General features: G+C 41.0%; 49 protein-coding genes, 2 pseudogenes and 1 riboswitch (1 of these 52 cut by a window edge). Of the genes and pseudogenes, 30 read left to right on the forward strand and 21 right to left on the reverse strand.

What is annotated here, in order from left to right; translation table 11 throughout:
• The 5 genes in view from C5469_RS04030 to C5469_RS04050 are tightly spaced (at most 32 nt apart) and all read left to right on the forward strand, a layout consistent with a single transcriptional unit that may run on beyond the window.
• A protein-coding gene (locus tag C5469_RS04030) for an AMP-binding protein (protein WP_242689391.1) crosses the window boundary here: on the forward strand, window positions 1-1,897 show its 3' portion. It extends 2,510 nt beyond the left edge of the window; only the last 1,897 of its 4,407 coding nucleotides appear in the window; the start codon falls outside the window, past its left edge; it ends in the stop codon at window positions 1,895-1,897.
• 32 nt (window positions 1,898-1,929) lie between these two features.
• Window positions 1,930-3,084 carry an efflux RND transporter periplasmic adaptor subunit gene (locus C5469_RS04035; protein WP_166302647.1) on the forward strand — a complete coding sequence of 385 codons (1,155 nt, stop codon included), beginning with the start codon at window positions 1,930-1,932 and terminating at the stop codon, window positions 3,082-3,084.
• The gene (locus C5469_RS04040; RefSeq protein WP_166302650.1) at window positions 3,068-3,730 is read left to right on the forward strand and encodes an ABC transporter ATP-binding protein; all 663 of its coding nucleotides are present in this window, start codon (window positions 3,068-3,070) and stop codon (window positions 3,728-3,730) included. Before C5469_RS04035 ends, C5469_RS04040 begins: the two co-directional genes overlap by 17 nt.
• Window positions 3,730-4,959, forward strand: coding sequence for an ABC transporter permease (locus C5469_RS04045; protein WP_166302652.1), 1,230 nt, complete (start codon window positions 3,730-3,732; stop codon window positions 4,957-4,959). The genes C5469_RS04040 and C5469_RS04045 overlap by 1 nt, the downstream gene beginning before the upstream one ends.
• 32 nt (window positions 4,960-4,991) lie before the next feature.
• The gene (locus tag C5469_RS04050) at window positions 4,992-5,219 is read left to right on the forward strand and encodes a phosphopantetheine-binding protein (protein ID WP_166302655.1); all 228 of its coding nucleotides are present in this window, start codon (window positions 4,992-4,994) and stop codon (window positions 5,217-5,219) included.
• A gap of 17 nt (window positions 5,220-5,236) precedes the next feature.
• Here the strand turns inward: C5469_RS04050 and C5469_RS04055 are convergent, their stop codons facing one another.
• The 7 genes from C5469_RS04055 to dapA form a co-directional block, all read right to left on the reverse strand.
• The gene (locus C5469_RS04055; RefSeq protein WP_166302658.1) at window positions 5,237-6,409 is read right to left on the reverse strand and encodes an alpha/beta hydrolase; all 1,173 of its coding nucleotides are present in this window, start codon (window positions 6,407-6,409) and stop codon (window positions 5,237-5,239) included.
• A gap of 112 nt (window positions 6,410-6,521) precedes the next feature.
• On the reverse strand, window positions 6,522-6,764 hold the full coding sequence (locus tag C5469_RS04060) for a hypothetical protein (RefSeq protein WP_166302660.1): 243 nt from the start codon (window positions 6,762-6,764) through the stop codon (window positions 6,522-6,524).
• A gap of 461 nt (window positions 6,765-7,225) precedes the next feature.
• Complete coding sequence (locus C5469_RS04065; protein WP_166302663.1) at window positions 7,226-8,869, reverse strand: ATP-binding cassette domain-containing protein; 1,644 nt, start codon at window positions 8,867-8,869, stop codon at window positions 7,226-7,228.
• A complete protein-coding gene (locus C5469_RS04070; protein ID WP_242689392.1) occupies window positions 8,866-10,581 on the reverse strand; it encodes an ABC transporter ATP-binding protein in 1,716 nt (571 codons plus the stop codon). Before C5469_RS04070 ends, C5469_RS04065 begins: the two co-directional genes overlap by 4 nt.
• Window positions 10,582-11,244: 663 nt before the next feature.
• On the reverse strand, window positions 11,245-11,958 hold the full coding sequence (purC, locus tag C5469_RS04075) for a phosphoribosylaminoimidazolesuccinocarboxamide synthase (protein WP_166302669.1): 714 nt from the start codon (window positions 11,956-11,958) through the stop codon (window positions 11,245-11,247).
• A gap of 94 nt (window positions 11,959-12,052) precedes the next feature.
• Window positions 12,053-13,102 carry an outer membrane protein assembly factor BamC gene (gene bamC / locus C5469_RS04080; RefSeq protein ID WP_166302672.1) on the reverse strand — a complete coding sequence of 350 codons (1,050 nt, stop codon included), beginning with the start codon at window positions 13,100-13,102 and terminating at the stop codon, window positions 12,053-12,055.
• 16 nt (window positions 13,103-13,118) lie between these two features.
• Window positions 13,119-14,018, reverse strand: coding sequence for a 4-hydroxy-tetrahydrodipicolinate synthase (gene dapA / locus C5469_RS04085; RefSeq protein ID WP_166302675.1), 900 nt, complete (start codon window positions 14,016-14,018; stop codon window positions 13,119-13,121).
• Window positions 14,019-14,285: 267 nt separating this feature from the next.
• On the opposite strand from dapA, the gene C5469_RS04090 reads away from it, so the two are divergent.
• Both C5469_RS04090 and bcp read left to right on the forward strand, forming a co-directional pair.
• Entirely contained in the window at window positions 14,286-14,831 is a 546-nt protein-coding gene (locus tag C5469_RS04090) for a glycine cleavage system transcriptional repressor (RefSeq protein WP_166302678.1), read from the forward strand.
• A gap of 26 nt (window positions 14,832-14,857) precedes the next feature.
• Window positions 14,858-15,328 (forward strand): thioredoxin-dependent thiol peroxidase, encoded by a 471-nt coding sequence (gene bcp, locus C5469_RS04095; protein ID WP_166302681.1) that lies wholly within the window; start codon window positions 14,858-14,860, stop codon window positions 15,326-15,328.
• Between the two features lie 152 nt (window positions 15,329-15,480).
• On the opposite strand, the gene C5469_RS04100 is transcribed toward bcp, so the two are convergent.
• Window positions 15,481-16,560, reverse strand: coding sequence for an AI-2E family transporter (locus C5469_RS04100; protein ID WP_166302684.1), 1,080 nt, complete (start codon window positions 16,558-16,560; stop codon window positions 15,481-15,483).
• A gap of 137 nt (window positions 16,561-16,697) precedes the next feature.
• Here C5469_RS04100 and bepA point away from each other — a divergent pair, with 137 nt between their 5' ends.
• Window positions 16,698-18,161 (forward strand): beta-barrel assembly-enhancing protease, encoded by a 1,464-nt coding sequence (gene bepA / locus C5469_RS04105; protein ID WP_166302686.1) that lies wholly within the window; start codon window positions 16,698-16,700, stop codon window positions 18,159-18,161.
• A gap of 9 nt (window positions 18,162-18,170) precedes the next feature.
• Window positions 18,171-18,527 carry an arsenate reductase (glutaredoxin) gene (gene arsC, locus C5469_RS04110; protein ID WP_166302689.1) on the forward strand — a complete coding sequence of 119 codons (357 nt, stop codon included), beginning with the start codon at window positions 18,171-18,173 and terminating at the stop codon, window positions 18,525-18,527.
• 37 nt (window positions 18,528-18,564) lie between these two features.
• Here the strand turns inward: arsC and hda are convergent, their stop codons facing one another.
• Entirely contained in the window at window positions 18,565-19,281 is a 717-nt protein-coding gene (gene hda, locus C5469_RS04115; RefSeq protein WP_054476297.1) for a DnaA inactivator Hda, read from the reverse strand.
• 294 nt (window positions 19,282-19,575) lie between these two features.
• Window positions 19,576-20,208, reverse strand: coding sequence for a hypothetical protein (locus C5469_RS04120; RefSeq protein WP_166302692.1), 633 nt, complete (start codon window positions 20,206-20,208; stop codon window positions 19,576-19,578).
• 386 nt (window positions 20,209-20,594) lie between these two features.
• On the opposite strand from C5469_RS04120, the gene C5469_RS04125 reads away from it, so the two are divergent.
• From C5469_RS04125 to C5469_RS04150, 6 genes are all read left to right on the forward strand, one after another.
• Window positions 20,595-20,900, forward strand: coding sequence for a PTS sugar transporter subunit IIB (locus tag C5469_RS04125; protein ID WP_166302695.1), 306 nt, complete (start codon window positions 20,595-20,597; stop codon window positions 20,898-20,900).
• A 29-nt stretch (window positions 20,901-20,929) separates the two neighbouring features.
• On the forward strand, window positions 20,930-22,258 hold the full coding sequence (locus tag C5469_RS04130) for a PTS sugar transporter subunit IIC (protein ID WP_166302699.1): 1,329 nt from the start codon (window positions 20,930-20,932) through the stop codon (window positions 22,256-22,258).
• Window positions 22,259-22,273: 15 nt separating this feature from the next.
• Window positions 22,274-22,597 carry a PTS lactose/cellobiose transporter subunit IIA gene (locus C5469_RS04135; protein ID WP_166302702.1) on the forward strand — a complete coding sequence of 108 codons (324 nt, stop codon included), beginning with the start codon at window positions 22,274-22,276 and terminating at the stop codon, window positions 22,595-22,597.
• Window positions 22,594-23,898, forward strand: coding sequence for a 6-phospho-beta-glucosidase (locus C5469_RS04140; RefSeq protein ID WP_166302704.1), 1,305 nt, complete (start codon window positions 22,594-22,596; stop codon window positions 23,896-23,898). Before C5469_RS04135 ends, C5469_RS04140 begins: the two co-directional genes overlap by 4 nt.
• A gap of 212 nt (window positions 23,899-24,110) precedes the next feature.
• Window positions 24,111-24,608, forward strand: a complete 498-nt coding sequence (locus tag C5469_RS04145) for a hypothetical protein (RefSeq protein WP_166302707.1) — start codon at window positions 24,111-24,113, stop codon at window positions 24,606-24,608.
• Entirely contained in the window at window positions 24,592-24,762 is a 171-nt protein-coding gene (locus C5469_RS04150; RefSeq protein WP_166302710.1) for a hypothetical protein, read from the forward strand. The genes C5469_RS04145 and C5469_RS04150 overlap by 17 nt, the downstream gene beginning before the upstream one ends.
• Before the next feature lie 239 nt (window positions 24,763-25,001).
• Here C5469_RS04150 and uraA read toward each other — a convergent pair.
• Both uraA and upp read right to left on the reverse strand, forming a co-directional pair.
• Window positions 25,002-26,302, reverse strand: a pseudogene (gene uraA / locus C5469_RS04155) (uracil permease).
• A 66-nt stretch (window positions 26,303-26,368) separates the two neighbouring features.
• Window positions 26,369-26,995 (reverse strand): uracil phosphoribosyltransferase, encoded by a 627-nt coding sequence (gene upp, locus C5469_RS04160; RefSeq protein ID WP_166302713.1) that lies wholly within the window; start codon window positions 26,993-26,995, stop codon window positions 26,369-26,371.
• A 239-nt stretch (window positions 26,996-27,234) separates the two neighbouring features.
• Between upp and purM the strand changes: the two genes are divergently transcribed.
• The 5 genes from purM to ppx all read left to right on the forward strand — a co-directional run bounded on the left by purM (window position 27,235) and on the right by ppx (window position 33,237).
• Complete coding sequence (gene purM / locus C5469_RS04165; protein ID WP_166302716.1) at window positions 27,235-28,275, forward strand: phosphoribosylformylglycinamidine cyclo-ligase; 1,041 nt, start codon at window positions 27,235-27,237, stop codon at window positions 28,273-28,275.
• Window positions 28,272-28,910, forward strand: coding sequence for a phosphoribosylglycinamide formyltransferase (gene purN, locus C5469_RS04170; RefSeq protein WP_166302719.1), 639 nt, complete (start codon window positions 28,272-28,274; stop codon window positions 28,908-28,910). Before purM ends, purN begins: the two co-directional genes overlap by 4 nt.
• Before the next feature lie 97 nt (window positions 28,911-29,007).
• Window positions 29,008-29,553 carry a spermidine N1-acetyltransferase gene (gene speG, locus C5469_RS04175; RefSeq protein ID WP_166302722.1) on the forward strand — a complete coding sequence of 182 codons (546 nt, stop codon included), beginning with the start codon at window positions 29,008-29,010 and terminating at the stop codon, window positions 29,551-29,553.
• A gap of 78 nt (window positions 29,554-29,631) precedes the next feature.
• Window positions 29,632-31,701 (forward strand): polyphosphate kinase 1, encoded by a 2,070-nt coding sequence (gene ppk1, locus C5469_RS04180; protein WP_166302725.1) that lies wholly within the window; start codon window positions 29,632-29,634, stop codon window positions 31,699-31,701.
• 3 nt (window positions 31,702-31,704) lie between these two features.
• On the forward strand, window positions 31,705-33,237 hold the full coding sequence (gene ppx / locus C5469_RS04185) for an exopolyphosphatase (RefSeq protein ID WP_166302728.1): 1,533 nt from the start codon (window positions 31,705-31,707) through the stop codon (window positions 33,235-33,237).
• Window positions 33,238-33,334: 97 nt separating this feature from the next.
• Here ppx and C5469_RS04195 read toward each other — a convergent pair whose 3' ends face one another.
• Window positions 33,335-33,631 (reverse strand): amidohydrolase family protein, encoded by a 297-nt coding sequence (locus tag C5469_RS04195; protein WP_207628723.1) that lies wholly within the window; start codon window positions 33,629-33,631, stop codon window positions 33,335-33,337.
• A gap of 24 nt (window positions 33,632-33,655) precedes the next feature.
• On the reverse strand, window positions 33,656-34,585 hold the full coding sequence (locus tag C5469_RS04200) for a nucleoside hydrolase (protein WP_166302733.1): 930 nt from the start codon (window positions 34,583-34,585) through the stop codon (window positions 33,656-33,658).
• Window positions 34,586-35,145: 560 nt separating this feature from the next.
• Between C5469_RS04200 and C5469_RS04205 the strand changes: the two genes are divergently transcribed.
• The 6 genes from C5469_RS04205 to C5469_RS04230 all read left to right on the forward strand — a co-directional run bounded on the left by C5469_RS04205 (window position 35,146) and on the right by C5469_RS04230 (window position 45,126).
• On the forward strand, window positions 35,146-36,369 hold the full coding sequence (locus tag C5469_RS04205) for an MdtA/MuxA family multidrug efflux RND transporter periplasmic adaptor subunit (protein ID WP_166302736.1): 1,224 nt from the start codon (window positions 35,146-35,148) through the stop codon (window positions 36,367-36,369).
• Window positions 36,369-39,515 (forward strand): MdtB/MuxB family multidrug efflux RND transporter permease subunit, encoded by a 3,147-nt coding sequence (locus C5469_RS04210; protein WP_166302739.1) that lies wholly within the window; start codon window positions 36,369-36,371, stop codon window positions 39,513-39,515. The genes C5469_RS04205 and C5469_RS04210 overlap by 1 nt, the downstream gene beginning before the upstream one ends.
• The gene (gene mdtC, locus C5469_RS04215) at window positions 39,512-42,598 is read left to right on the forward strand and encodes a multidrug efflux RND transporter permease subunit MdtC (protein WP_166302742.1); all 3,087 of its coding nucleotides are present in this window, start codon (window positions 39,512-39,514) and stop codon (window positions 42,596-42,598) included. The genes C5469_RS04210 and mdtC overlap by 4 nt, the downstream gene beginning before the upstream one ends.
• A complete protein-coding gene (baeS, locus tag C5469_RS04220) occupies window positions 42,595-43,983 on the forward strand; it encodes an envelope stress sensor histidine kinase BaeS (RefSeq protein ID WP_166302745.1) in 1,389 nt (462 codons plus the stop codon). Before mdtC ends, baeS begins: the two co-directional genes overlap by 4 nt.
• The gene (baeR, locus tag C5469_RS04225; RefSeq protein WP_166302748.1) at window positions 43,980-44,684 is read left to right on the forward strand and encodes an envelope stress response regulator BaeR; all 705 of its coding nucleotides are present in this window, start codon (window positions 43,980-43,982) and stop codon (window positions 44,682-44,684) included. The genes baeS and baeR overlap by 4 nt, the downstream gene beginning before the upstream one ends.
• A gap of 97 nt (window positions 44,685-44,781) precedes the next feature.
• A complete protein-coding gene (locus C5469_RS04230; protein WP_166302751.1) occupies window positions 44,782-45,126 on the forward strand; it encodes a YegP family protein in 345 nt (114 codons plus the stop codon).
• A gap of 64 nt (window positions 45,127-45,190) precedes the next feature.
• Here C5469_RS04230 and C5469_RS04235 read toward each other — a convergent pair.
• Window positions 45,191-45,986, reverse strand: a pseudogene (locus C5469_RS04235) (class I SAM-dependent methyltransferase).
• A gap of 221 nt (window positions 45,987-46,207) precedes the next feature.
• Here C5469_RS04235 and trhP point away from each other — a divergent pair.
• Both trhP and C5469_RS04245 read left to right on the forward strand, forming a co-directional pair.
• Window positions 46,208-47,584 (forward strand): prephenate-dependent tRNA uridine(34) hydroxylase TrhP, encoded by a 1,377-nt coding sequence (gene trhP, locus C5469_RS04240; RefSeq protein WP_166302754.1) that lies wholly within the window; start codon window positions 46,208-46,210, stop codon window positions 47,582-47,584.
• A 1,434-nt stretch (window positions 47,585-49,018) separates the two neighbouring features.
• Complete coding sequence (locus tag C5469_RS04245; RefSeq protein WP_166302756.1) at window positions 49,019-49,846, forward strand: sce7726 family protein; 828 nt, start codon at window positions 49,019-49,021, stop codon at window positions 49,844-49,846.
• A gap of 31 nt (window positions 49,847-49,877) precedes the next feature.
• Here C5469_RS04245 and C5469_RS24400 read toward each other — a convergent pair whose 3' ends face one another.
• Window positions 49,878-50,132 (reverse strand): beta family protein, encoded by a 255-nt coding sequence (locus C5469_RS24400; protein WP_166303004.1) that lies wholly within the window; start codon window positions 50,130-50,132, stop codon window positions 49,878-49,880.
• 50 nt (window positions 50,133-50,182) lie between these two features.
• Window positions 50,183-51,097, reverse strand: a complete 915-nt coding sequence (locus C5469_RS04255; RefSeq protein ID WP_166302759.1) for a beta family protein — start codon at window positions 51,095-51,097, stop codon at window positions 50,183-50,185.
• 831 nt (window positions 51,098-51,928) lie between these two features.
• Here C5469_RS04255 and fbaB point away from each other — a divergent pair.
• Window positions 51,929-52,978 carry a class I fructose-bisphosphate aldolase gene (gene fbaB / locus C5469_RS04260; RefSeq protein WP_166302764.1) on the forward strand — a complete coding sequence of 350 codons (1,050 nt, stop codon included), beginning with the start codon at window positions 51,929-51,931 and terminating at the stop codon, window positions 52,976-52,978.
• A 100-nt stretch (window positions 52,979-53,078) separates the two neighbouring features.
• Here the strand turns inward: fbaB and thiD are convergent, their stop codons facing one another.
• Together thiD and cspE are read right to left on the reverse strand one after the other, a co-directional pair.
• Window positions 53,079-53,876 carry a bifunctional hydroxymethylpyrimidine kinase/phosphomethylpyrimidine kinase gene (gene thiD / locus C5469_RS04265; RefSeq protein ID WP_166302767.1) on the reverse strand — a complete coding sequence of 266 codons (798 nt, stop codon included), beginning with the start codon at window positions 53,874-53,876 and terminating at the stop codon, window positions 53,079-53,081.
• Between the two features lie 45 nt (window positions 53,877-53,921).
• Window positions 53,922-54,014, reverse strand: a riboswitch (TPP riboswitch).
• A gap of 115 nt (window positions 54,015-54,129) precedes the next feature.
• Window positions 54,130-54,339, reverse strand: a complete 210-nt coding sequence (cspE, locus tag C5469_RS04270; RefSeq protein WP_015833897.1) for a transcription antiterminator/RNA stability regulator CspE — start codon at window positions 54,337-54,339, stop codon at window positions 54,130-54,132.
• Between the two features lie 600 nt (window positions 54,340-54,939).
• On the opposite strand from cspE, the gene pagP reads away from it, so the two are divergent.
• Window positions 54,940-55,563, forward strand: coding sequence for a lipid IV(A) palmitoyltransferase PagP (gene pagP / locus C5469_RS04275; protein WP_166302770.1), 624 nt, complete (start codon window positions 54,940-54,942; stop codon window positions 55,561-55,563).
• Window positions 55,564-55,624: 61 nt separating this feature from the next.
• Here pagP and C5469_RS04280 read toward each other — a convergent pair whose 3' ends face one another.
• Together C5469_RS04280 and mgrB are read right to left on the reverse strand one after the other, a co-directional pair.
• Window positions 55,625-57,004 (reverse strand): amino acid permease, encoded by a 1,380-nt coding sequence (locus C5469_RS04280; RefSeq protein WP_166302773.1) that lies wholly within the window; start codon window positions 57,002-57,004, stop codon window positions 55,625-55,627.
• A gap of 250 nt (window positions 57,005-57,254) precedes the next feature.
• A complete protein-coding gene (mgrB, locus tag C5469_RS24205; protein WP_339413664.1) occupies window positions 57,255-57,425 on the reverse strand; it encodes a PhoP/PhoQ regulatory lipoprotein MgrB in 171 nt (56 codons plus the stop codon).
• Window positions 57,426-57,671: the final 246 nt, after the last annotated feature.

Below are 57,671 nucleotides of genomic sequence, written 5' to 3' on the forward strand. Positions count from 1 at the left end.
GAACGATGGGAAAATCTATTATCTGACCGGAGATCGTGGGTTTTACGATGCCCAGGGAAATTTAAATTTCATTGGCCGATTGGATAAAGAGCAAAAAATTGATGGTAAACGTGTTGATCTGGAAGAAATGCACAAATTACTTACAGCAGCTTTTGATATTGATGAAATTCATTTAACGGTAAAAGAAAATGAAACTGGGTACCAATATATTAATATATTTATACCTGATGGAGCATGTTCGATAGCTCGCCACGAAATAGTCTCCTTCCTGCGCGGATGTTATCCAAAATTGCAGGTACCTTTTATTGTTGAATTGAACTCATCTGATCAATCTGTTCCAAAGCCAGATCTAAATAAAAGAAGTAATATGTCACAAATTGAAGGAGAAAAACGTGAAATATTTTTTACATTATGGCAAGAAGTCTTTGGCGACAGCGATAAAATAGTTAATGAGGATACCGATTTCTTTGACGCAGGCGGTACTTCGCTTAAGGCATTGTTGCTAATTAATAAGATCCAACAACGTTTTGATTGCACTATCCGTCTGGAAGATTTCTATCAGTCTCCCAGATTAGGTTATTTGTTGCAATCTGTTCTTCAGCAAGGACAGACGCCAGTTTTAACCAATAAAAATAGCGCTAGCCTGACAGAACAGCACGACCAGTATTATTGGATAATTGACACTATCTCTAACCGTTCAGGGGCACATAATATACCGTTATATTATCATCTTGCCGGTAATATCGATTTAAAGAAACTACATTTTGCTTTGTTGTATACCATGCAATGTTTCCCTGCCCTCTGCCAGAAAGTAACAATGGCAGAAGGGCAACTCTCTTTGTCCTTTTTACCTATTACCGAAGAAAATTTACCCTTCGAATATATCGACCTGACTCATACTACAGGTATCAATATTGAGATTTCATTACGCAAGATCTTAAATGATATGGCCTTCAAACCAATGTCATTGCAGGAAAATCCACCGGTATGTTTTAAACTACTAAAAGTAGCGGAAAATGAACATTACCTTTTGTTAAATTTCCACCATGCATTTTGTGATGGAATGTCAATTGCTCATGTGTTGCAAAAGTTATCCTCAATTTATGCAGATAATACCCCGAACATAGAAGCCGTTACAGAAACGGAAGTTGCTGTAATTAATCCACGTATGTCAGATGAAGCATTAAATTTTTGGACCGAAAAACTGTTCAATGTACTTTCTATCACCGGACAGCATAATTCTGTACCGACGGCTAATCTTCGGGTTCGTGGCCGACGTTACTCGATGACATTGTCCCCTCAATTAGTTGCTACATTGTCCTCCGCACAGAAAAAACATGCAGTTACCCTGGAACATGTTGTGATTGGGGCATTTTTGATGACCATCAAATTATTACTCAATAAAGACGAGCCAATAGTAGGCATCCCTTGTGCCAACCGTGTTCCTCCAGTGCCATTCGATGGTGTCGGCAGCTTCGCAACAACCTTGCTACTGCCCTATGCTACCGCCGAAACCTCACTAATTAACGTATCCAAGTATGTCCGTGATTTCCTGATAGATGCGAATGCGCATTCCAATATTTCGCTGGCGTACTTGAAACAACATCTTCACCACTACCACGGTATGCAGCTACCAGAAGTCGCTTATTATTTCTCTTCTCAAATAGGATTTTCCACCAGTTTGCATCTTGGTGAAACCCGTTGCACAAAGGAAAAAGTCAAGGGGCTTAAACCTAAAGGAGATATCGCGCTTGAGTTGGTAAACACACCGGCTGGGCCGGGCCTGGAATGGCTCTACGACGATGATATTTTCTCTGAAAATATTATTAGCGACATGGGACTTTTTTTGATTGATTTATTGGATTGCATGGGCGCTCAGCATCACCTGACGACATGAAACTATAGCAAATACTAAGACGGATACCGATTGTGCTGATCAAAAAAAAGAAATGGGCAATTATCACTATCGTTATGATCATTTTTATCGCCATGGTTTATTACACATTCAACCGGAAAGAAACGCCTGCTGTGATGGCAGAGCAAATCATCACAGGAATGTTAGGGGATGTTATCACTACGGTAGGTGCTGCCGGTGTTATACAACCGACTAGCCAGGTTAACGTTGGTAGTCAAATCTCTGGCCAGTTAATCAAGTTATATGTTGAAGTCGGGGATATCGTCGAAGCAGGTAAGCTGGTTGCCAGCATTGATGATACTTTTTATCGTACTAAAGTTGAGGCAAGCCGCGCGAGATTGGAAAAATTGCGGGCCATATTGAAGGAAGAACAATACACCTACCAGCTCCTGGCCATCACCGAAAAACGCCAAAGACAGCTTAGTCTACACTCTGCAACCAGCCAACAATTACTGGATGAGGCGACTTTCGGCGTAAAGAAAAGTCTGGCAAGAATTGAAAACCTTAAGGCAGATATCAGACAAAATGAACATATTTTACATAGCGAAGAAGTCAGCCTCAGTTATACCCAAATCTATGCACCTATTGCCGGTGTAGTGACCGCAATTCATGTTGATCCAGGACAAACCCTAAATGTTAATCAACAGACACCCGTTCTCATGCAAATTGCCGATCTCAAGAATATGACCGTTTATGCAAAAGTTTCTGAGGCAGATATTAACCAAATCGTGACCGGGCAAAAAGCTTCCTTCAAGATCTACAGTACAAATCAGCATATATGGCACGGTAATGTTAAGAAGATCATGTATAAACCCGACCTAATTAATAATGCAGTTTATTATACGGTGCTGTTTGATGTAGCTAATGACAATTTCCTGCTAAAACCCAGCATGAGTGCTGATGTCACTATTGTGACACACGAAAGCATTGGCGCGGTGACCATACCCAATGACGTACTGAATAACAAACGGCATCAACCTGTAAATGATAGTCTAATCGCCTATTTTTTACGTGAGATGAAAGATGGAAATATCGTAATAAGGAAATTGATTGTCGGTCATAACGATGGAATACGCTCAGTTGTTGTCAGCGGATTGCAGAATAATGAACAGATCGTTGTACTTTCCAAACCAGATAATTTTGGTGGTAAAGATGATAATCCTAAATAATATCTGCAAGATCTACGGCAATGAGAACAAAAAGCATTTTGTGCTGAAAGATATTTGTTTAACAATCGATCCACATGACTACGTTGCTATTCTTGGTCGCTCTGGCTCAGGGAAAAGTACCTTATTGAATATAATCGGGCTTTTGGATACCGCCAGTACGGGAAAATATCTTATTAATGACCTGGAAATGACTCAGCAAAAGACTCACTCATTGGCGCTTTTGCGGCGGAAATATTTTGGTTTTGTCTTTCAGAATTACAACCTGCTTGATCATTACCGGATTGATGAAAATATCTTAATGCCGATGTACTACTTAAAAAGGGATTTCAATGACGACAGAAAATATTTCAATTACTTAATAGAGCGCCTCCAACTTAACCATTTATTAGATAAATACCCGCGTCATCTTTCTGGAGGAGAACAGCAGCGCGTTGCTGTAGCTCGTGCATTAATCAATCATCCCAAGTTTATTATTGCCGATGAACCTACCGGCGCATTAGATACCGCTAATGCCACCAATCTGATGCAGCTTTTTACTGAATTACATGATAATGGATGTGGCATCATTCTCGTGACACATGATCAAGCTGTTGCCGGATACGCAAAGCGCAAGTTGTACCTGAATAACGGTTATTTGGTGATGTAATGGGCACAATGAAAACAACCCTAAAGCTTAACATTTATTCTACTGTTATCCTGTTTAACCTCAAAATGGCAGTACGTTCTCTTGCAGCACATAAGACACGGGTCTTCTTGACTTTGCTATGCATTGCTATCGGAGTAGCTTCAATTGTAATTATGCAGACAATTGGGATCGCAACCAAAGATCACATTGTCAAGGCTGTCTCCTCAATGGGGAGTAATATCATCTCAGTAAAATACAAGGGACAGGAAAATGGTGCTTTCGATTCTCATAATCATTATCTGACCCAAAAGGATATTACGTCACTTTCAGGTAATTCACATATCAGCCACAGCACCCTTTTTTCCACCGCTTCAGGAACAATAGTTTCACCACAAGGTACTACCAATGCTCAATTGATCGGTGCTAATGCGGATATAGCGATTATCCGTAATCTGGTCATTGAACACGGGCGTTTTTATACACCAAAAGAAGACGATACTCTGGCAAACGTCGTCGTTTTAGGGGCTTCCCTGGCCGAACGACTATTTTCCCATAAAGAAGCTGCATTTGAGCAGAGTATCAAAATTAACGACATCTCTATGCGGGTTATCGGCATCCTGGCACAGAAAGGTGAAGGTATGGATGCAGGAGTTGATGACACTGTATTTCTACCAAGAAATAGCTATCTGGTGAGACTATTCGGCAATACACCTCCTAATGGTATTGTGTTGAAAGCCAAAGACGCTTCTCATGTCGAACCGGTTAAGCGCGCTGTTGAGGAACGGTTATCACAGTTTAAACGTCAGCAAAGCTATGAGATACGTAATACCACGGAATTGTTGAAAACTTTAGATGAAACTCAGTCAAAAATTAACCTTTTCCTGCTATCAATATCATCAGTAACGCTCTTTGTTGCAGGAGTTAGTGTTATGAATACTATTTTGATCAGTGTCAGAGAGCGCAGAAGAGAGATTGGTATACGACTTGCCGTAGGAGCAAGTTATTCCGATATTTTTTATCAATTTCTTACCGAAGCATTTTTGATTTCATTATTGGGAGCGCTATTAGGATTATTATTTTCATTTATCGGTTTCAGGGTCTTATCGCTATTTGATATTGCCGTTGGCTTCTCATTTTATTCATTTTTATTGGCTTCCCTCTCGGCATGTTTCATTACGGTGGTGTTTGGCGTATATCCATCACATCGTGCAGCAGCATCCGCGCCGATCGAAGGGATTAGGGAATTGTAGCCTGTTTTATTCAATGTAACTTTGGAGACACGATGAAAAATCAACTTTTATATGAAATTTTACTTCGGGAAATCAGAGCTCTTCACCCAGAGGTAGAAACCATTCCAGAAGATGAGAATCTTTTTGATATTGGTTTCGATTCGATAAAAATGTTGATGCTGGTTGATCGGCTAAAATATGCCGGTTATCCAGTCAACTTTGCGGATTTAGTCCGGTGGCCGACAATAAATGACTGGATTAATCTGATCGCAAAAGATTAACTGAGCTACCTGTCGTTTCATGATGAGTGCTGGATAAGCCATGTAGCAAGATCGGTAATCACCTGCCCTGGGATCTGGCTTGGTTGTAGATAATCCTCACCACTGGTGCATCCTGTTGTAGGTAATAAAATATGATTCAACCCGGTATAAAGTTTGAACTCCGCATCTTTATTGCCTTGCTGTGCAGTCTTCCACATTGTGAAGTCGATATCATACGGAACCTGAAAATCCTGATCTCCTTGAGCCAGGAATAAAGGTATTGAGGGCAAATTTTTTAAGCAAGTAAATGCATGGTAATCCTCAAGCTGTTTGAGATAACTCTCCGGTACTGCCAGCAAGTTCGCAAGAGACGTCGTATCTTTCTCTTTCCCACTGGATAATTGGGATAAAATCACCTGGAGTAAATTACGAAAGGACGTCGCCAGCATTGCAATGCCCGCAACATTTAGACCTGATTTTTGCCGTAAATTGTTTGCAATTAATGGGCTGACATACCCACCAAAACTGTGCCCAACAAGGAATACCGGCACATTGTGGAATTCAGTATGCTCCATCAAACCAGTTAAAATATTGCATGCGTCATCAACAATTTCTGCATTAAGATCAATGGTCTCTGGATCGGTATTTCCCCGCCAATAGCGGTAATAGCGTTTGTCAAACCGTGCGCTGGCGATACCGTATCGGCTTAACTCATGTGCCAACATACGAAACAGTGGATTAGGACCAATATCATAATCCATTGAATGCGGACCAGAACCAGCAAGCAATAATACCAGTGCTTTGGCATTATGTGGTGATGGCAGACATACCAAACCGTCAGGAATCGCTTCAAGGCCAAACTCCCTTAGCGTTTTTTCCGTGAAGATGCCTGGTTTTTCATACACATCGGGTATCGGGCATGGAGCCAGCGTAAGCACATCAATCTGCTGATCTTTAAGCCCAATATAAAGGTTAAATTTTCCATTGAGGGTATTTAGCCGTAGATGGCAAGCGTTTTGTTGCTGGAAAATAATATTGATATCTGAGTTATACAAACTATCTGCCAGTACCGTTAATGTCGCATCATCAGCCGCTATACGCAACGGCTCACTCATCAACTCCCTAACCGTTTCCCACTGCTCGTCAAGCAAAGCAGTTATCAATACTGCTATTTCCTCATCCAACACGGTAATTAATCTCTTAACAAGCATGCCATTTCTCAAATAATGGTGATTTGCTTTTTTATATCAATTTTTGCTCAATCATCCCAGTCTTTGGTGTTTTTGATATGAAAAGTCCGATATAAGGTTATGCAGATTAAATTTAGTAATCGTGATAACAGTTATCAGACCCCGGTGGAACGAACTCTAGCCTCAAAGTTTTGACTATCTTCTCCCGATTTTCTGTAGAAATGGACAAGTTCTTCATGCATTTATCAAAATAAGACTGATTGTTATTCAACATTTGAATAGCAAAATTGTAAGCTCTGTCAATCGTAATCCCATATGCAGAACGCGCTTTATCCCAAGCTTCAGCGGGAATACATCCCCATTCGGACTGTATCATGCCCAGATCTATACCCTATGGATTTCAAGATGTATCGCGACGGCAAGGGAGCGAATCCCCGGGATCATAGATAACTATGTGACCGGGGTGAGTGAGCGCAGCCAACAAAGAGGCAACTTGAAAGATAACGGGTATATAAGGTCTTTACTCTGTGAAGCCTTATCAAGGCTACGATCAGCATTAGCTAGGAGCTTGGCTGCAAATAGATCTACTTTACCAAGCGTTGGTACACCAAGAATACGTGCGCCAAACGAGAGATCCAGACGGGATTCACTAACAAATTCTAGTCTAAAGTCAGGTGATTCTTGTCGTCATTGGCAATCGCATAGCAATATACGATTGCTTGAGTCTTACATTGCCTCTGACAAGTGTTTAACATATCGGTATTCCCTACCGCCACAAACACATTATTAAGCTAAAGCTAAAAATATCCCTCATGCAATACAACTACTTTCCAGAGATCATGCAAACTCCCTCCGCCGTTGAACAGTAACAATATGGTCAGCTTTAGCGAGAAGGTCAGCATTGCATGAAACAACAATCCACAGACCGGGCCAGCGCTCAGGTAAGGTGGACCATAAGTGACGAGCCGTAGCCGCATCTAATGATGAATCACAGTTATCAACGACATAAACATCAGCAGGACGGCATAGCATCCGAGCCAATGCCAAACGCTGACGCTGACCACCAGATAGTTGCCGGGCACTACCAGAATTAATTATAGTATCAAGCCCTTCTGGCAACTCATATGAGCCGGGGGTCAAACCTACCGCCTCCAAAGCCTGCACCATGACATCATCATCAATATCCGTATCACCCAATGCGAGATTTTGTCTCACTGTTCCACCAAAAAAACCGGCTTTCTGTCTGGCATATCCAATACGTGGATTCCGCCACCAGTTTTCATTCCCCAGAACCTCTCTGTTATTCCAAAGCACACTGCCGGAACTGGACTTTTCCAGACCGATCAAATAACGCAAAAAGGTGGTTTTACCCGCGCCCATCTCACCAACGATTCCAACAACCTGATTAGTTGTCGCCTCAAATGAAACAGGAAGCTGAGTATTTGAATACGCAAGATGATTAACACTAAGCTTATGAAGGACCTCACCTTGTTCATATTCTTTTGTTTCTTTTTTATCTGCCAATAGCTGTTTAATGCGCTCATAACACACATCAGCATTTTTATAATTAGCAATAGACCGGCCAAAGAAAAATATCTGTTCACTGATCCAACCGATATAAGTCAAAAATAACGCCAAGTTACCCACGGTAAAACTGCCATCAACGATTCGTTTACTCACTATCAATAAAACAGCTGACGTTCCGATTATGACAATATTTTTAAACAGGCTAGAAAGAAGGTCAGTAAATACCTGATGTTTGGCTTGAATAGCCCGTCGACTAACAAATTTTTGCGACAACCTCTCAATCTGCCCTTCAATTTTGTTGCTAAGGCGCAGATCACGTATACCCGTTAAAACATCAGTAATCTGACCAGCTATATCTCCCTGCGATTGACGTTTACTCTCTTGTAAATTACCTACTTTGCGTTTAAGTATCGCGCCAACCCAGAGACCTACAATCATCGGCATAAGAGCCAGCGTGGTTATTGGATCAGTGTTGATAAGCACAACTAATGCGATAATTAAAAGTAATGCCCGGTAGATAAAATCAGAGGTCCAGCTCAAGAATTCCGCAATTTCATCACTGTCATCACGAATGCGATTCAAAATATCGCCTTGTGAAAAAACGTGCCTCTGATTGTTAGAACAATGGCTCACTCCGCGCAAAACCCTCTCTTTCAAATAAGCACTTACTTTAAATATCAACGTAAAGTCCAAGCTTAATCCCATGAAGAGAACTAGCGATCGCAAAACCATTACAGCAATCGCAGAGGCAAGCAACCACCAAACTACAGGGTTAGTCGGTTCATTTATTGCACTATCTAGTAGTTTGCTGATTAAGTAACCAACTAACAGAGGAAAACCGTGCATAAGTGTCCATACAAACATTGTGATGAAATAGATAGGAGCAAATCTTTTCACCAAATCAATCAATGCCGATAACATCTTAGGTTTAGTTGATACACTGGATATAGTCATACAATAAGTCCATGATTGCTGGTTAACATTGCGATTTCTGTTTCTGGAATTCGCTGTTTAATCCGCCCATCATCAATAATGATGATTTTATCCACGGCTGAAAGTGTATGAAGACGATGTGCAACCATCACTACGGTGCGATTGTGGCTTAATTTCTCAAGTAATTTCAGCCAGCTCTCTTCTGTCTGGGGATCGAGTTGAGATGTTCCTTCATCAATAATCACCAACGAGCAATGCCGTAACATCACTCTAGCACCCGCTATCATTTGAATTTCCCCTTCTGACAATATCAAGCCGTTAGCCCCGACCGGTGTATCAAGACCATCAGGTAATGCTTTGGCCCATTCAAGTGCATCTAATTCTTGCAGAACATCCCAAATCTGATCGTCAGATATTTCATTACTGAATAGCGTTAAATTTTCCCGCAGCGTTGCGGAAAATAAATGGGAACGCTGACTAAGGACGGCAACCTTTTTCGCAAACTCTTCAGGTTTGATTGTTGAAACATCAATATTTCCAATTGTCACCCTTCCCGAATCAGGTTGTGCAAAGCCACACATTAAATTAAGAATGGTGCTTTTTCCCGCTCCCGTTCTACCGATAATGCCAATTTTACTCCCCGGAGCGACGTAAAAATTAACGCCATGCAAAACCTGTGCATCTTCCCCACCGTAACTGAAATCAACATTATCGAAATGGATAGAAAGAGGGCCATCAGGCAATAAATTATCCGCTGATTTATCTGAAGCCCCTTCATTTAAAGTTTTAGCCGCAAGTGATAAAGCAGCAAATAACTTCTGTAGCAGCTCTATTTCTGATGACATGTCTTCCACAGGTTCCCGAAGTTTGTCAACATAGAGATAAACCATTGTTAATGTCCCGATGCTTATACTGTCCTGACCAAGTAACTGAAGCCCGAAGCCAAAACCGATACCGAAACATAATGCAAAAAAGAGCTGAGTAATTGGCCAGAAAGCCCTACCACCGATATAAGCACTGCGTTCGATTTTGAGCAATGTTGACAGCATCTTACGAAATGCAACAGCAGGCCAATGAGCCTGTGACAATGGTTGTAAATCATCCATTGCATGCAGTGAATCACCGATAAAACCAAAAATCCTCGCTTTCTCAGTTCGCGCAATTAGCCAGCGACGAACAGCAAGTCTGGTCAATTGAACCAGTACATATGCCACCAATATAATAACCACAGCCATGGCAATACCCGCCTGAGGCATGACATTGAATATAATGATCAATGTGCCAAGTGCCAGTGCTGAATTACCAATGGCCTTGAAGCCAGCTTTAGAAATCGTTTTCCCTATAATGTCGGCGTTTCCTTCGACACTTTCCAACAGCTCTCCCTGCGATCTTCTCTCTATTTCCAATACGGGTAAAACCGCCATCACATGATGAAAGAGTTTATATCTAATAGTATCTGCGATACCCCAACCGGCCTTGGTGCTCATGTAACTGGTGACCAGACTACCGATGACACCAATTGAGGCGATGAAAAGATAAATTATTGCCAACATAATAAGCTGATCAGCGGTGGTTCCTGACGTCGCCCTATCGACGTAATTCCTTATAATATAGGGACCACCCAGATCGCATAATAATGTGAAGGTTAAGGCCAGAAAAGCACACATAACCGTTCCCTTAAACGGTATGGCACTACGTAACAGTATCTGCCATGCGGTTAAATTCTTTGACATAATGTTTTCCATCTTTGGGTTATATCACCTCAGTGAAATTAGGGATGTTATTCACAACATCAATGTATAGGTATGCAGCCAACGCTGCGATTATTAATAACAAACTGTTCACAATAGCAACATCTTGTTTGCATTTAGAAAAATGCAATTATCGCAAAATATTCACGCTTATCATCATATGATTGAAATCTTTATAAACGCTATCACAAGAAAATAGCCAGAAAATAAAATTTATATCTCATTTTATATTGTCAATACCTTTTAAGGGTTACTCCATATCCCAAGGGGGCGGCAAGTATATTGTCAATAGATAACATATTCCAGACAATGCGTCATAAGCGAATAAAAAACCAACAGAAAACCCAATAAATTATCATGACGCTCACAAATATATAACAAAAACATAAATGTATTTCTGGTTAATTTTGATTGTCCTCTGTATTTTCTATAACTTTAACCATTCATTATTAATAAAATGACAAATTACCCTTATTGAATTAATATTCAATTAATTCAAATAAGCTAATTCAATATAAGTTAATTTATATCAGCTATTAATCCCATCCGATAATATTAATTACCAAAAACAAAGTGGAAAATTATAACCAGCATCACTTTATACTAATAAAAAGGGCCTTTCGGCCCAGGTAATCGTTTGCGTACTTAGTCTAAAATAACACCAATACGGTGTGCTACCTCTTCATACGCTTCAATCAGGCCACCAAGGCTTTGGCGGAAACGGTCTTTATCCATTTTATCCAACGTCTCTTTATCCCATAAACGACTTCCATCCGGAGAGAACTCATCCCCCAGAACCACCTGCCCTTTAAACAAACCAAACTCAAGTTTAAAGTCGACTAAAATCAAACCCGCATCATCAAACAATTTGCTCAAGACTTCATTAGCCTTGTAGCTCAGTTTTTTCATTTCAGCCAAGTGTTCTTTACTGACCCAACCAAAAGTTTCGCAATAGGATTCATTCACCATTGGATCGTGCATAGCATCATTTTTGAGAAACAGATCGAAAAGAGGTGGATTCAATACCAAACCTTCTTCAATGCCGAGGCGTCTGACTAACGAACCGGCAGCCCGGTTACGGATAACACATTCAACTGGCACCATATCCAGCTTTTTGACCAACACTTCCGTGTCTGATAATAGGCGTTCCATTTGCGTTGGAATACCCGCTTCTTCCAGTTTGCTCATGATGAAATGGTTGAATTTATTATTCACCATCCCTTTGCGGTCAAATTGTTCAATACGTTCACCATCCAATGCTGATGTATCATTACGGAACTCCAACACTAGCAAATCAGGATCATCAGTGGTGTACACCGTTTTTGCCTTTCCACGATACAGCTCAGCTTTTTTTTGCATCTTATTACACTCCAAAATATCACTACGAAAAATAATTGTCCGAAATAGCTATAAATAGTAAAGGGGCTTTACGCCCCTTTACTTACATTTATAACTATAATCCTGCCGTCTGGCTGAAAGCTGCTGTCAACACTGCAACCAACTCATCATTTTGTACCTGAGTCAACGGCTTACCTTTATCGCTAATAAACTGTAAGCTGCTTCGGTTATTCAAATCACCAACTTGTAATTTATAATCACCTTCGCTAATGGAAGGCTCATTAACACCCATTGATTTCCAATCAGATGTACTAAGACCTTTATAGTTCACAGTGACAGAACCCGTAGAACGGCTGCCGCTACCTACTTTCATACCCACTTTTTCCAGCGCTGCCGGTAGCCGGTCCCAAACGATATTATATGGTGCCCGAACAATTATCTGTGGCAACCCAGAAGTATCACCGCCACTCTGTACATCCAATGGCCCGAAATTGCGCGCCGTAGTGTTATCACTAATACGTTCACGTTGCTGGTTCACGCCTTCAATCAGTTGATTAAGCATCAGTGCATTATAACGCTGGATTTCAATAGGATCAGTTATCTGTTGACCAGCTTGTCTCAATCCTTCGTTAACAACTGATAATTCAATCTGATAGCTCTGGAGTGCAATACTGATACGGTGACGAGTTTGATATGGAACATTTTCATCTGCACGTTGCCATTCAATCCAATCCGTTGTCAGTGTTTGATTGGCATCATCACGCTGGCTAACTTTGTAACCTTTTTTCAGCAGAAAATGATTAATCTGCGACCACAGATTGCTGTTCTCAGGGGTATTTTCAAGTAGCAACTTACTGCTTTTTGCACTGTTTTCAGTACGGGAGCCACTCAACAAGGTCAATGCCTGAGATGGCGGGCGAATATCAAGTTCTTTCCCAACCAGTCCCTTAGATATCGTTGGTGGAATATCATATTCACCATTCTGTAATGGCAATATCATACCCGCAGGAATATTCAGTGCTTTCAGAGGAGGCGTATCGAGATACGCCTCATTACCATTGACCTCACGCTTATAACTTTGGTCGCTGGAACACGCTGCCAGTAACATTGCCAATGACATACCAGCAACCTTTATGACCTTTGATTTTTGCAACAATATTGCCATTAAAATTCCCTAAATTTTACAGTAATCCGGCCGTTCTCAATGCCTTTTCGACTGAAACTTTTCCTGCATCTGTCAATGGCGTCATCGGCAGACGCATAGTGTCATCAGCAATCAGACCTAATTTGTGACATCCCCACTTAACCGGAATTGGGTTAGGTTCAACAAATAGCTGACAGTGTAAATCCATCAGGCGGTTATTCAGCTTACGCGCTTCTGTAAACTGACCACTCAATGCCAATTCACAAAGCCTGGCAATTTCAGGAGCTGCAATATTTGCAGTAACAGAAATTACTCCCTTGCCTCCAAGCTGGATAAAATCCAACCCACTTGCGTCATCACCGCTCAATAAGATGAAACTATCATCATTAACCAACTCTTGGATTTGACTAACGCGATTTAAGTTCCCTGTAGCTTCTTTAATTGCGACAATATTTTTGATCTTCGCCAAACGAGCTACAGTTGATGGCAGTAAATCACATCCCGTACGAGAAGGCACATTATACAGAATTTGCGGCAAATCAGTATTTTCAGCGATAGTTTTAAAATGCTGGTATAAACCTTCTTGTGAAGGCTTATTATAATAAGGTGTTACCGTCAGGCAACCAACAACACCACTATTTTCAAAACGCTTCGTCAGGGATATCGCTTCAGCAGTCGCATTTGCACCTGTTCCAGCAATTACTGGAATACGTCCGTCAGCCAGTTCTATGGTTGTCAAAACAACATCACCGTGTTCATCGTGACTCAATGTGGCCGATTCTCCAGTTGTTCCTACCGAAACAATCGCCGATGTGCCACTGGCAACATGGTAATCGACTAACTTTTTCAAACTAGCCTTATCAACATGACCATTCGCATCCATTGGTGTCACCAATGCAACAATACTGCCTGTGAATTCAAAGCTCCCACTAGACATTACATAACCCCCTATACAAACAAGAGTTCCATGGTACTTTCTAGTCATACAGAAGGAAACTATTTAACGCCGGATTTCAATGAATTTTGTTAATACCAGAGAACCTTTGTTAAAGAGAAGTGATAATCGAAGTAATTTGTTGAAATTCAAAGATGGGGAATAGTTGGGGAATGAGAGCAATCGAACAACTTTGATACAATTGACCTTGGCAGTATAGGCTTTTTGTGTTTACCTTAAATAAACTACAGCAGAGAAGGAAAAGTGACTTTGCCACAATCAGAACAACATTTTTTAGTTATAACCGCTTTAGGTGCTGACCGCCCTGGCATCGTCAACACGATTACTCGTCTTGTGAGTGAATGTGGTTGTAACATTGAAGACAGCCGCTTAGCGATGTTTGGTGAGGAGTTCACCTTCATTATGCTGCTTTCCGGTAGTTGGAATGCAATCACCATGATTGAATCAACGCTGCCACAAAAAGGGGCCGAACTCGATCTTCTTATCGTAATGAAGCGTACAAAGTGTGATATTCATACAACATTTCCTTCCACGGTTTTCGTCAAGGTTGATGTTGATGATTCACCCGGTATTGTTGAACAGTTTACCAATTTGTTTACCACCCAGGATTTTAATATTGCTGAACTGGTATCAAAAACACAACCGCGAGAAGGTGATATCCCCGCCCGATTACAAATCCAAATTACTGCTCACAGCCTGTTAGATGATGACGGCATAATTATTAAGCAAGCGTTTAATAAGCTATGTACAGATCTAGATGCACAAGGCAGTATTAGTATTCTTGAACCACTTTAGTAGAAAGATTAAACGGAGAATACGTGATGAACCCATTGAAAGCCGGTGATAAGGCCCCCCTGTTTAGCCTTCCTGACCAAGATGGAGAAACAATCAATTTGTCTGATTTCGAAGGTCAGCGTGTTTTAGTTTATTTTTATCCTAAAGCAATGACTCCCGGCTGTACTGTCCAAGCTTGTGGTCTACGCGATGAAATGGATACATTAAAGGAATCTGGTGTTGAAGTGCTGGGTATTAGCACTGATAACCCAAGTAAACTGTCGCGCTTTGTGGAGAAAGAAATGCTGAACTTCACATTACTGTCTGACGAAGATCATCAAGTCGCTGAACAGTTTGGTGTCTGGGGCAAAAAACAGTTTATGGGGAAAACCTATGATGGTATTCACCGTATCAGTTTCCTGATTGATACCACAGGTAATATTGAACACGTTTTTGATAAATTTAAAACCAGTGATCACCACCAAATTGTGGCGGATTATCTGAAACAACATTCTTAAGAAAATGGCAAGAATTCAATCATATTTATCTAACAGATAAATATATTCGAGGCAGGTACGGGAGGATTCCCCCCGTACTTCCCTAATGGTAGGTAATTGGCATCAATCAATGAGAATAAATATAAAGACAATTTTCAACATCGAAAGAAAGTCTACTCTTTCATCTCACCATCTTCTGTTATAACTATCTCTTCCGGCCATGCATGAATAACCGCTTTAATCAGTGTCGCCAATGGAATAGCAAAGAATATGCCCCAAAATCCCCATAAGCCACCAAAAGTAATTACAGAAAGAATAATAACCAGAGGGTGTAGATTTACTGCTTCAGAGAATAAAATCGGTACCAATAAATTACCATCCAGTCCCTGAACAATCAGATAAGCAATAATCAATGTCCAGAAATCTGTCCCTATCCCCCACTGAAACAAAGCAACCAATACGACTGGAATTGTGACAATCAACGCTCCAACATACGGAATTAATACTGACAACCCGACCAGAACAGAAAGCAGTAATGAATACTCCAATCCAAGAAATGCAAATACAGCGTAAGTACAGATACCGACAATGACCATCTCAGTGACTTTACCTCGGATATAGTTAGTGATTTGCTGATTCATCTCACGCCATACCTGCCCGGCCAAAATGCGGTTACGCGGCAGAACTCGTTGTAACGCTTGCAGCATCTGATTTTTATCTTTCAGCAAGAAGAATGCCATCAACGGTACAAGTATCAGATAGATAGCCAGTGTCAGTAAACCAATCAATGAAGCTACTGAAAACTTCACCACGGACTCTCCGGCAGTTGAAATCTTACTACGCAAATTCTCCGCCATCATATCAATGATGCCGGCATCAACTAAAGCCGGATAACGTGTCGGTAATGTCTGAGCATATTCGTTAAACCGGTTAAGCATATTAGGTATATCTGACAATAGATTAAGCCCCTGTTGCCACGCAGTGGGCGCCACAATCAGAATGACCAGAGCACTGATCCCGGAAAAAATAATCAGCACAATACAAACAGCAACTGTCCGTGAACATCCCAATTTTTCAAGCATAGAAGTTGGCCATTCCAACAAATAGGCAAGAACAATCGCTACCAATAATGGCGCTAAAATGCCATGCAAAAAATAAATAATACAAAACCCAACCACAAGAATGACAAATAGCGCAATAACTTGTGGATCAGTAAACCGACGGCGATACCACTGTATAATCATGTCCAGCATTGACCAGGCTCCTTAATAGCAGTATTCAGAATTTCTATTTTTCTTAAAAATTGTACTAATTGGTTAATTTTAAGGTACCCTTATTCATCATACACGCATTATCTTAAACGATGGCCAAATGAGATCATTTTTGTTTTATGAAAATAATGTCTAATAAATCTTTGGCAGCAATACTCGTCAGTACACTATTGCTAGCAAGTTCCCCTGTGCTCAGTGCCTCTATTGAAGATTCGTTACCAGATATAGGTACTACAGCAGGTTCAATCCTGAGTATTAATCAGGAACTGGCAATGGGAGATTTTTACGCCCGCCAGATGCGGGCTAGCGCCCCACTAATTTATGACCCATTATTGACTCAATATATCAATACTCTTGGGCAAAAATTGGTAGCCCATGCAGATTCAGTTAAAACACCTTTTCATTTCTATCTGGTCGATAACCCAAAAATCAACGCTTATGCTTTCTTCGGCGGTAACATCGTCCTCCATGCTGCACTTTTCCGTTATAGCCGCGATGAAAGTGAACTTGCATCCGTTATAGCTCACGAAATTTCTCATGTCACACAACGCCATCTGGCTCGAATGATGGAAGATCAGCAGCGTACAGCGCCGCTGGCTTGGGCAGGTACATTGGGCGCCATCCTCTTGCTCATGGCTAACCCACAAGCGGGAATGGCAGCACTCAGCGGTACTATTGCTGGTGTACAGCAAGGGATGATCAGCTTTACCCAATCCAATGAACAAGAAGCTGACCGGATTGGTATGCAGACGCTCCGCAAAGCCGGTTTTGATCCTCAAGGTATGCCAGATTTTATGCAGTTTCTTGCAGATCAGACCCGCTACAGCTCTAAACCACCAGAAATGTTGCTAACTCACCCATTACCTGACAGCCGTCTTGCTGATGCCCGTAACCGAGCTAACCAGTATCCGGCAAAACATGTTCCACAATCTCAAGATTTTCTATTCGCTAAAGTCCGTATTATGGGAATGTACACTACGGAGCAACGTAGCTACCTGGAGCAAGTTTTAGAAAATTATCGTAAAGGTACAGCTAAAGAACAACTTGCCGCAGCTTATGGCAAAGCCATCTTGCTTTCTCAAGATAAAAAATATGCTGAAGCCCGGGCTATTCTAGAACCATTACTAGTAAAACAACCAGATAATATCTGGTTTATCGATGTGATGACCGATATCGATATTGAGCAAAACCGGACTGCTCAAGCTATCACTCGGTTACAAAATGCCTTACAGAAACAAAAAGATAATTTGGTATTACAGATTAATTTGGCAAATGCGCTTATTCGCGCAAAACAATATCAACAAGCTGAAAAACTGCTTTACCGTTATACGTTCAATAATCCCGAAGATCCAAATGGTTGGCGCCTGATGGCTGAAACCGCCGCCCAACAAGGCAAACGCTATGAAGAATTATCAGCTTACGCCGAAGAAATGGCGCTTCGTGGTCAATTTGACAACGCGATTAAATACCTTAGTAACGCCAGCTCACTGGTAAAATTAGGTAGTTACGATCAGGCACGTTATGATGCCCGTATCGATCAGTTACGTCAGCTACAACAGCGTTACAGTCAATACAAACGTTAAGGAACTCTCATGCAACAGGTGACCATTTATCACAACCCACGCTGTTCCAAAAGCCGTGAAACTTTGGCTCTTATTGAAGAACAGGGAATTAACCCACAGATTATTCTCTATCTAGAGACACCGCCAACTGTGGAGCAATTATCTGCTTTGTTAGAACAGCTTGGTTTTAATGATGCGCGCCAGTTGATGCGGACTAAAGAAGATTTATACAAAGAATTAAATCTGGCTGATGAACAACTCACTCAGAATGATTTGCTGAAAATAGTGGTGGCAAATCCTAAACTGATTGAACGACCTATTGTTGTTTGTGGTGATAAAGCCAAACTAGGGCGCCCGCCGGAACAAGTAAAAGAAATTCTCGGCTAATCGGATAAATGTGATGATGGTGAAATCACCATCATCTTTAAAGGTGCAAGATATCCTTCACAAACGGAATCGTCAGCTTGCGCTGAGCAACTATCGAAGCATGATCTAACTGGTTCAATGTCATAAACAGAGTTCGCATTTCTCTGTCCAGCCTTTTCAGTAAAAAACGCCCCACATCTTCCGGCAATTCAAAACCGCGTAACTTTGCCCGCAGTTGCAAAGCTTGTAATTTCTCATCGTCGGAAAGCGGTTGTAACTTATAAATTTGCCCCCAATCCAAACGGGAAGCCAAATCAGGTAGCATAAGATCAATTTGGCGAGGCGGACGATCCCCACTGATCAGCAGACAAGTACGACCAATCTCCAGAATACGATTATAAAGATTAAAAATCGCCATTTCCCATTCTTCATCACCCGCAATACATTCAATATTATCGATACAAACCAGTGATAAATGTTCCATGCCATCAAGTACTTCTGGGATAAAATAAGCACGTTTATCCAGAGGAACATAGCCCACAGCTTCATCTTTTAAGGACAATTCAGCACACGCGGCATGCAATAAGTGACTTCGTCCCCCACTCTCACGGGACCAGAAATAAATATAGCTGCCATGCTGCTGACTAATGGCCAATTTGATTGCAGCTAACAGGGTAGCGTTCTCCCCCGGAAAAAAACTGGCAAAAGTTTCGTCATCGGGAAGATATAAAGGTAATGAAAGCTGCGACGGTGTGTTCAGAAGCGCCTCAAACAGAGCTGGTAACAAACGCAAATAAGTTTATCACAGAAAATAGTTGTAAATGAACTGTATAGGTAAATAATAAAAAAACTATTTTTAAGATTCAACAAGTTAAATCCGTTTCAGAAGCAGAACCTTCTAATAAAACACAGCATTTCACTATAAATAGCTCATATACAGAACAATCTACAAGCGTCTGTGAAATATCTCGAATGCTAAGAATGACAGAAAACAGGGACGGTTTAAATTTTGAGCTTGATACTATTTCAAATAAAAAACCAGATAACAGGTTGTCTAGTTCCTGGAAAATCAGTGTAGTCGCTCTTTACTGATGACAAAGAGACGATGATAGTGGCAATCCTTATCATAACCCCAGCAATAATCAGCCCATGTTATATAGAAGTCATCCCATGATGAAATCAAATTTAATAGACGCTCCTCTCTGGTACCATCAGAAACGTATACATAATATCCATCAACGTTGACAGCCCAAGCGATCATACGTTCCCAAAACCTGCGCCCATCCGATGTTCGATCGCTGTCAGACACAATAATAGAGTAATTCTCAAGGAAGAATCTGAAAAACTCTTGTGGCAAGCTTCTCACTGCCCCATCATGTTGAGGAAGAACTGTGCGCCATACCAGTATTTGTGTGCATGTTTTTTTAAATGGAACAACATGTTCCATAAATTCCAGTTTCACAGCGTAGACCGTCTCAGGCATATCTGCGTCAGTCACTAACCTATACTGATTGCCAGAAATAGATGCCAGTAAGCGATAACCGTATGGTGTAACAAATCCAGGCAAAGAAAAATCCCTCACTCCACGCTCAATAAAAGCCTGAGTATGCGCTACATTTTTCTCCGTCATGTTAAGCTTAATATTGAAATCTGCTTGTGGGATAAGTGCTGGCATTTTCTCTTCTACTGTATCATTACTCATCGTCTCCTCCAGTGGTTGTCGGAGCTTCTGGCAAGAAGGCCAAAAATCTTAATTCGGCATCGTTGTATAATTACGGTTGTCTAACGCGCAGTGTATTAGCAAAATGATGAATGATCAACGTTCGTTTGACGAGAAAACAAACAGCTCACCTTTATTCAATGAAACCAGAAATCTCTCTATAACACCCTGTATAACTTGACACTATTATTCTATCTGCATACAGATGAAGATCACATTTCACTCCCATCTGTCAACATATTCTTATCAAGATGCGAACAAAATCTCAGCAAGTTTAACATAAGTTGCTAGTCTTATAAAAAGTGAGAGTGCTTCCATTGGCTACTATCCCATTAATTAGAAACGACATAATAACTAGAGGCTAGGTCATGAAAAAAATCCTATTGTGTTGTGCTGCCGGAATGTCCACCAGCATGTTGGTACAACGTATGCAGGCAGAAGTGACAAAACGAGCATTGAACATTGAAATCAAGGCCGTACCCACCGTTGAGTTAGAACATCTAATAACCGATGCCGACGTGGTTTTACTTGGTCCGCAGGTAAGATACCAACTGGCCCATTTCTCCGCTATCGCCAAACCACTTGGCAAGCCAATAGACGTTATTGACATGATGGATTACGGTGCTCTTCGTGGTGACAAAGTTCTCGATAAAGCATTAAGCCTATTGGAATAATCAATTTCATCATCCCGACGGAGTGCCCTATGAGCCTCTATACTTCTTTTATGCACGTCGTAGAAAGTCATATTGCTCCACTTGCCGGTCGAATCGGCAGCCAACGGCATATTATTGCGATACGTGACGGCTTTATCTCAGCTATGCCGTTTTTGATCATCGGCAGTATTATGTTAATTGTGGCAAACCCTCCATTCGATTCACAGACTTCATCATCATTCGGTCAGGTTTGGTTATCCTTTACCAGAACCCACTGGGGAACTATCACCATGCCTTACTTTATGACGATGGGACTAATGAGCGTATTCGTTTCGGTCGGCACGGCTTACAGCTTGGCTAAATCCTACGGCATGGACGGATTAACTTCTGCTTTACTATCACTAATGGCATTTCTGCTAGCGGCAGCACCACAGGTAGAAAACAAAATAGCACTCGACTTTCTCGGTGGCTCAGGCGTATTTACTTCGTTGATTTGCGCTGTCTGGTCCGTTGAACTGACGCGTTTATTAAAGAAATATAACATCACTATCCATATGCCAGCACAAGTGCCACCAGCGATTGCCCGCTCTTTTGAACTTCTATACCCAGTTATAGGTATACTGTTGACGGTTTATCCTGTCAGTCTGCTATTGCAAAGTGAATTCAACCTGCTCATTCCTGCCGCTATAATGCAAGTGTTTCAACCTCTCATTTCCGTTGGTGATACTCTGCCTGCCATTATGCTAACACTGCTGATTGCTAATCTGCTGTGGTTTGCCGGCATTCACGGCGCTAACATTGTCGTTGGCCTGCTAAGTCCTATCTTTATGGCAAATATCGCCACCAATGCGGCATTAATGGCTCAAGGAGTTGCTGCAACACAAATTCTCACCGATCCTTACTGGGCATTTTATGTGTGTATCGGTGGCTCCGGTTCTACGCTAGTTCTGGCTATTCTTTATCTGCGTAGTCGTTCTATACACTTACGTACTATCGGAAAGTTGAGTGTGGTTCCTGCCATATTCAATATTAACGAGCCGCTGTTATTTGGTTCACCGATTGTTATGAATCCAAGCTTATTGATTCCACTACTGATTGTGCCGTTGGTTAATGCCGTATTGTCCTACAGCGCTCTGCATCTCGATTTGGTACAAAAAATGGTCGCCATTTCCCCCTGGACTACACCTGCTCCACTTGGCGCACTGATTTCTACCGCCTGGGATTACCGTGCGGCAGTACTAGTTATCGTGCTAATAACAATCGATCTGTTTATCTGGTATCCCTTCTTCAAAATTTATGAAAAGCAACTCGCCAATGAAGAAGCTAAACAACAAGAAAGCACGGAATCCATTGAAGTAAAAACTCGATCTCAACCATAATCGGAGGATTCACACATGGATTTGGAACAAACTATCGTAGAACTGCTGGTTCATGCCGGGAGCGCACGCAGCCATGCGCTGATGGCATTACAACATGCCAGAAACGGTGACTTTCAAGCTTCACAAACACTGATGGCTGAATCCCAACAGGCAATCAAGGAGGCGCATGCTATTCAAACTACTCTAATCGGATTGGATGAAGGCTGCAGTAAATTGCCTGTCAATCTCATCACCATCCATGCGCAAGATCATTTAATGAACGCGATGGTTATTCAGGATCTTGCCGGCGATATGATTGAACTCTACCGCCGGATGCCATCACAGGAGGAAAAAATATGAAACAAATCAAAATAGCCGTTATCGGTGGCGGTAGCAGCTACACACCTGAGTTAGTAGAAGGACTCATTCAACGCAACAAAAGCATTCCACTCTCTGAACTGGCATTAGTTGACATTGATGGTGGAAAACAGAAAGTAGAAATTATCGCTGCACTTACCCGTCGTATGCTAGCCCATCATGGCCTGGAACACGTTATCGTCAGCGTACATTTCACACCGGATAATGCAATTCGTGGCGCCAGTTTTATTTTGACTCAATTGCGTGTCGGCCAGCTTCCGGCACGTGCTATGGATGAACGTCTAGGGCTGAAATATGGCTTAATCGGTCAGGAAACGACAGGCGTAGGTGGATTTGCCAAGGCGCTGCGTACCATCCCCGTTTTGCTGGATATCGCCCGTAAAGTTGAACAACTTGCGCCAGATGCATGGATTGTTAACTTCACTAATCCGGCGGGGATCGTCACCGAAGCGGTTTCCCGTTACAGCAAAGCAAAAATTATCGGTCTGTGTAATGTCCCGATCACCATGCACCATATGATTGCCAATATGCTGCAACACCCTTATCAAGATGTACAATTACGTTTTGCAGGGCTTAATCATATGGTTTGGGTACACCAGGTACTGGTTTCAGGGCGGGATGAAACGCATCGGGTACTTGATATGTTATGCAACGGTGTGGCATTAACCATGAATAACATTAAAGAATCCCCCTGGCCCCCACCATTACTCAGAGCATTAGGCGCAATCCCCTGCCCTTATCATCGCTACTTCTATCAGACCCGCAGCATGTTGCAGGAAGAACGCGAAGTCGCCGCCAAACAAGGCACACGGGCAGAACAAGTCATGAAAGTAGAACAGGAGCTGTTTGAACTGTATGCCGATCCAAACCTTGCTCACAAACCAGAACAGCTCAATTTCCGCGGTGGCTCATTCTATTCTGAAGTTGCACTGGATCTGATGTGCGCTATTCACAACAATCTTGGCAGCCAACTGGTGGTTAATACCCCTAACCACGGTGCTATCCGCGGCCTGCCGGACGATGCCGTCATTGAAACCAACTGTATCATTAATGCAGAGGGTGCCCACCCGCTGACATTTGGCCGCCTGCCTGACAGTATGTACTCTCTGACCCAACAGATAAAAACCTTCGAGCGTTTGACGATTGAAGCAGCAGTTCATGGCGATCGCAACGCGGCACTGCGGGCATTGATCACCAACCCACTGGTTGCCGATGTAGATATTGCTTCACCGCTTTTGGATGACGTATTGGCGATAAATCGTGATTATCTGCCGCAATTTTAATGAATAATTTGTACCTGGTTGAATAACCTGAAACCAGAACGAGCATAAAATTAAAGAGATATCAGTTATTAGTAACTAAAGGACTAATACTGATATCCTTTAATCGTAACTGACCTTGTAACCTCTTTTTTTGCGGCGTAACACGCATTTATTTCTCCTGCTAAGTTTGAACAGGAAAGTCTGCATTATAATACTGCTATGAAATCAATTGATTGAAGAATACTGAAAATATAAAGTTTCAACATATTGAAACTTTGGGAAAATCTATGCCTTTTAAAATAGAAAACCTCGGTTATGGCGAAGCGCATATCTCAGACTTTGAGGTGTCTAGCATGGAATACACCTTGATTATAATGGAAATTATCTCAAAGGGAGATTCTTCTGTCGTTTTGCCTGAAAATTACAGACTCGACCGGGGCAGTTGCTTTGAAGTTTCATTTGATGCAAAAAACAATTTAGATAATAACACGCTATTTGAGAGGTACCCTACAAATAACCATCATCAGATGATAGGAATTATGTCCGAAGTTGAAAGGTTGATTAATGAGCACTATAATGCGACTAGCCCTAGTGGATACATTTTGCTAGCCACAGATGAGCGACTAAACAGGGTCTATAAACGATATATTAATCGATTTGTGACACAAAGCGGCTTTACCATGACAGACAAGTTAGATCCAAACGGGAGGGGCTATGTCATACATACATAACGAACAAGCTGAAAAAGCAAGCCTTGAATTCGAGAAAGCTGTAGCTAAAAAGGCTGAACGTATGAGAGCTGCTTACAACGCCCTAAAGAAATCCGAACAAGAGGGTACTGTCCGGTATCTCAGTGAAAAGCAGAACTGGTACGTAGTCCGATAAACATTTAGAAAGGAGCCTTTCGCTCCTTTTTTCCTCTATTAACGAATGTGCCGTAGGTAGGTTTACGTCTATAAGTTATTACTTTAACAAGTATATTATACTAAGTATTTCTTGGAAGCATTTATAAAGATAATAGATTCAATAATCCATTTATAGAGGTATAGAAATGTGTACTCAAGCAATTCATCCCCGCCCTCCCTGATTAAAACCATTCAACGCAGGGAAATGAATCGAACTTATTACTTCAATGACTTATCGCGCTTAACAGATTCAATTGAAGACTCAATATATTGTTCTTCAGGACGAATAATACTAATCAAGCGGAAAATCAGACTCATACCAATACCCACAATAGTTGCCAGCGCCATACCTTTAAGTTCAGCAACGCCAATATTTATTTTCGCGCCACTGACACCAATAATAAGAATAACGGAGGTCAGAATTAGATTCTGTGCTTTATTGTAATCCACTTTGGAATCAATCAACACCCGAATACCTGATGCTCCGATAACCCCATAAAGCAACAGTGAGACGCCGCCCATTACCGGAACCGGCACGGCCTGAATTGCTGCCGCCAGTTTACGACGCAGGAGAGCAGAATCGCCAGGATTGCGGCACCACCAATAACCCAAGTGCTGTAAACCTTGGTAATTGCCATGACACCAATATTCTCACCATAAGTCGTATTAGGCGTTGAACCAAAGAAACCGGAAATCACGGTTGAAAAGCCATTTGCGAACATAGAACGATGCAAACCAGGCTCTTTCAACAAATCTTTCTTCACAATATTAGCGGTTACAACCAAATGACCAACATGTTCTGCTATAACAACCAGTGCCGCAGGCAAAATCGTCATAATGGCAAACCATTCAAACCGTGGTGTGTAGAAAGTAGGCAATGCAAACCACGGGGCTTCACGTACCGGTGTCAGGTCAACTTCCCCCAACAAAAATGCCAGTGCATAACCCACCAATACCCCAATCAGAATCGGGATGATAGCCAGGAATCCACGGAACATAACCGAACCAAGAATGGTTACTGCCAGCGTGGTCAGAGAGATTATCAACGTTGTTGTATTAACATCAGCACCTTCCGCTGAACGCAAACCCGCCATATCAGCCGCAACACCAGCAAGCTCCAAGCCGATAACGGCAACAATGGCACCCATTGCCGCAGGTGGAAACAGCATATTAATCCAACTTCGCCCTGCCACTTTCACAATCAACGAAACCAGACAAAACAGCACGCCGCATACAATAAAACCACCCAGAGCCAATTCATATCCCAGTGGCAACAACAATAAAACCGGCGAAATAAAGGCGAAACTAGATCCCAAATACGCCGGAATTTTTCCCCTACAGATAATCAAATACAATAATGTACCGATACCGTTAAATAGCAAAATCGTCGCTGGGTTGACTTTAAACAGAATCGGCACCAATACCGTCGCACCAAACATAGCAAAAAGATGTTGGAAGCTCAGCGGAATGGTCTGTAAAAATGGAGGCCGTTCATCTACCCCAATAGTGCGACGGGTCATTTATTTATCCTCTTAATGCGTCACGAGCCAAAAAAAAGCCGACTCAAAAGTCGGCTATCTAACTTATTATTTCGTACCAAATATTTTATCGCCTGCATCCCCCAAGCCGGGAACAATATATCCCTGTTCATTGAGCCTCTCATCAATAGAAGCGGTATACAGTTCTACATCCGGGTGAGCTTTTTCTAGCGCTGCAATACCTTCAGGTGCTGCAACCAGAACCAAAACTTTAATCGACTGGCAACCTGCTTTTTTCAGTAAATCGATAGTTGCAATCATGGAACCACCGGTTGCCAACATTGGGTCAACCACCAGAGCCATGCGTTCATCAATATTGGAAGCAAGTTTTTGAAAATAAGGGACGGGTTCTAATGTTTCTTCATTGCGGTAAACACCTACGACACTTATCCGGGCACTCGGGACATTCTCTAATACCCCATCCATCATCCCCAACCCCGCACGCAGAATAGGCACAACTGTTATTTTTTTACCTTTAATCTGTTCAACTGCTACCGGGCCACACCAGCCATCAATAGTGACTTTCTCCGTTTCTAAATCAGCAGTTGCTTCATAAGTCAAAAGGCTTCCAACTTCTGCGGCCAGTTCACGAAAGCGTTTAGTGCTGATATCATTCGCTCGCATCAGGCCGAGTTTATGTTTAACAAGAGGGTGTTTCACCTCAACGATCTTCATGGACCTCTCCTACTGTATGTCATGTCACCGGCAGACAAAAAAACCGCGAGATTATACCCTCTTTTACCCATAACACCACTATCAATCTGTTGATTTTAATCAAGCACAAACCCTTTGTTACTTTTTTCTCTAATAATTGAGATCCTGAACAAGGGTCTCGCAAACGTTTGCTTAGACTGATAGAATTGCTAATGCTCTATCATTAATTTATCAAATGCAACCGCCTTGGGGACTTCGCAGTGACCAACAAAACCTCTCTTAGCTATAAAGATGCCGGTGTAGATATTGACGCTGGTAATGCCTTGGTAGACCGTATTAAAGGTGTTGTAAAACAGACCCGTCGTCCAGAAGTCATGGGGGGGTTAGGTGGGTTTGGTGCTTTATGTGCATTACCACAAAAATACCGCGAACCCATTCTAGTTTCCGGTACCGACGGTGTTGGTACTAAATTGCGTCTGGCAATGGATCTCAAACGCCATGACACTATCGGCATTGATTTAGTTGCAATGTGCGTTAATGACCTGGTTGTCCAGGGCGCAGAACCTCTATTTTTCCTTGATTATTATGCAACTGGGAAACTGGATGTTGATACAGCATCCAGTGTTATCACCGGTATCGCAGAAGGTTGTAAATTATCAGGCTGCGCTCTGGTGGGCGGTGAAACCGCAGAGATGCCTGGGATGTATCATGGTGAAGACTATGATGTTGCTGGCTTCTGTGTTGGTGTCGTTGAAAAATCAGAAATCATTGACGGCAGCAAAGTTCAGGCGGGTGATGCCCTGATCGCCCTGGCCGCCAGTGGTCCACACTCAAACGGCTATTCTCTGGTACGCAAAATTCTGTCAGTCAGCAATACAAATCCAGAAGTAACGGAGCTTGAAGGCAAACCACTGGCAGATCACCTACTTGCCCCAACAAAAATTTATGTTAAATCCGTTTTATCCTTGATTGAAAAAGTTGACGTTCACGCTATTGCTCACCTAACGGGTGGCGGTTTCTGGGAAAATATTCCGCGTGTCCTGCCTGAAAATACCCAGGCACAGATTAATGAATCCAGCTGGCAATGGCCGGCAATATTTGACTGGCTGCAACAGACTGGTAATGTCAGTCGTCATGAAATGTATCGTACATTCAACTGCGGTGTCGGGATGGTGATTGCATTACCACAAACAGTAGCAGAACATGCGGTTGAATTGCTCAATACGGCTGGTGAAAAAGCCTGGCAAATCGGCTCCATTGCTGCACTGAAAGAAGGTGAACAACAGGTTGTTATTAAATGAAAAACATCGTTGTATTAATCTCTGGCAACGGCAGCAATCTCCAGGCGGTGATTGATGCCTGTCAACTGAATAAAATCAGTGGGCGGATTTGTGCCGTATTCAGTAATAAAGCAGGCGCTTACGGCTTGTTGCGAGCTAAACAAGCAGATATCCCAGCCCATGTCGTCAGCCCCAAAAACTATGCAGATCGTCAAGCCTATGATGAAGCATTGAAACACGCCATTGATCAGTATCAGCCAGATTTAGTCGTTCTCGCGGGTTATATGCGCATTTTGACACCTGAGTTCGTTCAACACTATCTTGGTCGCTTACTGAATATCCATCCTTCCTTGTTGCCCAAATACCCCGGCCTGCATACTCACCGCAAGGCGATGGAAAATGGTGATACCGAGCACGGGACTTCGGTCCATTTTGTGACAGAAGAGCTGGATGGCGGCCCAGTGATCCTGCAAGCCAAGGTTCCTGTTTTTGCAGATGATCAGGAAGAGGACGTTATTAAACGGGTTCAGACTCAGGAACACAATATCTATCCATTAGTCATCAACTGGTTTGTCGAAGGACGCCTGAGTATGATCAATGGCAAAGCGTATCTGGATGGAAATTCTCTTCCCCCACAAGGTTACGCCGCAGAATAATCTATTTATTAACCGCTAATTACAGTGCTGTGGTAAGATACCCAGCACTGCGAACTATATTAACAATACCCTTTTATTAAAAACACCGAGGTGTCAAATGTCTGGTGGCTCTCATACTCCACCTGTCAGGTTACGTCCACTTGAGCGGGAAGATTTGCCTTTCGTCCATCAATTAGATAACAACGCCAGCGTGATGCGTTACTGGTTCGAAGAACCTTATGAAGCTTTTGTTGAACTGTGCGATCTCTATGACAAACATATTCACGACCAAAGCGAACGCCGGTTTATTATCGAAAGTTCTGATTCTAAAGTTGGGTTGGTCGAGTTAGTCGAAATCGACTATATCCATCGTCGGTCAGAATTTCAGATAATTATCGCGCCAGCTTATCAGGGCCAGGGGCATGCGACTAAAGCGGCAAAATTAGCAATGGAATACGCATTTTCCGTGCTTAATCTGTACAAACTCTACCTAATTGTTGATAAAGAAAATTCCAAGGCCATTTATATCTATAATAAGCTAGGTTTCTGTATTGAAGGCGAATTAATAGATGAATTCTTTATTAATGGCTGTTATCGCACAGCGATTCGCATGTGTATTTTCCAACACCAATATTTTGCATCTAAGGAGGGTGAAAAAGCCTGAACCAGCGGTTAGGCGCAAGATTTTAGCAACTGGCAAGCGAGTAAATTTCAATACTTTTACCTGAACACCGGAGTAACAATGTCCCAAGACAGGCTCTATACCGAGAAAGAACTTAGTTGGTTATCATTCAACGAACGTGTGCTTCAGGAAGCGGCGGATAAGAGCAATCCATTAATTGAAAGGATGCGGTTCCTGGGTATTTACTCTAATAATCTAGATGAATTCTACAAAGTCCGGTTTGCTGATGTGAAACGACGAATCCTGATTAATGAAGAACGGGGATCAGCGACTAGCGCCCGGCACGTACTGAAAAAGATTCAAACCAAAGTGGCCAAAACCGATCAAGAATTCGATGTGCTCTATAACGAGTTATTGCTGGAAATGGCCCGCAATCAAATCTTCCTGATCAATGAACGGCAGATTTCACCTAATCAGCAAATCTGGTTGAGGCAATATTTCCGTCAACATCTGCGACCACATATCACGCCCATCTTGATTAACCCGGAAACTAATCTGGTTGAATTCCTAAAAGATGATTACACCTATCTGGCGATCGAGATTATACATGGTCAAAATACTCAATATGCATTGCTAGAACTACCATCAGATAAAGTTCCCCGTTTTGTTAATTTGCCGCCCGAAATGCCACGACGACGCAAGTCAATGATTTTATTAGATAATATTCTACGTTACTGTCTTGATGAAATTTTCAAAGGATTCTTCGATTATGATTCACTAAACGCCTATTCAATGAAAATGACTCGCGATTCTGAATATGATTTGGCAACAGAAATGGAATCTAGCTTGCTTGAATTGATGTCATCCACATTGAAACAACGACTGACTGCGGAACCGGTAAGATTCGTTTATCAGCGAGAAATGCCAGATGAAATGGTGGAATTACTGCGTAAAAAACTTGGTCTATCGAATGATGACTCTGTAATTGCTGGTGGGCGCTATCACAATTTTAAAGATTTTATTAAATTTCCCAATGAGGGGAATAAAAACTTACTAAATAAACCACTGCCGAGATTACGTCACATCTGGTTTGATAATTTCCGCAATGGTTTTGATGCTATCCGTGAACAGGATGTTCTACTCTATTATCCCTATCATACCTTTGAACATGTATTAGAATTACTGCGCCAAGCTTCTTTCGATCCGAGTGTACTTTCCATCAAAATCAATATTTATCGGGTCGCAAAAGATTCTCGCATTATTGATTCAATGATTCATGCTGCTCATAACGGTAAAAAGGTCACCGTTGTTGTTGAATTACAAGCACGGTTTGATGAAGAGGCTAATATTCACTGGGCCAAACGGCTGACCGAAGCGGGAGTACATGTTATCTTCTCCGCACCAGGACTAAAAATTCACGCAAAACTATTTTTTATTTCCCGTATCGAAGGCGAAGAAATTATTCGTTATGCCCATATCGGTACCGGTAACTTTAATGAAAAAACAGCTCGTCTTTATACAGACTATTCCCTGCTGACAGCAAATCCGAAAATCACCAACGAAGTACGCCGAGTATTCAATTTTATTGAAAACCCCTATCGTCCGGTTAAATTTGAAAACCTGATGGTTTCACCACAGAATTCTCGTGCCATGCTCAACCAACTTATTTCACAAGAAATAGAAAATGCCAGAGCAGATAAACCTGCGGGTATCACATTAAAAATCAATAATCTTGTTGATAAAGAGCTGGTAGACCGTCTGTACGACGCTTCCGAAGCGGGTGTAAAAATACGCCTGCTGATACGCGGTATGTGTTCGCTAGTACCAAATCAGCCGGGATTTAGCGAAAACATTCAGATTACCAGCATTGTTGACCGTTTCCTTGAACATGATCGAGTTTATGTATTTACCAATAACGGAGATGAAAAAGTCTTTCTCTCCTCTGCCGACTGGATGACCCGTAATATCGACTACAGGATTGAAGTTGCTGTCTGTCTGCTCGATCCACAATTGAAACAACGCGTATTGGATATTCTCGAATTGCAATTTAATGATACGGTGAAAGCCCGTTATGTCGATAAAGAATTGAGCAACAGTTATGTGCCACGAGGCAATAAACGGAAGATCCGCGCACAAATGGCTATTTATGACTACATAAAATCCCTCGAACAACCAGGACCAAGAGCTTAATTTATGCCGCTAACCCACGATAAGCCCACGCCCAGACCAATGGAAATTGCAGCAATCGATTTAGGTTCAAACAGTTTCCATATGGTCATTGCACGAATTGTTAACGGTGCCTTGCAGATTCTTGGCCGCTTAAAACAACGTGTCTACCTTGCTTACGGCCTTAACCATAAAAATGAATTAAGTGAAGAAGCAATGGAACGCGGCCTGGCTTGCCTTGCGCTGTTTGCTGAACGGTTACAAGGTTTTCCGGCTGACAACGTTTGTCTGGTAGGGACCCACAGCTTACGTGAAGCCAGTAACGCAAAAGAGTTTATCAAACGGGCAAAAGAAGTTATCCCCTACCCGATTGAAATTATTTCCGGCCATGAAGAAGCCCGTTTGATCTATATGGGAGTGGAGCATACTCAACCAGAACAAGATCGAAAACTGGTGATTGATATTGGTGGTGGTTCCACAGAATTAGTGATCGGTGAAAATTTTGACCCCTTATTGGTAGAAAGTCGCCGAATGGGATGTATCAATTTTGCTCACCAATTTTTTCCTGATGAAGAAATCAGTGCAGAAAGATTCCGCAGAGCACGGCTTGAAGCAGCTCAAAAACTGGAAAACCTCTCATGGCAGTACCGTATGACAGGCTGGAATTCGGCACTTGGAGCATCCGGGACAATTAAAGCGGTTTATGAAGTACTAGTTGCAATGGGAGAAAAAGACGGATTAATCACACCAGAACGACTAGAGATGCTAGTCAAAGAAGTTCTTAAATTCAAAAAGCTTAAGACCCTCAGTCTGCCCGAATTATCTGATGATCGTAAACAGGTTTTTGTTCCCGGTCTGGCCATCTTATGTGGTGTATTCGATGCCCTGCATATAAAAGAATTACGGCTATCAGATGGCGCTCTGCGCGAAGGTGTTTTATATGAAATGGAAGGTCGCTTTCGCCATCAAGATATTCGCCGGAGAACCGCAAAAAGCCTGGCTGAACACTACAATATCGACAGAGAGCAGGCAAAGCGTGTACTTGATACGACAGAAGTGCTTTACAAACAGTGGGCAATCCAGAATTCAAAACTAGTGCAACCTCAACTTGAGGCTATTTTACATTGGGCAGCAATGTTACATGAAGTTGGGTTAAACATTAACTTAAGCGGATTACAGCGGCATTCTGCTTACATTCTCCAACATACTAATTTACCCGGCTTTAATCAGGAACAACAATTGCTGCTGGCGACACTGGTTCGCTATCATCGCAAAACAATAAAACTGGATGATTTACCAAAATTCAATTTATTCAAGAAAAAACAATATTTGCCATTAATTCAAATCCTGCGCCTGGCCACTTTACTTAACAATCAGCGCCAATCCACAACAACCCCTAAATCACTCAGACTGGCGACTGATGATAGTCATTGGACACTCTATCTACCTCACAATTATTTATCAGAAAATACCCTGATGCAGCTTGATTTAGAAAAAGAGCAGGACTACTGGCACAATGTTACTGGCTGGCAACTAGAAATAGAAGAAGAATCAGCATAGTGGTCTAAATCTATGAACAAAAAGAAACAATCTCAAATTACCAAACTAGTTTTACTTATCAGTTTCCTAATTTTATTCGGTCGTTTTATTTATTCGCCTATTGCAGCATTGGATCATCATCAGAAAAATAAACAGACTGTAACAGAGAAAATTGCATAAAAAGATCTTCGACAGCATCAGCTATCACATCCTTTTTTTGTAGTAAATCTAGTGAAAGACCGATCTTACCCAAAAAATCACCTAAATCATGGCATTTTTCAGGGGCTACATATTCTTCACAAAATGACTTCTGTGTAATATCAGGAATAAATTTTTTAATGAAATGATAACTCAATCCAGAATCAAGGTGCGTATGTAACTCTACTTTTTTCAGTAAATTAGGATTAAAACTCATCTTTTACCCTCTATATCATTAAAATTATGATAACAATGTAAATAATTTATTCTTAAAGACACCATCCTTAATTTTAGTCACCACAGTCATATTATGAGGATTATTGAGAAGATGAGTTGAATCAATAACTAAATGTCCATATGAACGCGTACTTTGATATTCAACATAACCATACACTTCTAATCTATCCTCTATCATTTCATTGGGATATAAAGCAACAGCCATGGTTATAGGGTCAGACAGGTCAAATCCTTTTCTATTAGTTCTTCCCACATTGAATTCAATCAATGTCTTATTACATCTCACTGCAAACCGACCAAGATCACTTAAAGAGTTTAATTTATCTATATCAACATCATTGATAAAAGCGTTCTCCATACCTAGCTCCCACCCACAGAATATAAGAGGTATTCCAGAATTTAATACTATATGTGCGGCTTCAGCATCTACATAAATATTGAACTCAGCTAATGGTGTAATATTCCCAGCTTTCAATCCAGCTCCACCCATAATATAAATTACTTTGACAAACTTATGCAAATCTGGCTCTTTTAAGACCGCCATTGCTATATTCGTTAATGGTCCCAAAGTGATTATTTCTATCTCACCAGGAAATTTTTTCACGATATCAATAATTGCATCTACTGCATGTTTATCTTCTGCTATTAACGGAGATTCTGGTAAATTCATATCACCCATACCATCTTTTCCATGAATATGATATGAAGTATAGAGTTCTCTAAATAATGGTTTACTCATTCCTTCATATACCGGAGGAATATACATCTCCGCTTTTTCAATACTGACTAACACATTTTTCTTACACTGAGAGACAGTACAATTCCCTGCAACAACAGTGATACCTTCAATAAAAACTGAAGGCTCCTGTAACGCCATCAACAATGCAACGGCATCATCAGAAGCAGTATCTGTATCAATAATTAAATGTCTCATAATATCCTCCTCTTTATAATGTCCCTTACATTAGACTATAAGCTCCTCTAAAAAAAGTCACATGACCTTTTTCTAGAATAAAGAAGCAAGATGCACAGAGATATACAGCGAATATGTGATCTATTTCACAACGCATCATCAACAAATAAAATGACGAAAAAACAACCTATTAACATAAACAATTAAAGTTGTTCATTAGATTTATCTCTTTCAAACCATACTTAATCATCAGCTAAAGAGTGTATCTATTTCTACCCTTCTACTTCACCTATGTTTTATAATTGACCTAAATCTTTATCAAAAAATAAATCTATGTTCTAATAATTGCGAAAAAATTAAAGCGACAAAATCATCATTTACATAATTTTTGGAGCCGTCTCGAAAAAAATGACAAAAAACACCTTAATTTACCTTAAAAAGCACTTCCTTGACATAATTTCCACATTTCCTCCATTTTTTAGTCTATCCTCACTGGCTAAACTAATAACACACGATTAAATTGATAATGCAGCCGTACATAAATCAAGTAATACCTTGAGTTTTGAGAGAATGTCGAAGAAATGAATAAAAATAATAAACGCCGCCTTTTCCGTGCAATATTAGCCACCATTACGGTAGCTACTACTATATTTATCTGGCACCAATTTAAAACATCTTCTGCCCCTCAAAGGGAAAATACCCAATCCAATGTATCTGATCAATCCACTGTCTCAAGGCGCCCTCTTTTACCTCCCGTTCAGGCTGCCACGGCAAAAAAACAGGCAGTGCCCCGTTTTCTGACTGGACTGGGCACCATTCACGCTGCGAATACAGTCACCGTGACCAGCCGGGTAGAAGGTCAGCTTATGGCACTACACTTTCAAGAAGGTCAACAAATTAAACAAGGTGATTTACTGGCAGAAATTGATCCACGTCCTTTTCAGGTTCAATTAGCACAAGCTGAAGGCCAACTTGCCAAAGATCAAGCCGTACTGGTTAATGCTCGTCAGGATCTGAATCGCTATCAGAAGCTGGCAAACACTAGACTAATTTCCCAACAAGAAATGGATAATCAACGTGCACTTGTCCGCCAACATGAAGCCAGCCTGAAAGTTGATCAAGCAATCATTGATAATGCAAAACTTCAGCTCACCTACAGCCGTATTACTGCACCAATTTCTGGTCGAGTGGGTCTGAAACAGATCGATGTGGGAAATTTTATCTCCAGTGGCAACAATTCCCCTATTGTGGTTATTACACAAACTGATCCAGTCAATGCGCTCTTTTCACTACCGGAAAACGATATCAACGCGGTTTTACAGGCTCAAAAAAGGAATCATGACGTTGTTGTCCACGCATGGGATCGCAGTAACCAACAACAACTTGCCGAAGGAAAACTGTTAAGTATCGATAATCAAATCGATACCGCTACCGGCACGATTAAGCTCAAAGCCCGTTTTTCCAATCAGGATGAAATTCTGTTCCCTAATCAGTTCGTTAATATTCATATCAAAGTCGATACATTGGAAAACGTAGTTGTGATCCCAAATGCCGCGCTGCAAATGGGTCATGAAGGGAATTTTGTTTGGATACTGGATAAAGATAACAAAGTTAGCAAGCATTTGGTCACGGTCAAATTACAGGATGCCCAACGCGTTGTTATCAGCTCTGGCCTGACAGAAGGTGACAAAGTGGTTACTGATGGTATCGACCGCCTGACAGACGGCGATAAGGTAGATATCGTTACTCCGATGGTAAATAAAACTAAAACTCAACCACATAATAACAAGGCGGAGAATTCCTGATGCAGGTAAACGCCCAGATACCGGGAGGCGGGCCATCTCGCCTGTTTATCCTGCGTCCCGTCGCTACCACATTGTTTATGGTAGCAATCCTACTGGCAGGAATTATCGGCTATCGCATGTTGCCCGTGTCCGCTTTACCGGAAGTGGACTATCCCACAATTCAGGTAGTCACACTCTACCCTGGCGCAAGCCCTGATGTGATGACCTCTGCGGTAACAGCGCCATTGGAACGCCAACTCGGACAGATGTCCGGCCTTAAACAAATGGCATCCCAAAGCTCCGGTGGCGCTTCAGTTATCACATTACAATTTCAACTGACATTACCATTGGATGTAGCCGAACAGGAAGTACAGGCTGCCATTAACGCTGCCAGCAATTTATTACCCAATGACCTGCCCTATCCCCCTATTTACAACAAGGTTAACCCCGCTGATCCCCCAATTTTAACGCTGGCAGTAACCTCCGATGCCATGCCGATGACTCAGATTCAGGATATGGTGGAAACCCGCGTCGCACAGAAAATTTCACAGGTAAATGGTGTTGGATTGGTGACGCTTGCCGGCGGGCAGCGCCCGGCAGTCAGAGTGAAACTGAATGCTCAAGCTGTCGCTGCTCAGGGATTAGATAGCGAAACTATCCGTACCGCCATCAACAGTGCCAATGTTAACTCAGCTAAAGGTAGTCTTGACGGACCAACCCGTTCTGTCACGCTTTCAGCCAATGATCAGATGAAATCCGTTGATGATTATCGCAAACTGATCGTTGCCTATAAAAATGGTGCGCCAGTACGATTACAAGATGTAGCAACTATTGAGCAAGGGGCCGAAAATATCAAGCTAGGCGCATGGGCAAATGGTAAACCGGCAATTGTGATTAATGTTCAGCGCCAGCCGGGTGTCAACGTAATTGAAACTACAGATAACATTCGTCAGATGCTACCGGAACTCATTAGCAGTTTGCCAAAATCTGTCAATATAAAAATTCTGACTGACCGCACGACAACTATTCGTGCTTCAATAAAAGATGTTCAGTTTGAGCTGTTACTGTCAATTGTGCTAGTTGTTATGGTGATTTATCTGTTTTTACGTAACAGCATCGCAACACTTATTCCAAGTATCGCAGTTCCCCTTTCATTGGTCGGCACATTCGCAGTAATGTATTTCTGTGGCTTCTCTATTAATAACCTGACACTCATGGCCCTCACCATTGCCACCGGGTTTGTGGTGGATGACGCCATTGTGGTGATCGAGAATATCTCCCGCTATATAGAACAAGGCGAGAAACCGATGGCCGCAGCATTGAAAGGTGCCGGTGAAATTGGTTTCACCATTATCTCCCTAACTTTCTCTTTGATCGCAGTGTTGATCCCGTTATTTTTCATGGGCGACATCGTTGGCCGCCTTTTCCGTGAGTTTGCCATTACTCTAGCCATTGCAATTCTGATTTCTGCCGTTGTCTCACTGACATTAACACCCATGATGTGCGCCAGAATGCTCAAATCGGAATCACAGGTAAAGCACAATCGCTTTGAACAGGCCAGTGAACACTTTTTCAAACGGATAATTGCTGGTTATGCCGTATGGCTGAAAAAAGCACTAAACCACCCATGGATCACACTTGGTATCGCCCTAAGCACATTGGTGTTAACAGCTCTACTCTATGTCATTATTCCAAAAGGCTTTTTCCCATTGCAAGATAACGGGCTGATTCAGGGAACATTGGAAGCGCCACAATCAGTATCCTTTGCTGCAATGGCAGATAAACAGCGACAGGTTTCATCCTTATTGTTGCAAGATCCCGCAGTAGAAAATGTCACTACATTTGTTGGCGTTGACGGTAGTAACCCAACGCTAAATAATGGGCGGCTGCAAATTACACTGAAACCACTCAACCAACGTAACGACAGAATTGCTGAAATTATTCCGCGTTTACAGGAAAAAATTGCTTCCATACCAGACGTAAAGCTCTATCTGCAACCCATGCAAGATCTGACGATTGATACTCAGGTCACACGTAACCAATATCAATTCACATTGCAAGCAACTTCCCTGGATGAATTGAGTATCTGGGTACCGAAATTATTGACTGAACTGAAACAGAGATCAGAACTGGTTGATATCAACAGTGACTGGCAAGCGCAAGGGCTGATCGCCTATGTCAAAGTGGACAGAGACATTGCTAGTCGGTTAGGTATCTCAATGGCGGCTATCGATAACGCCCTCTACAATGCATTCGGTCAGCGACTGATTTCAACAATTTATACTCAAGCAAATCAGTATCGAGTCGTACTAGAACATGATGTGAAATCGACTCCGGGACTGGCTGCATTTGATAACATCCGTCTCAACGGAATTGATGGTAATACCGTACCACTCAGTGCTATCGCTACTGTTGAACAAAGATTTGGCCCGTTAGCAATTAACCATCTGGCACAATTCCCCGCAGCAACATTTTCTTTCAACGTCTCGGGAAATGCTTCTCTTGAGCAGTCGGTCAATGCTGTTCACAATGCAGCGCAATTAATTGAAATGCCCAAAGATATGACAATTAAATTCCAAGGAACAACGCTGGCATTTGAAAGCGCACTCGGCAATACATTATGGCTGATCACTGCCGCTGTTATCGCCATGTATATTGTGCTGGGAATACTGTACGAAAGTTTTATTCATCCGGTAACAATTCTCTCCACCCTGCCAACAGCGGGAGTTGGTGCACTGCTGGCACTGATGATGACAGGTCAAGAACTGGATGTTATTGCAATCATCGGCATTATCCTGCTAATAGGTATTGTGAAGAAAAACGCTATCATGATGATCGATTTTGCTCTGGCAGCTGAACGCGAACAGGGGTTATCCCCTTATGAAGCGATTTATCAGGCTTGTTTGTTGCGTTTCCGTCCGATTCTGATGACCACAATGGCCGCATTGTTTGGTGCTTTACCATTGATGCTCAGCGCCGGTGTAGGTGCCGAATTACGCCGCCCATTGGGAATTTGTATGGTTGGCGGACTGATTATGAGCCAAATCCTGACGCTGTTTACAACTCCGGTTGTCTATTTACTGTTTGACAGACTGGCGCACTATCGCCGCTATCGCAAACCCGGCGAGCCGGATAATTCATCTATTGATAATCAGGAGCTACGGTGAAGTTTTTTGCTTTATTTATCCAGCGCCCTGTTGCCACAACGCTGCTCAGTTTAGCTATAACCCTATGCGGGTTATTAGGATTTACCCTGTTGCCAGTTTCCCCTTTGCCGCAAGTGGATTTCCCGGTAATCACCGTTTATGCCTCATTGCCAGGAGCATCACCGGAAACAATGGCATCATCTATTGCTACTCCGCTGGAACGGGCTTTGGGACGAATTGCCGGTGTCAATGAGATGACGTCCAGTAGTTCACTTGGTAATACAAATATCACGCTTGAATTTGACTTGAGCCGTGATATTAATAGCGCCGCACGGGATGTACAGGCAGCCTTGAATGCCGCTCAAAATATGTTACCTTCCGGTATGCACAGTAAACCACGTTACTACAAAGCAAACCCGTCCGATGCCCCCATTATGATCCTGACACTGACTTCTGATACCTATAATCAGGGGCAACTTTACGATTTAGCGTCTACTCAACTCGCACAGAAAATTGCACAAGTCGAAGGAGTCAGTGAAGTTTCTGTTGGAGGAAGTTCTCTACCCGCATTGAGAATTGAATTGAATCCTAACGCTCTGTTTAATCAAGGGATTTCTCTAGATACCGTACGCAAAGCTATCAGCAACGCAAATGTTCGCCGCCCACAAGGATATGTGGATTCAGATCAGCAACGCTGGCAGATCCAAACCAACGATGAGCTGAAAACCGCTGAAAATTATCGACCGATAATCGTCCACTACAAAAACGGCTCACCAGTGCGGCTACAAGATGTAGCGAATATAAAAGACTCGGTTCAGAATGTCAGAGCAGCCGGTATGTCTGGCGGTGAACCGGCTATTTTGCTTATCATTCGCCGTGAAGCTGGCGCAAATATTATCGCCACGGTAAACCGTATCCGAGAACAATTACCTGCATTACGTGAATCCATCCCCGCCTCTATTCAACTTAAAGTTGCTCAGGATCGCACACCAACTATTCGCGCTTCATTAGCAGAGGTGGAGCGTGCGCTGGTAATTGCTATCGGACTGGTGATTCTGGTGGTATTCCTGTTCCTGCGTTCTGGCCGAGCAACATTGATCCCAGCGATTGCCGTACCTGTTTCACTCATTGGAACCTTTACCGCCATGTATTTGTGCGGTTTTAGTCTTAATAACCTTTCCCTGATGGCACTGACGATTGCAACAGGATTCGTCGTAGATGATGCTATTGTGGTATTGGAAAATATTTCCCGCCACCTTGAAGCAGGCATTAAACCTATGCAAGCAGCGCTGCGAGGTGTTCAAGAAGTGGGCTTTACCGTCCTTTCCATGAGTATTTCGCTGGTCGCAGTCTTTATCCCTCTTCTGCTAATGGATGGGTTGGTTGGTCGGCTATTCCGTGAATTTGCTATTACTCTAACGACAGCAATCGGTATCTCGTTGTTGGTCTCTTTAACATTGACCCCAATGATGTGTGCTCATTTGCTTAAACCCCAACGCACCAAAGAGCAGGAAAAAATCCGCGGGTTTGGCAAAGTTCTGCTGAAAATTCAGCAAGGTTATGGCCGCTCCCTAATATGGGTTCTTAATCATAGTCGCTGGGTGCTGTTAATTCTGGCTGGCACCATTGCCCTAAACGTCTGGCTCTATATCAATATTCCAAAAACTTTTTTCCCCGAACAGGATACTGGCCGGTTGTTAGGATTCGTCCGGGCAGATCAAAGTATCTCTTTCCAGTCTATGCGTGAAAAAATGAAAAATTTTATGCAGATAATCAATGCCGATCCTGCGGTAGATAGCGTTACCGGTTTTACCGGCGGCTGGCAGGTAAACAGTGGTTTTATGTTTATCTCTTTGAAGCCGCTAAAAGAGCGCTCAGACAACGCTGAACAAGTTATCTCACGCCTGAGAATCAAACTTGCTAATGAGCCGGGGGCAAGGCTGTTTTTAATTCCAGTACAAGACATCAGAGCCGGTGGTCGCCAAAGTAATGCAAGCTACCAGTTTACATTACTGGCAGATGACCTCAATGATCTACGTAAATGGGAACCCGTTATCCGTAAGGCATTAGGACAATTGCCTCAACTGGCCGATGTGAATTCAGATAAAGAAGATAAGGGAGCTGAAATGGCAATAACCTATGACCGCGATACCATGTCACGACTGGGAATTAATGTCAGTGAAGCAAATAGTTTACTAAATAACGCTTTTGGTCAGCGACAAATATCTACTATTTATCAGCCACTTAATCAGTATAAAGTTGTAATGGAAGTTGCACCGGAATATACACAAGATGTCAGTGCATTGGAAAAAATGTTTATGATTAACAATAAAGGAGAGGCAATTCCACTTTCCTATTTTGCTCACTGGCAGCCCGCTAATGCGCCGCTAAGTGTGAATCATCAGGGGCTTTCCGCTGCCTCTACCATTTCCTTTAACGTACTAGAAGGTTATACCCTCTCCGATGCTATCAATGCTATTGAAAGGACCATCACTGAACTTGGTGTGCCTCCAACTGTTCGCGGCACTTTTGCAGGCACGGCTCAAATTTTTCAAGAAACAGTGAAATCACAGTTATTCCTGATTCTGGCTGCGATTATCACCGTTTATCTGGTGTTAGGAATATTGTATGAAAGTTATATCCACCCACTGACCATTCTCTCTACTTTACCTTCTGCCGGTATTGGTGCTTTGTTGGCATTGGAACTATTTAACACGCCATTCAGCCTGATAGCCTTAATAGGCATCATGTTGTTGATTGGTATCGTGAAAAAAAATGCCATTATTATGGTGGATTTTGCCATTGAAGCCCAACGTAACGGCAATATCTGTGCCCGTGATGCTATATTCCAGGCTAGCCTGTTACGTTTCCGCCCAATTCTGATGACTACACTTGCAGCCTTGTTTGGTGCCCTGCCATTGGTTTTGAGTAATAGCGATGGCGCGGAGTTGCGCCAACCATTAGGAATTACCATTGTTGGTGGTCTGGTCATGAGTCAAATTTTGACATTATATACCACACCGGTGGTCTATCTCTGTTTTGATCGATTAAGAGAGAAATGGCAACACCGGCGTGCCACCAGACAAATTGCGGGGCAATCATGAAACTCGGTATCAGTGGCAAACTATTTATGGCTATCTTTGCCACTTGTATGCTGGTACTTATTACCATGCACTGGGGTGTCAGGAGCAGTTTTCAGCATGGTTTTATTGGTTATATAAAACAAAACATCCAGTTACGCACTTCTATGCTGGCTGAAGCACTAGCTGAACAATATCAACAATATGGTAGCTGGAAATTCTTAAAGAAGAATAACCGGATCATTTTTCAAATCATCCGTTCTATTGAACAAACCAGTGAAAGCCGCCAGGGTCCACCGCCCCGCGGCTGGCGAACTCAGTTTTGGGTCGTGGATAGTGATATGAAACTACTGGTCGGTCACGAAGGTGAAATTCCATCAGATACCTATCGCGAACCAATTAACTATAATAATCAGATAGTCGGATGGGTCATTGTCAGTACATCTGACAAAATTACCCGCCAGGCTGATATCAGTTTTGATCGCCAGCAACAACTGACAAGTTGGATAATTGCAGGCTTATCTACCTTACTGGCAATCATAGCTACATTATTGTTGTCCCGTGGCATGCTGAAACCCGTTAAACGCTTGGTTGAAGGGACGCATAAACTAGCAGCAGGCGATTTTAGTGTCCGAGTGACATCATCAGGTAAAGATGAAATCGGTCAGCTTGCCTACAATTTTAATCAGCTCGCCAGTACACTGGAAAAAAATGAGCAAATGCGCCGTGATTATATGGCAGATATTTCCCATGAACTTCGCACACCTCTTTCTATATTGCGAGGTGAACTAGAAGCTTTACAGGACGGTGTTCGTAAACCAACCCCTGAAACACTCAATTCGTTATTGGCAGAGATCACCACATTGACCAAACTAGTTGATGATTTGCATCAACTATCTCTATCAGATCGCGGAGCGCTGGCATATCGGAAAGAATTTATCAATATCAGTGGGTTACTTCAAGCTGCTATAGCATCTTACCGAGACCGTTTCATTAATAAGCAAATCCAGATGGATGTTAAGCTGCCTGAAATTGTCATGATATTTGCTGACCCAAGCAGATTAACTCAACTATTTCATAATTTACTGGAAAATAGCCTTCGCTATACCGCTAACAGTGGAAAACTGATTATTGAAAGTAACTCTGATGATAACCACTTTATACTGAGCTGGCAGGACAGCGAGCCAGGGCTGTTACCAGAACAATGTCAGCGAGTCTTTGAACGATTCTACCGCAGTGAATCTTCTCGAAACCGCGCCAGTGGTGGGTCAGGGCTCGGGTTGGCTATTTGCTATAACATCGTTGAAGCACATAATGGTACGATACGTGCTGAACCCTCACCTTTAGGTGGCCTAAGAATTAGCGTAGAATTACCGCTAATTAAATCCCCTGACTGCGAAATACCATGAATGCAGAATTTGAACATTATACTGTTTTAATTGTTGAAGATGAGCCAAAACTCGGTCAATTACTGGTTGATTATCTAAACGCGGCTGGTTACAAGACTCAGTGGCTACTGCGTGGTAATGAAGTCGTTCCTCACGTACAGCAACACAATCCAGATATTATTTTGCTGGATCTGATGCTTCCAGGTTGTGATGGTTTATCTGTCTGTCGTGAAATCCGCCGTTTTTCTGATGTACCTATTATTATGGTCACCGCTAAAACCGAAGAAATTGACCGATTGCTGGGGTTGGAAATCGGGGCAGATGATTATATCTGTAAACCTTACAGCCCACGTGAAATTGTTGCACGAGTGAAAACTATTCTCCGCCGCTGTTACCGACCACAGGATATTGTCAAACAAAGTGACCTGCAAATTGATGAAGCCTGCTTTCAGGCAAGTTACCGCGACAAAATACTGGATCTAACTCCCGTTGAATTCCGGTTACTAAAAACAATGGCAATCCGCCCTGGACAGGTGTTTTCCCGCGATCAATTACTGAATAATTTGTATGACGATCACCGCATCGTTACGGACCGCACTATCGATAGCCATATTAAAAACCTGCGCCGTAAATTGGAACAATTAGACAGCAGTAAAACATTCATCCGTTCCATTTATGGGCTTGGTTACCGCTGGGAGGCCGATATATGCCGTTTGTTATAACTGTCACATTTTAATTGAATTAAGTTTCTCTCAACCTCTCACCGTTCAGAAATTCAGCTATATTAAAAATACTCATCTTTAATTGGAGGAATTATCTATGGCTATAGGTCACTATGATCTCAAAAGGACAAAAAACAAGCAGTATTACTTCAACTTAAAAACATCGAACGGTGAAGTTATCCTCACCAGTGAAATGTACACTACAAAGGCAGCAGCGAATAAAGGGATTCGTTCTATTCAGGCGAATTCTCCTGAAGAAAAGAACTTCGAAATCAGGGAAAACAAAGCTAGTAAATCTTATTTCGTGCTGAAAGCGAGAAACTATCAAGTTATCGGATTCAGCGAGTTGTACGATGATGAAATTGCTGCCAAAAAAGGCATTCAGTCGGCGGTTAAAAACGGCTCCAGTGTGAATGTTCGTGATCTAACAAAATCAGAGTAATACTTTTTCATAATAAACCGCACCTTATCAGTTGAAATTAATATTCAACTGATAAGGTGCATCTTCATCTTTTAATTGCTTTAGTTGCCAGGAATGTCGGCATAAAATGATCGACAACAAAGCGAGGATTGGGTTGCTCATCTTCATAAAAACCTTCGATAGAAAATCCAGTGTTAATCTGACCTCCAATGAGATCTGAAAGAGAATGCCCAAAAACAATGGCTTCCCCTTTTATTTTCTTCTCTTCCAATTGAGCTTGTTCAAGTGATACCAAATCAGAATAAGGCAGCTTATAGCGTGGTTTAATTAACCCTTGCACCATATAGGAGGGATCACGGTCACCAATAAAAAGTACCGGGTTATAAAAACTGGCCAATAACACACCACCTTTTTTCAATACCCGATAGCACTCTTTCCATACAGGAAGAACATCCGGTATATAGAGATTAGAAATAGGATGAAAAATCAAGTCAAAAGAACCATATCAAAGATACTCAAATCTCTCATATCACCTTGTATTATCGCAAGATTAAGCCCATCACGTTCTGCAACCATATAATCCTGGACAAGTTGTTTCTCTGAAAGATCAAACACCGTCACATTTGCGCCTGCCGCCGCCAAAATTGGCGCTTGCTGTCCCCCAGCAGAAGCCAAACAGAGAATATCTTTGTTTTTGATATCACCGAGCCAACCCTCAGGTAATGCACGGGGCGTCAGATGAATCTGCCATTTTCCGTTTCTGGCATCATCAATTAACTTACTGCTAACAGGACAGGACCATTCATGTGAGCTTCAGCTTGTTTATCCCATGCCGCCTGATTATGCACGAGGATACTAATTTGGGAATTATGTTCCTCCATTTAAATTCTGTTCCTCCATTTATTTGTACTCATTGATACAGTTTCGATTGGCGATATAGTACACAATATTTTTTATTTTAACACTTCAGTATAAAAATCCATCTCAATCTATTTACTTAATAAATTTGTATCCCCAACAGATTAAGCGTTAAAATCCTTGGTCTTATCCTCACTTTTTGTAGTGAAAACTGACCTGAATTCAGACCGAGAATTTTTTAAACATGTTTACTCCAGAATTACTTTCTCCTGCCGGCTCATTGAAAAATATGCGTTATGCCTTTGCCTATGGCGCAGACGCCGTATATGCAGGCCAACCACGTTATAGCCTGCGTGTTCGTAATAATGAATTTAATCACGAAAATCTGGCACTGGGCATTAAGGAAGCTCATGAACTTGGCAAACGCTTTTACGTTGTGGTCAATATTGCTCCGCACAATGCCAAACTGAAAACCTTTATCCGTGATCTGAAACCCGTTGTTGAAATGGGACCTGATGCTTTGATTATGTCTGATCCCGGGCTCATTATGATGGTTCGTGAAGCTTTCCCAGAAATAGAAATTCACCTTTCCGTTCAAGCTAATGCAGTCAATTGGGCAACAGTAAAATTCTGGCAACAAATGGGACTAACCAGAGTCATTCTTTCCCGTGAACTTTCGCTGGATGAAATTAACGAGATTCGCCAACATGTTCCTGATATGGAGCTGGAAGTTTTCGTACATGGTGCACTGTGTATGGCCTATTCCGGTCGCTGCCTGCTATCCGGTTATATTAATAAGCGTGATCCAAATCAGGGAACATGTACTAATGCATGCCGCTGGGAATACAACGTTCAGGAAGGCAAAGAAGACGATATCGGTAATATTGTGCATATACATGAGCCTATACCGGCAAAAAATATCGAGCCAACATTGGGAAAAGGTGCACCAACAGATAAAGTATTTACGTTCGAAGAGATGAAGCGTCCAGGGGAATATATGTCTGCTTTTGAGGATGAACATGGTACTTACATCATGAACTCTAAGGACTTACGCGCAATTGAACACGTTGAACGATTAACTAAAATGGGAGTTCACTCGCTAAAAATCGAAGGACGCACAAAATCTTTCTATTACTGCGCCCGTACAGCACAAGTTTACCGCAGGGCTATTGATGATGCTGTTGCAGGAAAACCTTTTAATCCAACCTTGCTAACCACCCTGGAAGGGCTTGCTCACCGTGGATATACCGAAGGATTTCTGCGCCGTCATACTCATGATGCCTATCAAACTTATGAATATGGCTATTCGATATCCGATACACAGCAATTTGTTGGTGAGTTTACCGGTGAACGAGTCAACGGATTAGCTGAGGTTGCAGTCAAAAATAAATTTATGGTCGGAGATAGCCTCGAATTAATGACGCTATCAGGCAATATCCAGTTCACACTGGAAGCAATGCAGGATAAAAAAGGTCAGTCAATGGAAGTTGCCCCTGGTGATGGGTATATTGTCTATTTACCAATTCCTAAACAAATTGATATTAATTACGCCTTATTAATCCGTAATCTAAATGGTATTAATTCTCAATCTCCTCACATGAGCCGAGATTCAGACAAATAATCATCAATATACCCTCCTTATGATGGTATATTTCTTTTTTTAGAAACAGATCACATCAATACTATTTTATTTACCGTAGTATTGTTGACGAAAAATAAAAAACTAAAAAAGTATTACAGTAAGACTAGGAACCACCTCCTTGGCCGGCTCAATCTCCCTTGAGCTGGCCTTTTCTTTTTTCCCCGGAATAATAAAATCAACAAGTTGCAGAATTCATTTACATGATTAATTAAATAGATTAGTTTAACTATTAAATTAATAAATCTTTGTATTAATATGTTCCTTATACCTTATACATTAATAAGAAAATATTTATAGTTACTGAAATATAACACTATCTAAAGAAATGTAATTAAAATTTTTCACTATTCAATAATGCAGAAAATCCATCATATTTAGGATAAATATTATGCAATTTGATAAAATTGATCGAGTGAAAATTATGAAATAGGATAATTACAGTTTACTTATTGTTAAAACTATTAGTTCAACATTTACCTGACTATTCTGGTTATCAACTCTCATGTCAGGGTTCTGATTTACAGACAACGAGAATCCATGAATTAGCTAGCTGACTATCATTACCCTATCCCGATTAGTTTGACACAGAATTTTTACTGTCTTATATATCTACAACTCGAACAGGGAAAAATGGTTATAATCAATTAATAAAACACCAATGAGCAGTAAGTACTATCCCGCACTCCAAGAGGATAAAATTAATATTTACCTTAACCCTACAATAAAAAATTGACTATAAAATCAAAGGTCAACAAAAACACACTCCCACACCGGCTTCAAAATGAGAAATATCACCTGATAAGAACATTCAGGAAAAGTTAGCCAAATGAGTAATGACAGCAAGTATTCAACCTTACTATTAGAATCAATAGCCTCTATCAGCAGGACATGATTTTATGGAATGCTGTTCGCAAAATAACCTGTGACAAGGAAATTATTTTAGGCGAATAAAATAAAACTCAATATCAACATTTGCAATAAAAAAACGGTGAGAAATTTTCTATCTGTGACAAAATCAAACTACACTTATGCATTTATCAATCAATTAATTTATTGAAAAATATAGAATACAGTTAAAAATTTAGAACAATAATTATTTGCCATTATGGCTATTTTTAAAAAAGAACAAATAACCATATAAACTGTCCCATACAGAATCATATAGCATTAAAAACATTGAGATTCCAGATGATTATTTATCATATATAATGATGCCAAATAACAAATAAGTTACCAAAATAAAAATTTGATTTGATTTATATAAGAAAGAAATATCAGCTATATTTATATCAATATTAAAAAAATAACGACTAACCCTACAGAATTCATTAAAATAAAATCAAGATATATTGCATTTCATCATAAAGCGCATATAATCAATAGAACTTATTACAATATCAATTGGACTATAAAATGGCTAGTTCATCTATAAAAAAAGAAGATAGTATAAAGGTGGCTCTTATTGATTGGTTAATAGAACGAGACGAATTAAATGATGATGCAGTATTAATCAATGAACTCCCTATTGCAAACTTCAGCAGACGCGTTGATCTCGCAGTGGCAAATGGTAAACTCCATGCATATGAAATTAAAAGCGACTCTGACAGTCTAGCCAGACTCGAAGGACAAATATCCACATACAGACTCTATTTTGATAAAGTTACATTAGTTTGTGCGCCAAAATTTACTGAAAAAGCCTTATCGATTCTACCCAATGATATTGAAATATTAGAAATCAGGAAAAACAATAGTGGAATAATTAACACTTTTATAAAAAAGAGACGTGGACGTACATGCAAAATTTCCGAAGATAGGCTTATTTTTTCTTTTGTCAACAAAAAAGAAATAGTTAAATTTATAAGAAAAAATGGTTATACATGCCATCCCTCTGAGATGAGAGAGAATTTATATAATTTAACAAAAAACATCTCAACTGAGAAGAAAAGGGATTTTACAATAAATTATTTAAAAATAAAATATAAACTTTCTTTTAAAAACTTCATAAACAATAAAAATTCCAATTCAACTTCTTCTGAAAATATTTCATTATTGAGTAATAATAAGATCAAAAGGAATCTTAATAAATCTAAAAAAGATGAAGAACTTAAACATATTGATATTTCAGCTTATCAAAAACCTATAAATACCTATGCTATAAATATAGCAAAAAACTTATCATTTATAGGTATTAAATCTCATGTTCCTGTTTATATTATTCCACGAAAGAAAATTGCCTCTTAAAGAGGCAATTCTAAAAAATAATGGCAATATATTACCATTCAACAGAATTACATTCATCTGTATCATCATCATTGATATGAGACAATACACCATCTTCTATAAACCTAATCATTCTTTCTATATGTAAATTTACTCGTACCGAAATCCATTTAGATGGCGACTTAAAGCGATTCACATTACCTTCTCTAACAGATCTAATGATTTCTGTCCCCCAAACCTCCAATGAATCATCCCATCCCTCATCTGTAATGATGTCTTTTGCTGCTAATTGATATATACCCGTTATCTTTCAAGTTGCCTCTTTGTTGGCGGCACTCACTCACCCCGGTCACAGAGTTATCTATGCTCCCGGGGATTCGCTCTCTTGCCGTCGCGATCCATCTTGAAATCCATTGGGTATAGCTCATCTCTCTGATTACTACCAGCTCGACGCTCAAAACGCCAAACTCCTGGTGTAGGATAATCTATTCGTGCAACGAACCTCACGTAACTTCCTGGATAAAATTCTCCATGAATACTTGCTGAATCACCATATAAAGCAACTTTTTCACCACCTATTGCAAGATAATTCTGCCACTCCAACATACTAATAGCCCCACTTTCTTTACCATATTCAGCAAACGTACGTGGAAAACTGGTACCAGAGCTAACGACCTCTATTCCAGAATCAACATCTCTAAGCATATTGATTCCTCTAATAGTTGCATCTAAACATATATCTTGACGAGAGCTATCTATTTGCCCTACATCCAATATAAATAATACATTACTTATATCATCAACTACTGATGCTGCCGTTGTCGCAGCCAGTAAATCATGCGACTTTAGCGGGTTAATTTTAACTACAAACCTACCAAAAGAAGATTCCAATTTTTCAAGCTGCTTGACATAATCCCGTTGACCCAAATCCTTATATAAAATCGCTGCTGGAATAATTTTATTATATTTTTCCTTCTGGTTTTTTAAAAAATTGATCCAATTACTAAAATGTTTATCAGATAAATGCAATGAATCTGAATCGATACACTTCAAAACTGGATCATTTGAGATTTCTATAATTGATTCGTTATTAAAAGAATCAAACCATTTATCAATAGCTGAATCAGCATCCTGTCCACCTTTAAGCTTTGTCAGAGACACAACTGGTAAAAACTTACTTTTTGTTGACTCACCGATATTACTAACACCTTCTAACTCAGACTGTCTGGTTCTTATAGATGGAAAATACCTATAGTCCGAAAATTTTTTCATTCTAGACTCCTTTTGGATATCGAATATTGATATTAAAAATCACCAAATCACATTATCCTCAAGAAAATTGAGGCATTAACTTAATAGGATTAAGATAATAAATAATTATTAATCTGTGGAAAATAATTCCTTCCTTTTATAATTCATGAAATATTATATTAAATTTCAATCAATTAATAAGACATGAGAAAAACCAAATTATTGCACCTTTATCCCGTTTATCAGGTAGAAAACATCTTAAACACAGCCATGCTTAACAAACTAATAATAACTTCTATCGCATTAAATACCCTAAACCTCTCAATCTCATAGAATATACATTGTTGTCATCTCGAGAAAAAATCAATAAAAGAAAATTAACTTAAAGGAAAAAATTTCTGATCTTTTATCGCATTATTTTTTCAACTTTACTATGTTTTTATACCTATAAATTATTTCTTGCGATAAGAATCACAAACATAGCAATTCTTACCCAATACAAAAATAATCGCATAGTTGAATTAATAACGATAAATTTAAAAACCCATTAATAGATAAATTAATATCATATAAAAACCAAATTAATTAATAGAAAAAATCATAATTAATATAAATTTTTAAAAGAAAATACTCCAACACATAAATACTTTAGACCTTTAACCACTAAATATCACTTGAAAACATGGTAATACCTCTCTCATCTCTTATATTAAATCACTACTTTTCAGGTAATAAATTTCACGCTTAACCCCCACCTGAAGCGATCCACTCCCCCTTCCCCTTGAATACAACTTGTTATTTTCAAAAGGATAAATGACAATCAATAACATCTTTCAAGAGCTGGAGTAAATCATGACTGATATCACTAAGTTGTTAGGCAAAGATGCAGACAGTTTATTGCAACATCGTTGTAGTACCATTCCGAGTGAAAATCTTTATCTGCCAGGTTCCGATTTTGTTGACCGAGTAATGATCGACAATAACCGGCCAAATACGGTTTTGCGTTCCATGCAGACACTGTTGAACCATGGTCGTCTCGCAGGCACTGGCTATTTATCTATTTTACCCGTGGATCAAGGCGTAGAACATTCTGCTGCCGCTTCTTTTGCAGCTAATCCACTCTATTTTGATCCGAAGAATATCGTTGAACTGGCTATTGAAGCAGGTTGTAACTGTGTGGCCTCTACTTATGGCGTGTTATCCTCAGTTTCCCGCCGTTATGCCCATAAGATCCCGTTTTTGGTTAAACTGAACCATAATGAAACATTGAGTTATCCTGCTCAATATGATCAGACTTTATATGCCAGTGTTGAACAGGCGTTTGAGATGGGTGCCGTAGCTGTTGGTGCAACGATTTACTTTGGCTCTGTCGAATCACGACGTCAAATTGAGGAAATTTCAGCAGCTTTTGAACGGGCACATGAACTAGGAATGGTAACCGTCCTGTGGGCCTACCTGCGTAATTCTGCTTTCAAAAAAGAGGGGGTAGATTATCACGCTAGTGCAGATTTAACAGGCCAAGCTAACCATCTGGCAGCGACTATCGGCGCCGATATCGTTAAACAGAAGATGGCTGAAAATAACGGGGGCTATACTGCTATTGGGTTTGGTCATACAGATAAACGTGTTTATGCTAATTTGACTACCGATCATCCGATCGATCTAGTGCGTTATCAGATAGCTAACTGCTACATGGGTCGTGCTGGCCTTATTAATTCAGGTGGGGCATCTGGTGATAATGATCTGAGTGATTCAATTCGTACCGCAGTAATCAATAAACGCGCGGGCGGTATGGGATTAATTCTCGGTCGTAAGGCTTTCAAAAAGTCTATGAAAGATGGCATTGAACTAATTAATGCCGTCCAAGATGTTTATCTGGATAATCAAGTCACAATAGCTTAATACAGCTTGTCGTAGATAATGGTGATAATGAACAAGATGATCAAAGCGCTATAAATTCTGAGCCAGACGTCTTACTCGTTATCACCTTCAATAGTTACTCTCACCACCACTGATGAAAATGATGTACCGGCCCAATTCCCTTTCCTACTTCAAGGGAATCTGCACGCTCTAACGCAGCCTGGAGATAAGATTTGGCTACAGGAAGCGTCGTCTGCCAATCTGAATAACGTGGGCGCAAAGCAGCTAATGCAGCGGAAAGAGTACACCCTGTACCATGAGTGTGACGTGTGTTGATTCTGGGAGCAGTGAAACGCCATTCTCCATTACTAGTAAATAACCAGTCAGGACTTTCACAGTCTATAAGGTGACCGCCTTTAAGTAGAACCGCTTCACATCCCAACGATAACAATTCACGCCCTTGCTTTTGCATCTCTGTTTCAGTTTTTGCAACTGAACATTTCAGCATAGTTGCGGCCTCTGGCAAGTTTGGCGTAATCAACGAAACCTTAGGTAATAATTGCTCAACAACTAAGGAAACTGCTTCCGGTACCAGAAGCGGATCTCCACTTTTCGCAACCATTACCGTATCCAATACAATATAAGGGATTGAATAACGACTTATTGCATCTGCAACCACTGCAACATTAGCCGCATTAGATAACATGCCTATTTTGGCGCTATCGATTCTGATATCTGACAGCACAGACTCCAGTTGTGCAGCAACGAAAGCGGGATCTATGTTATAGACAGACTGCACACCACAAGTATTTTGTGCAACAAGAGCTGTCATTACTGTTGTGCCATAGGCCCCAAGCGCGGAGAAAGTTTTCAGATCAGCCTGAATGCCAGCACCACAACTAGGATCAGTTCCAGCAATTGTCAGCGTATTGATTCTCAATATAATTACCCCTTCCAACCAGCAAAAGATAAAGCAGGTATCAGGAAGAAGACACCATGACTTCCCTACACTGGCATTATCCAGATCAGGTATTACGGGTTCATCTCAGCTCAGTTAAAAGCGCCCCGAGTCAAAACAAAAACACCCTATCAGATAACTAACAGGGTGATATCAGTATGTCATTGTTGCCAATAAACAATAAATCAGACAACAAAATTTACTCTGTCAATCAAAAACGATCGACGAAAAGAAGTTATGCTGTGGTGACATTTGCCGCAGAAGGACCTTTCTGGCCATCCTGAATTTCAAACTCAACTTTTTGACCTTCCGCCAGGGTCTTAAAACCATCGCTCTGAATAGCGCTAAAATGTACAAACACATCTTTGCTACCATCAGCTGGAGTAATAAAACCAAAACCTTTAGATTCGTTGAACCACTTTACAGTACCAGTGATTTTTGCCATTTTAAGAATTTCCTTTGGATCACTTAATTCTAATTCGCCATTTTGGCGCAACATAAAAACCAGAGCGAGTTGCTGTTATTAACAGAACCGTATAACAGAACCGTACCTCGTTTACCCGAACGATTTATCACATATTCTTAATATGATGGCAAGCCATTTTTTATCAGCTATAGAGCTAACGCACATATTTAAAATTCTTAACAACAATTATTGTTTAACATAACTGCAAAAATTTGAAAATCCAAGGTTATCCTAATTAGATTACAGTTTATCCACTCAACAAAACCGCAGATAACATAAATAATTTTAATTTATTTTGCCGATCTTATTATTAGAATTTTTATATCTATGCTATGTCTATCTGCGCCAATCTCCCCCTTTTGAGTGAAAAAAAATCAACACATTTTCAATATCCATCGGCTAAAATATGAGTATCAAATATAGCCATTTAATACATATAACATCTTAATATTTATTTTTCGTTTAACTTTTATTAAGAATAGCAAGAGTAGAATTCCTGAATTTAGATGTTTGTCATATTTTATATAACTCGAAGGAATCCCCCCAATTTATGTCGTCGGGGGATTGGAGCAATAAATAATGAAGTTTGATTTGACCACAGCTTATACCCTATCAGTAACCCTTTTAGTCTCATCCGGGGCAGTGCTTGCAACCACAGCAGATACCGCCAGTAAATCATCAACGACGACGACAGCCAACACATCAACTGGTTATAGCAATCACTCAGATAGCTTGTGGGAAACATTCAACAATAATGTTGCCCTCACCTGGGATGCGCCCAACAATGAATTTTATCTTCCAGCAATTACCTGGCATAACAGATATACCTACGATAAAGAGAAGACCGATAAATATAATGAACGTCCCTGGGGTTTCGGTTATGGTAAATACCGCTATGACAGAGACAATGATTGGCATTCCCTCTACGCAATGGCTTTTATGGATTCTCATAACCGCCTGGAGCCCATTATTGGCTATGGATTTCAGAAAATGTGGATACCGGGTGATTTAGATGGCTTCCGGCTGGGTGTTGGTTTTACTCTGAGTGTTACAGCTCGTCACGATTATTACTATGTCCCTATTCCACTCCCATTACCACTGTTCTCTGTAGAATATGATCGACTATCATTTCAAGGAACATACATTCCGGGCACATATAATAACGGCAACGTATTCTTCGCTTGGTTACGCTGGCAATGGTAACGTCAAAACACCAGACTATTATATCAGTCTGGTGTTTGATAGTGACAATCCGGGTATTACATTATCCTTGGTTCATTGTTTTCAATTTATCCCGATGGGAACGAGATATCAGGAATCCAATCCATAAAACACTAATCCAGAATGGCATCAGAATGACTGAAATACGGATACTTTCTGTCATCAAAATAATGACAAGAATAAAGGCAAGGAAAACCAAACACAGATAATTACTGAATGGGTACCAGAATGCTTTAAACGATGGTTCTACACCCTCTTTAACTTTCTGTGCCCGAAATTTTAAATGAGCCATACAAATCATGACCCAGTTAATAACCAGCGTTGTTACTACCAATGCCATCAGCAACTCAAGGGCTTTGCCTGGCATCACATAGTTAATTAATACACCAATTGAGGTTACTAACGCAGATATCACGATAGCCCTAATCGGAACTCCATTCCTATTAATTTTCGTTAAAATCTTAGGAGCATTACCTTGCTTTGCTAAACCATACAGCATACGGCTGTTACAATATACGCCGCTGTTATAAACAGACAATGCAGCAGTCAAAACAACAATATTCAGAATATTCGCCACCCAGAAACTATCCAGGTTATGAAAAATCATTACAAATGGACTTTCACCTTCAACAACATAACTCCACGGATAAAGCGACAGTAGCACAGTCAGAGAACCAATATAGAAAATCAGTATTCTATATACCACCTGGTTAGTTGCTTTAGGAATGCTAATTCGTGGGTTCTCTGCCTCAGCAGCTGTAACGCCAACCAATTCCAGTCCACCAAAAGAGAACATAAGCACAGCCATTGCCATAATAAGACCAGAAGCCCCATTAGGCATAAAACCACCATATTGCCAAAGATTAGTGATACTGGCCTGTGGACCTCCATTACCACTGACTAATAGATAAGCGCCAAAAATAATCATACAGATAATTGCAGCAACTTTAATAATTGCAAACCAAAATTCTGTTTCACCATATAATCGAACATTAATTAAATTTACGCTATTGATTAAAACAAAAAATACCATCGCAGATACCCAAGTCGGAATATCAGGCCACCAGTAATGAATATACATTCCCACAGCCGTTAATTCTGCCATTCCGACCAGAGTAAACATTACCCAGTAATTCCACCCCGATAAGAAACCGGGAAAATCTCCCCAATATTTATATGCAAAATGACTAAACGATCCAGCTACTGGTTCTTCAACAACCATCTCTCCCAGCTGACGCATAATCAAAAATGCGATAAAACCTGCAATCGAGTATCCTAAAAGTACGGAGGGACCTGCCATTTTTATGGTTTGTGCAATACCGAGAAACAACCCAGTCCCGACAGCTCCCCCTAAGGCAATAAGCTGAATATGTCGGTTTTTTAAACCGCGTTTAAGTGTTGATTGCTGCGATTGTCCTGCCATTTTGTCCTCTTGCTGCAACTTTTATTTTGTTATGAGTGGGAAAACAACCGATTCCCATTTATCCCCTTCATCCTCCAAGTTGCTGCTTTGTTGACTGCGTTCACTTGCCGCCGCGCTGCAATTTGAAATCTATTGGGTATATCTGCTTTGCTCAAAGCAGACAAAATACTAGCCTTAAAAGGTGGATACTGAACATATATGTTAGCACAGATACAGCAAGGGAGAATGACTGATGAGTATCAACAACTAATCAGAAAGGAAGATATCGGGTCACAAAACATATACCTGAATCAAACTTTTCACCCTGATCACAGTAACGATCCAAAGCCAACAAGTACAAGAACAGACATATTCCAAGTAATACTAAAATTGCAATGGTTTTTTTTATGTCCAATTCTATTTCCTTAAGCTTAATCAGCACTCAATACATAAAGAATAAATTCAAGAAATTATATTTTACAGTAATGAAAATAAGAAAAATATCCATCCGGTGCTTCTGTTGTGGAGAAATCACACTGACACCGTACCCTGCCAGTAAATACGCCAAAACGAATTAAACAAGTACTGAATTATAGGGATTCTATTCACTAAAACAAAAAAATCAATTGTCACATTTAGTTACAATCTCACCCACTATGCCAACGCTTTGTCATATTTAAAAAAAGTT

It is taken from the genome of Photorhabdus cinerea (genome assembly GCF_011189575.1).
GTDB lineage: Bacteria > Pseudomonadota > Gammaproteobacteria > Enterobacterales > Enterobacteriaceae > Photorhabdus > Photorhabdus cinerea.

Excerpts from the sequence above, each read along its gene's own strand:
- arsC (WP_166302689.1), top strand. The coding sequence starts at position 18,171 with ATGCAACAGGTGACCATTTATCACAACCCACGCTGTTCCAAAAGCCGT.
- C5469_RS04050 (WP_166302655.1), top strand. The coding sequence starts at position 4,992 with ATGAAAAATCAACTTTTATATGAAATTTTACTTCGGGAAATCAGAGCT.
- bamC (WP_166302672.1), bottom strand. The coding sequence starts at position 13,102 with ATGGCAATATTGTTGCAAAAATCAAAGGTCATAAAGGTTGCTGGTATG.
- C5469_RS04125 (WP_166302695.1), top strand. The coding sequence starts at position 20,595 with ATGAAAAAAATCCTATTGTGTTGTGCTGCCGGAATGTCCACCAGCATG.
- ppx (WP_166302728.1), top strand. The coding sequence starts at position 31,705 with ATGCCGCTAACCCACGATAAGCCCACGCCCAGACCAATGGAAATTGCA.
- purC (WP_166302669.1), bottom strand. The coding sequence starts at position 11,958 with ATGCAAAAAAAAGCTGAGCTGTATCGTGGAAAGGCAAAAACGGTGTAC.
- C5469_RS04140 (WP_166302704.1), top strand. The coding sequence starts at position 22,594 with ATGAAACAAATCAAAATAGCCGTTATCGGTGGCGGTAGCAGCTACACA.
- trhP (WP_166302754.1), top strand. The coding sequence starts at position 46,208 with ATGTTTACTCCAGAATTACTTTCTCCTGCCGGCTCATTGAAAAATATG.
- fbaB (WP_166302764.1), top strand. The coding sequence starts at position 51,929 with ATGACTGATATCACTAAGTTGTTAGGCAAAGATGCAGACAGTTTATTG.
- upp (WP_166302713.1), bottom strand. The coding sequence starts at position 26,995 with ATGAAGATCGTTGAGGTGAAACACCCTCTTGTTAAACATAAACTCGGC.
- C5469_RS04100 (WP_166302684.1), bottom strand. The coding sequence starts at position 16,560 with ATGCTGGACATGATTATACAGTGGTATCGCCGTCGGTTTACTGATCCA.
- C5469_RS04120 (WP_166302692.1), bottom strand. The coding sequence starts at position 20,208 with ATGAGTAATGATACAGTAGAAGAGAAAATGCCAGCACTTATCCCACAA.
- C5469_RS04070 (WP_242689392.1), bottom strand. The coding sequence starts at position 10,581 with ATGTCAAAGAATTTAACCGCATGGCAGATACTGTTACGTAGTGCCATA.
- C5469_RS04255 (WP_166302759.1), bottom strand. The coding sequence starts at position 51,097 with ATGAAAAAATTTTCGGACTATAGGTATTTTCCATCTATAAGAACCAGA.
- C5469_RS04280 (WP_166302773.1), bottom strand. The coding sequence starts at position 57,004 with ATGGCAGGACAATCGCAGCAATCAACACTTAAACGCGGTTTAAAAAAC.
- C5469_RS04205 (WP_166302736.1), top strand. The coding sequence starts at position 35,146 with ATGAATAAAAATAATAAACGCCGCCTTTTCCGTGCAATATTAGCCACC.
- C5469_RS04210 (WP_166302739.1), top strand. The coding sequence starts at position 36,369 with ATGCAGGTAAACGCCCAGATACCGGGAGGCGGGCCATCTCGCCTGTTT.
- C5469_RS04055 (WP_166302658.1), bottom strand. The coding sequence starts at position 6,409 with ATGCTTGTTAAGAGATTAATTACCGTGTTGGATGAGGAAATAGCAGTA.
- baeS (WP_166302745.1), top strand. The coding sequence starts at position 42,595 with ATGAAACTCGGTATCAGTGGCAAACTATTTATGGCTATCTTTGCCACT.
- C5469_RS04230 (WP_166302751.1), top strand. The coding sequence starts at position 44,782 with ATGGCTATAGGTCACTATGATCTCAAAAGGACAAAAAACAAGCAGTAT.
- purN (WP_166302719.1), top strand. The coding sequence starts at position 28,272 with ATGAAAAACATCGTTGTATTAATCTCTGGCAACGGCAGCAATCTCCAG.
- C5469_RS04245 (WP_166302756.1), top strand. The coding sequence starts at position 49,019 with ATGGCTAGTTCATCTATAAAAAAAGAAGATAGTATAAAGGTGGCTCTT.
- ppk1 (WP_166302725.1), top strand. The coding sequence starts at position 29,632 with ATGTCCCAAGACAGGCTCTATACCGAGAAAGAACTTAGTTGGTTATCA.
- speG (WP_166302722.1), top strand. The coding sequence starts at position 29,008 with ATGTCTGGTGGCTCTCATACTCCACCTGTCAGGTTACGTCCACTTGAG.
- cspE (WP_015833897.1), bottom strand. The coding sequence starts at position 54,339 with ATGGCAAAAATCACTGGTACTGTAAAGTGGTTCAACGAATCTAAAGGT.
- C5469_RS04130 (WP_166302699.1), top strand. The coding sequence starts at position 20,930 with ATGAGCCTCTATACTTCTTTTATGCACGTCGTAGAAAGTCATATTGCT.
- C5469_RS04135 (WP_166302702.1), top strand. The coding sequence starts at position 22,274 with ATGGATTTGGAACAAACTATCGTAGAACTGCTGGTTCATGCCGGGAGC.
- C5469_RS04195 (WP_207628723.1), bottom strand. The coding sequence starts at position 33,631 with ATGAGTTTTAATCCTAATTTACTGAAAAAAGTAGAGTTACATACGCAC.
- C5469_RS04150 (WP_166302710.1), top strand. The coding sequence starts at position 24,592 with ATGTCATACATACATAACGAACAAGCTGAAAAAGCAAGCCTTGAATTC.
- C5469_RS04060 (WP_166302660.1), bottom strand. The coding sequence starts at position 6,764 with ATGATACAGTCCGAATGGGGATGTATTCCCGCTGAAGCTTGGGATAAA.
- baeR (WP_166302748.1), top strand. The coding sequence starts at position 43,980 with ATGAATGCAGAATTTGAACATTATACTGTTTTAATTGTTGAAGATGAG.
- dapA (WP_166302675.1), bottom strand. The coding sequence starts at position 14,018 with ATGTCTAGTGGGAGCTTTGAATTCACAGGCAGTATTGTTGCATTGGTG.
- bcp (WP_166302681.1), top strand. The coding sequence starts at position 14,858 with ATGAACCCATTGAAAGCCGGTGATAAGGCCCCCCTGTTTAGCCTTCCT.
- C5469_RS04200 (WP_166302733.1), bottom strand. The coding sequence starts at position 34,585 with ATGAGACATTTAATTATTGATACAGATACTGCTTCTGATGATGCCGTT.
- C5469_RS04045 (WP_166302652.1), top strand. The coding sequence starts at position 3,730 with ATGGGCACAATGAAAACAACCCTAAAGCTTAACATTTATTCTACTGTT.
- C5469_RS04040 (WP_166302650.1), top strand. The coding sequence starts at position 3,068 with ATGATAATCCTAAATAATATCTGCAAGATCTACGGCAATGAGAACAAA.
- pagP (WP_166302770.1), top strand. The coding sequence starts at position 54,940 with ATGAAGTTTGATTTGACCACAGCTTATACCCTATCAGTAACCCTTTTA.
- C5469_RS04065 (WP_166302663.1), bottom strand. The coding sequence starts at position 8,869 with ATGACTATATCCAGTGTATCAACTAAACCTAAGATGTTATCGGCATTG.
- bepA (WP_166302686.1), top strand. The coding sequence starts at position 16,698 with ATGAAAATAATGTCTAATAAATCTTTGGCAGCAATACTCGTCAGTACA.